General features: G+C 59.3%; 38 protein-coding genes (1 of these 38 running past the window's edge). 15 read left to right on the top strand and 23 right to left on the bottom strand.

Annotated features, from left to right (window positions below; translation table 11 throughout):
* The 7 genes from F591_RS0110240 to F591_RS0110200 all read right to left on the bottom strand — a co-directional run.
* Positions 1-7 carry the 5' end (the start) of an Lrp/AsnC family transcriptional regulator gene (locus F591_RS0110240; RefSeq protein WP_019534504.1) on the bottom strand. The gene continues 491 nt to the left of window position 1, outside the view, so the window shows 7 of its 498 coding nt (coding positions 1-7); it begins with the start codon at positions 5-7; its stop codon lies beyond the left edge, outside the window.
* 622 nt (positions 8-629) lie between these two features.
* On the bottom strand, positions 630-1,553 hold the full coding sequence (gene cysK, locus F591_RS0110230) for a cysteine synthase A (RefSeq protein ID WP_019534503.1): 924 nt from the start codon (positions 1,551-1,553) through the stop codon (positions 630-632).
* 371 nt (positions 1,554-1,924) lie between these two features.
* The gene (locus tag F591_RS0110225; RefSeq protein ID WP_019534502.1) at positions 1,925-3,283 is read right to left on the bottom strand and encodes an MFS transporter; all 1,359 of its coding nucleotides are present in this window, start codon (positions 3,281-3,283) and stop codon (positions 1,925-1,927) included.
* A 212-nt stretch (positions 3,284-3,495) separates the two neighbouring features.
* A complete protein-coding gene (locus F591_RS0110220; RefSeq protein ID WP_019534501.1) occupies positions 3,496-3,999 on the bottom strand; it encodes a hypothetical protein in 504 nt (167 codons plus the stop codon).
* Positions 4,000-4,155: 156 nt separating this feature from the next.
* On the bottom strand, positions 4,156-4,575 hold the full coding sequence (locus F591_RS0110210) for a DUF350 domain-containing protein (RefSeq protein ID WP_026326514.1): 420 nt from the start codon (positions 4,573-4,575) through the stop codon (positions 4,156-4,158).
* A 133-nt stretch (positions 4,576-4,708) separates the two neighbouring features.
* Positions 4,709-5,386, bottom strand: a complete 678-nt coding sequence (locus F591_RS0110205; protein WP_019534499.1) for a PspA/IM30 family protein — start codon at positions 5,384-5,386, stop codon at positions 4,709-4,711.
* Between the two features lie 150 nt (positions 5,387-5,536).
* The gene (locus tag F591_RS0110200; protein WP_425414350.1) at positions 5,537-7,915 is read right to left on the bottom strand and encodes an endonuclease MutS2; all 2,379 of its coding nucleotides are present in this window, start codon (positions 7,913-7,915) and stop codon (positions 5,537-5,539) included.
* Between the two features lie 212 nt (positions 7,916-8,127).
* On the opposite strand from F591_RS0110200, the gene F591_RS0110195 reads away from it, so the two are divergent.
* The gene (locus F591_RS0110195; protein WP_019534497.1) at positions 8,128-8,490 is read left to right on the top strand and encodes a phage holin family protein; all 363 of its coding nucleotides are present in this window, start codon (positions 8,128-8,130) and stop codon (positions 8,488-8,490) included.
* Between the two features lie 184 nt (positions 8,491-8,674).
* Here F591_RS0110195 and hprK read toward each other — a convergent pair whose 3' ends face one another.
* Positions 8,675-9,598, bottom strand: coding sequence for an HPr(Ser) kinase/phosphatase (hprK, locus tag F591_RS0110190; protein WP_019534496.1), 924 nt, complete (start codon positions 9,596-9,598; stop codon positions 8,675-8,677).
* Between the two features lie 36 nt (positions 9,599-9,634).
* A complete protein-coding gene (locus tag F591_RS31350) occupies positions 9,635-9,796 on the bottom strand; it encodes a hypothetical protein (protein WP_156829513.1) in 162 nt (53 codons plus the stop codon).
* Positions 9,797-10,864: 1,068 nt separating this feature from the next.
* Here F591_RS31350 and F591_RS0110175 point away from each other — a divergent pair.
* Entirely contained in the window at positions 10,865-11,254 is a 390-nt protein-coding gene (locus F591_RS0110175) for a cupredoxin domain-containing protein (RefSeq protein ID WP_019534494.1), read from the top strand.
* Positions 11,255-11,723: 469 nt separating this feature from the next.
* On the opposite strand, the gene F591_RS0110170 is transcribed toward F591_RS0110175, so the two are convergent.
* From F591_RS0110170 to F591_RS27780, 5 genes are all read right to left on the bottom strand, one after another.
* Positions 11,724-14,441 carry a hypothetical protein gene (locus tag F591_RS0110170; RefSeq protein WP_019534493.1) on the bottom strand — a complete coding sequence of 906 codons (2,718 nt, stop codon included), beginning with the start codon at positions 14,439-14,441 and terminating at the stop codon, positions 11,724-11,726.
* A gap of 1,623 nt (positions 14,442-16,064) precedes the next feature.
* Entirely contained in the window at positions 16,065-18,515 is a 2,451-nt protein-coding gene (gene pheT / locus F591_RS0110165; protein WP_019534492.1) for a phenylalanine--tRNA ligase subunit beta, read from the bottom strand.
* A gap of 21 nt (positions 18,516-18,536) precedes the next feature.
* Positions 18,537-19,571, bottom strand: a complete 1,035-nt coding sequence (pheS, locus tag F591_RS0110160) for a phenylalanine--tRNA ligase subunit alpha (protein ID WP_019534491.1) — start codon at positions 19,569-19,571, stop codon at positions 18,537-18,539.
* A gap of 624 nt (positions 19,572-20,195) precedes the next feature.
* Positions 20,196-21,038, bottom strand: a complete 843-nt coding sequence (locus tag F591_RS27785; protein WP_019534490.1) for a lactate racemase domain-containing protein — start codon at positions 21,036-21,038, stop codon at positions 20,196-20,198.
* Positions 21,039-21,331: 293 nt separating this feature from the next.
* The gene (locus tag F591_RS27780) at positions 21,332-22,258 is read right to left on the bottom strand and encodes a hypothetical protein (RefSeq protein ID WP_019534489.1); all 927 of its coding nucleotides are present in this window, start codon (positions 22,256-22,258) and stop codon (positions 21,332-21,334) included.
* A 688-nt stretch (positions 22,259-22,946) separates the two neighbouring features.
* Between F591_RS27780 and F591_RS32755 the strand changes: the two genes are divergently transcribed.
* From F591_RS32755 to F591_RS0110105, 7 genes are all read left to right on the top strand, one after another.
* Positions 22,947-31,445, top strand: coding sequence for a glycoside hydrolase family 94 protein (locus F591_RS32755; protein ID WP_019534487.1), 8,499 nt, complete (start codon positions 22,947-22,949; stop codon positions 31,443-31,445).
* Between the two features lie 655 nt (positions 31,446-32,100).
* A complete protein-coding gene (locus F591_RS0110130) occupies positions 32,101-32,658 on the top strand; it encodes a hypothetical protein (protein WP_019534485.1) in 558 nt (185 codons plus the stop codon).
* A 90-nt stretch (positions 32,659-32,748) separates the two neighbouring features.
* Entirely contained in the window at positions 32,749-33,006 is a 258-nt protein-coding gene (locus tag F591_RS32260; RefSeq protein ID WP_211217571.1) for a hypothetical protein, read from the top strand.
* 130 nt (positions 33,007-33,136) lie between these two features.
* Complete coding sequence (locus F591_RS0110120) at positions 33,137-34,726, top strand: spore germination protein (protein WP_019534483.1); 1,590 nt, start codon at positions 33,137-33,139, stop codon at positions 34,724-34,726.
* The gene (locus F591_RS0110115; protein WP_156829512.1) at positions 34,723-35,886 is read left to right on the top strand and encodes a Ger(x)C family spore germination protein; all 1,164 of its coding nucleotides are present in this window, start codon (positions 34,723-34,725) and stop codon (positions 35,884-35,886) included. The genes F591_RS0110120 and F591_RS0110115 overlap by 4 nt, the downstream gene beginning before the upstream one ends.
* Before the next feature lie 63 nt (positions 35,887-35,949).
* Complete coding sequence (locus F591_RS0110110; protein WP_019534481.1) at positions 35,950-36,189, top strand: hypothetical protein; 240 nt, start codon at positions 35,950-35,952, stop codon at positions 36,187-36,189.
* 50 nt (positions 36,190-36,239) lie between these two features.
* Positions 36,240-37,316, top strand: a complete 1,077-nt coding sequence (locus F591_RS0110105) for a GerAB/ArcD/ProY family transporter (protein WP_026326509.1) — start codon at positions 36,240-36,242, stop codon at positions 37,314-37,316.
* A 363-nt stretch (positions 37,317-37,679) separates the two neighbouring features.
* Here the strand turns inward: F591_RS0110105 and F591_RS0110100 are convergent, their stop codons facing one another.
* From F591_RS0110100 to F591_RS27775, 7 genes are all read right to left on the bottom strand, one after another.
* Positions 37,680-39,071: a cobyrinic acid a,c-diamide synthase CobB gene (locus F591_RS0110100; RefSeq protein ID WP_019534479.1), complete on the bottom strand. Its 1,392-nt coding sequence runs from the start codon at positions 39,069-39,071 to the stop codon at positions 37,680-37,682.
* Positions 39,072-39,312: 241 nt separating this feature from the next.
* Positions 39,313-40,098, bottom strand: a complete 786-nt coding sequence (locus tag F591_RS0110095) for a carbohydrate ABC transporter permease (protein ID WP_245581017.1) — start codon at positions 40,096-40,098, stop codon at positions 39,313-39,315.
* 101 nt (positions 40,099-40,199) lie between these two features.
* Complete coding sequence (locus F591_RS0110090; RefSeq protein WP_019534477.1) at positions 40,200-41,045, bottom strand: carbohydrate ABC transporter permease; 846 nt, start codon at positions 41,043-41,045, stop codon at positions 40,200-40,202.
* Between the two features lie 179 nt (positions 41,046-41,224).
* Positions 41,225-42,535, bottom strand: coding sequence for an ABC transporter substrate-binding protein (locus F591_RS0110085; RefSeq protein ID WP_019534476.1), 1,311 nt, complete (start codon positions 42,533-42,535; stop codon positions 41,225-41,227).
* Positions 42,536-42,665: 130 nt separating this feature from the next.
* On the bottom strand, positions 42,666-43,847 hold the full coding sequence (locus F591_RS0110080) for a response regulator transcription factor (RefSeq protein ID WP_019534475.1): 1,182 nt from the start codon (positions 43,845-43,847) through the stop codon (positions 42,666-42,668).
* A gap of 4 nt (positions 43,848-43,851) precedes the next feature.
* Positions 43,852-45,129 carry an ABC transporter substrate-binding protein gene (locus F591_RS0110075; RefSeq protein ID WP_425414349.1) on the bottom strand — a complete coding sequence of 426 codons (1,278 nt, stop codon included), beginning with the start codon at positions 45,127-45,129 and terminating at the stop codon, positions 43,852-43,854.
* Positions 45,116-46,933 carry a cache domain-containing sensor histidine kinase gene (locus F591_RS27775; protein ID WP_245581014.1) on the bottom strand — a complete coding sequence of 606 codons (1,818 nt, stop codon included), beginning with the start codon at positions 46,931-46,933 and terminating at the stop codon, positions 45,116-45,118. Before F591_RS27775 ends, F591_RS0110075 begins: the two co-directional genes overlap by 14 nt.
* Before the next feature lie 256 nt (positions 46,934-47,189).
* Here F591_RS27775 and F591_RS0110065 point away from each other — a divergent pair, with 256 nt between their 5' ends.
* From F591_RS0110065 to F591_RS0110045, 5 genes are all read left to right on the top strand, one after another.
* Positions 47,190-47,693, top strand: a complete 504-nt coding sequence (locus tag F591_RS0110065; protein WP_019534472.1) for a TRAP transporter small permease — start codon at positions 47,190-47,192, stop codon at positions 47,691-47,693.
* Positions 47,690-48,982 carry a TRAP transporter large permease gene (locus tag F591_RS0110060; protein ID WP_019534471.1) on the top strand — a complete coding sequence of 431 codons (1,293 nt, stop codon included), beginning with the start codon at positions 47,690-47,692 and terminating at the stop codon, positions 48,980-48,982. Before F591_RS0110065 ends, F591_RS0110060 begins: the two co-directional genes overlap by 4 nt.
* Before the next feature lie 36 nt (positions 48,983-49,018).
* Complete coding sequence (locus F591_RS0110055; RefSeq protein ID WP_019534470.1) at positions 49,019-50,077, top strand: TRAP transporter substrate-binding protein; 1,059 nt, start codon at positions 49,019-49,021, stop codon at positions 50,075-50,077.
* A 367-nt stretch (positions 50,078-50,444) separates the two neighbouring features.
* The gene (locus F591_RS27770; RefSeq protein WP_019534469.1) at positions 50,445-52,241 is read left to right on the top strand and encodes a cache domain-containing sensor histidine kinase; all 1,797 of its coding nucleotides are present in this window, start codon (positions 50,445-50,447) and stop codon (positions 52,239-52,241) included.
* Positions 52,242-52,257: 16 nt separating this feature from the next.
* Positions 52,258-52,995 carry a response regulator transcription factor gene (locus tag F591_RS0110045; RefSeq protein WP_019534468.1) on the top strand — a complete coding sequence of 246 codons (738 nt, stop codon included), beginning with the start codon at positions 52,258-52,260 and terminating at the stop codon, positions 52,993-52,995.
* 661 nt (positions 52,996-53,656) lie between these two features.
* Here F591_RS0110045 and F591_RS27765 read toward each other — a convergent pair.
* Together F591_RS27765 and F591_RS0110030 are read right to left on the bottom strand one after the other, a co-directional pair.
* The gene (locus tag F591_RS27765) at positions 53,657-54,895 is read right to left on the bottom strand and encodes an MFS transporter (RefSeq protein ID WP_019534467.1); all 1,239 of its coding nucleotides are present in this window, start codon (positions 54,893-54,895) and stop codon (positions 53,657-53,659) included.
* 102 nt (positions 54,896-54,997) lie between these two features.
* Positions 54,998-55,966, bottom strand: coding sequence for a D-2-hydroxyacid dehydrogenase (locus F591_RS0110030; RefSeq protein ID WP_019534466.1), 969 nt, complete (start codon positions 55,964-55,966; stop codon positions 54,998-55,000).
* A gap of 198 nt (positions 55,967-56,164) precedes the next feature.
* Between F591_RS0110030 and F591_RS0110025 the strand changes: the two genes are divergently transcribed.
* Positions 56,165-56,746 carry a spore coat protein gene (locus tag F591_RS0110025; protein ID WP_019534465.1) on the top strand — a complete coding sequence of 194 codons (582 nt, stop codon included), beginning with the start codon at positions 56,165-56,167 and terminating at the stop codon, positions 56,744-56,746.
* Positions 56,747-57,671 lie beyond the last annotated feature (925 nt).

Raw genomic sequence — 57,671 nt, 5'->3', positions numbered from 1 at the left:
TAGTCATAGTATGCCTCCTCCAACATTGGTCAAGCGCTCGGCATCAGCTAGAAGCTGATTCTTACATATTACACCCATCGCGGCGGAATGGCAAAATAAAATTGACCGGGCATGGCCGATCATGCCGCCGCTGCCTGCTGCGCAGCATCCGATTCGCTGGCTCGAACGCGCAGAGGGGCAGGCGGCGCGCCAGCTGCGGACATGGACGACGCACTGCATTGGCCGAAACTGCACGCCGCCCCGCGGCGCCAGCCCGCCGTGCAATTACGCAAGAAAAACGTCCCTTGCCTTGGAGGCAATTTTGCTGAATGTCTGCCCGGCAAAGCCCGGCAAAACGCGAGCCCACGGCCAGCAAAGCGCTATTCGAAGCGCTAGCAAAGCGAGCAACCCAGATTCCCGACAGCTCGGGTCCGCCGATTTTCCACAAGCTGCGCCCCATGTCCCTGATGCTCCAGGACAGATTCGCTTCACCGAGCCCAAGAAATCCTGTGGCCTGAAACATGACAAAAAAGCCTCGGAAACGAATTCCGAAGCTTCATACTTGAATATTCGACGAAGCCCTTCGGCGAATTTTCAACACCGCAGGTAACGACCGCGACGACAGGAATCGCTCGTCATCGGCGTCTCGCTCAAAAAATATCCATGCTGAGGTATCGTTCCCCGGTGTCCGGCGCGATGCAGAGCACGCGGTGGCCTTTGCCCAGCTCGAGGGCCACCTGCAGCCCCGTCCACACCGACGCGCCCGAGGACGGGCCGACGAGGATGCCCTCCAGCCGGGCCAAATCGCGAACCGTCTGCAGCGCGTCGTCGTCGGATACCTGGACGATTTTGTCATATACCGATGTATTCAGGATTGGCGGGACGAAGCCGGGACTTGTGCCGACCAGCTTGTGGGGGCCGGGCTGGCCGCCGGACAGCACCGGCGAGCCTTTGGGCTCGACGACGTAGATGCGAATGCCTGGCAGCCGCTCCTTGAGCACCTCGCCCGTTCCGGTAATCGTCCCGCCGGTGCCCGAGGTGGCGACGAACGCGTCCAGCCGCCCTCCCATCTGCTCGATAATTTCCAGCGCCGTCGTCTTCCGGTGAATGTCCGGATTGGCGCGATTTTCGAATTGCTGCGGGATGAAGCTGTTCGGAATTTGCTCCTTCAGCTCCAGCGCCTTGCGGATCGCTCCCGGCATCCGCTCGGCCGCCGGCGTCAGCACGACCTCCGCGCCGTACGCCTTCAGCAGGTTGATCCGCTCCCTGGTCATGTTGTCCGGCATGACCAGAATCGCCTTATAGCCTTTGGCGGCGGCGTTCATCGCCAGTCCGATCCCGGTATTGCCGCTGGTCGGCTCGATGATCGTCGCCCCTGGGCGGATTACCCCGTCCCGCTCCGCCTGGGCGATCAGATTGAACGCAGCCCGGTCCTTGACGCTGCGGCTTGGATTGAAGTATTCGAGCTTCACATATAGCTCCGCATCGTCCGCCCCGACAAGCCGCCGCACGCGGACGGCGGGCGTATGGCCGATCAAATCCGTGATGCTCCCGACCATCCTTCGATGATTCATGGTGGCTCCGCTCCCTTCGCACCCCTGTTTCGGCACGATGTCCAATATGTAGATTTCCACCCCATTTTATCGGGAATATCGCGAAGAGGCAAGCTGCGGACTAACGCTTCCCGGCGAAAACCGTAACATTTTTTGCAGGATTTGTCCGCCTCATTGGCCCGGGAGTGGCATCGCTAACGTGGAACTCGAGCCTTAACCGGGAGTTCGAACGCGATCGCGGTGTTCTGAGGCCGCCGGCTGAGTATCAAGCAGCATGGGGGGCTGGCTATCTTGAAAATAGCGCTTGGTGCGCGGCCCGTTTTCATCCTTGCTGATGGTGCTGCGCCAGCGGCATGGGCGTCTATCTTGAAAATAGCCCCGCGCCCCGCCGCTTAAGCTCTCGCTCCCGCAGCCTTCGGACCCGGCTTCTCGCCCGGGAAATGGACCTGGACCTTGCGCATGAAATACCAGGTAACGAGCGGCGAGCTGCCGATGCCAAGCAGCAGCCAGTTCATGGCCGCCGGGGTCTGGTTGAAGGTGACGACCAGGATGAACACGGCTGTGCCGAGCAGCCTGCCGACGTTCAGGGCAAGCTCCCGCATGACGATGTATTCCTCGCGCCGCCGGACGCTTTCGGCTTCGCTGCCGATCAGATCGAATACCGTGGACGTCATCGGAATGCTGTACAGCGGGAAAAACATGGAAACCCCGACCCCGAACAGCAGCAGCGTATAAAAATTAACCTTCCAGAAAAAAGGCGCGATCACAGCCACCATTACCGCAGCCCCGATCAGCATCGCCATGCGGCGAAATGCCGGCCTCAGCAGCCTCCCGGTGATCATGAAGGCGATGAGCGAGACGGCCGAAGTGATCAGCGAGAAATTGCCGAGCTGCATCTCGTTGCCCGTATGGACGTATACGAGCAGAGCGATAATGAACCCGAACACCCCTTCGCGGATGCCCTGCGCCACCAGGGCGAGGCTGACCGGACGCCACGCGGTGTCCTTCCGCCTCAGGCATCGCCACGTCAACAGCCAGTCGTAATGCCCCGCCGTTTTTCTTTTTTTGAGGAAAAAGCTGAATACGACGCCGATCAAAAACACGACGAGCGAGATCGTAAAGATCAGCCGGTAGCCGGTTGCTGCCGTCATGCGCACGATCAGGAAGCCGGATATCCAGGGCGCGATCATCCCGGCGCCCGCGCCGAGCAGGCCTGCCCAGCCGTTGAATTTGTCGCGGTTGTCCGGATCCGTCACCTCGAAGTAAACGACGTTGAAGGCGAGCCAAAACAAGCCCGACGATATGCCCTGGATGAGGCCGAGCAGCGCAAAATAATCGGCCGACCGCTCCCCGAACGAGAGCACCGCCAAATAGAACAGCGCCGCGAAGGCGACGCCCGCCCGCAGGCAGTTCATCTTGTTGTGCTCCTTCACCCATTTTCCCGCCGTCCAAAAAGTGATTGCCATCGTCAAATGATGCACAAGTGTGAACCAGCCGATCACAGCAAAATCGTGCTTGGCCCTCCATAAATACACATTGACGAAGGCGCCGGACAGCGCATTGGCTGCTGCAAACAAGCCGTTGACGGTCAGCAGGAGACGAGCCTGGCCGTCCAGGGGACCGCTTTTTCTCCGTCTAACTTTGGGTGTGCCCGGGAACCGGCCGCCTTCGCGTTCCCTCCATGCGGGGGCTTCGATATGCCCGCGGCTGCGGCCCCATTTGTTCGGAAAATGAGTAGAACCGGAATGCATGCGCTCACCTTTGCTCGTTGTAGAATGTATCCCGCGAATCAAGACGTTCACTTGCACGGTCTACATTAAACTTCCCCAATCGCCGAAAAACATATCCGCCTGGATGAAACTGGTATGGTCGCAAGATTTCAGCGCTGGACTTAAGCTTTAAACTGCCTGCCTCAGCCAAACAACGAAAAAAGCACCGCCCATCCCGGGTCAGTGCTTGTCATTCATTCCGCTTTGCCAAGGCGCTTCAGCAGCTCGATCATGGCGAGACGGTCGGGCTCCGATAAGATGCGCTCCGTTTTGAAGCAGGAAGGGCAGACGTATAACTGAGCTGCGAAGTCTTGGCGAAGAAGCGGTTCCCCCAGTTCCTCGCGGACGTGCGGAACGAACGACTCGGGAGCGGCAACCGTCCCGGCCGCCAGCATCAGGCTGCGGCAGACGGAGCATTCCGGCGCCTCCTCCTGCCGATCCAGCAGGCGCTGAACGCCTTCCTCGTATTCGCCCATCCATGCCGGCTCATCGTCCAGCAATGCCGCATCGTCCCATTCTTCCTCTTCATCTTCGTCGTCGAAGACGATGCGCTGGCCTTCCTGCTTCACCTTCAGCTTGATTTCGCGGTAATCTCCGAGCTCGTTCAGGCAATGCGGACACGTTTCCTCCGGGCCGATCTCCGGGTCCCAGACGATCTCCGTCTGGCACCACGGGCATATTTGGTCGGACTGTGGCAAGAGCTATCCCTCCGGCTAGGCAATTTTATTAAAATAGTATACGCCCGCGCCGATAAACACAAGCGCCAAAGCAAGCAATATTCCCCACAAATATTTCAACGCTCAATTCGCTCCTTCCGGCGACAGCTTCCGTACGAAAGCCTTACCGGTTCGTAGTCAGGTGACGCTGGCTCCGATGACATAGGACAGCGATATCGAAATGATCATGGACAAAAAGCCGACAGCCCGGTTGTCCCTCTGAATTTCGGTGTCAATTTTAAAATACGGGGTTAAAAATTCGAATATAAAATAGGCAACAAGCAGCAGTACGAATCCGAATCCCGCCCAGATCAAGGAATGCAGCAGCGAATCGTTATTGAGGATCGAAAAACGGAACAGGTTGCAGATGCCGAATATTTTGCCGCCTGTCGCCATGGCGACCGACAGGTTGCCGTTCTTGATTTCTTCCCAGTCCTTGTATTTCGTCACCAGCTCGAAAATCGCCAGAAAAACGATCAGCGCCAAAATGGCCACGGAGAAGAAGGCAAGCGTCTCTACATAGGGATTGCCCATCAGTTGATCCACCTCTTCGTTCATCATATCCGTTTCTACGTCCTTTCGCTTTATGTGCCCTTCATGTCAGGACCCTTTTGCATCAGCAAAAAAACAAAAACGGGGGAGACCGTCGAGGCGTTCCTCCCCTGGTCTCCCTGTTGTCTTCGCATCTTCGTTATTGCGACTTCCTGGCGGCAAGCTTGGCTTTGAGCGCGGCCAGCTCGTCGTCAATACCGTCATTTTTGTCCAGCGCCGCCAGCTCGTCGTCCAGGCTGCGGTCCTTGGAGCGGAGCTCTCCGCTCGCCTCGGCTTCCGCCTCGAGCTGCAGCACTTTCTCGCTCATGCGGTCGAAGCCTTTGGCCGCGCTGTTCTTGCCGAAGCCGGACATGGCCTGATTGATTTGCTTCTGAGCCTTGGCCGCTTCGGCGCGGGCGACAAGCACATCCCGCTTGTTCTTCATCTGGCCGAATTCGTCCTTCATTTCGGCAAGCTGGGCGCGCAGCCGGTCGGCGTTCTGCTTCGCCACTTCGTACTGCTGCTTCATCTCGTCATGACGCTGCTGATGCTCCTTCTTGTCCTGAAGCGCGCGGCGGGCCAAATCTTCGTTGCCGGCTTCCAGCGCCTTGAGCGCCTGCTCCTCGCGCTTCTCCACCATCTCCAAAGCCTCTTCGTACTGCTGCTTGAACTTCTTCTCAATGGCGATTTGCTTGGCGACGGCCACTTCCGCTTCGCGGATATCTTCCTCCATATCGCGAAGGAACTGGTTCAGCATTTTGACCGGATCTTCGGCCTTGTCGAGCAAATCGTTGATGGACGCCATCGTCAGATCGCGAAGTCTCTTGAAAATTCCCATGCGGAATTCCTCCCCTATTATTGAACAGGTTATATTGGGACGAAGCCGGGTGCGGCGCGTTCCCGTTCTCCTTTGACGCTTACATTAGGTTTATACGGGAAAACGTCCGGCGAGTTTCATCCGCCGGACGATTTTTTTCGTCAGAGGGCGCTACTTCAGCTCCGCGACCGTGACGCCTGTCCCGCCCTCGTTGAAGTTGCCGATTCGATACGACTTCACGTGCTTGTGACGGCGCAAAAATTCCTGAATGCCGCTGCGCAGAACGCCAGTGCCTTTGCCGTGAATGATATAGACCTGGCCGAAATTGTTAAGGTACGATTCGTCCAGGAAGCGGTCTACCTCGATAATCGCTTCCTCCACATTGGCGCCGCGCAAATCGAGCTCCATGCGCGCATTGTCGTCGCGCGTCCGCTTCAGGCTGGCCGCCTGCTGCTGCGGCTTTTTGACGGCCGCTGCGGCGGGTTTGACCAGCTCCAGACTGTCCCGCGGCACCTTCATCTTCATAATGCCGAGCTGCACAATCGCTTCCTTATCTCCGGAAAATTCGACCACATGCCCCTTCTGGCCGAGATTCAGCACCATCACCTCGTCGCCCGGCTCGATCTTGTCCGCCTTGCTCCGGCTCTGGGCTTTAGGCTTCGGCCTGCGCAGCTCCGGCTCGGCGTCGTTCAGACGGCGCTTCAAATTGCCGAGCTCGTGGCTCTTCACGGCGCCGGCTTCCTCGCGCTGCATGCGCTTCAGCTCGGCAATCACCTCTTCCGCCTCGCGGCGCGCCTTCGCCACCGCTTCGCGAGCCTCGCGCTCGGCTCGCTCCATCAGCTTGTCGCGCTGCTCCTCGAAGCGCTCCCGCTCGCGTCTCAGCTCCTCCCGCAAGCGTTCGACCTCGCGCCGCAGCTGCTCGGCCGTCTGGCGCTCCGCCTCCGCCTGCAGGCGGTTCTCCTCCAGCGTCGCAATCATCGATTCCACGCGCTGATCCTCTTCGCCGATCTGGCCGCGGGCATGCTCGATGATCGATTTGGCCAGCCCGAGACGCTCCGCGATGGCAAAAGCGTTGCTGCGGCCGGGAACGCCGACCAGGAGCCGGTACGTCGGACGCAGCGTCTGCACGTCGAACTCCATGCTCGCGTTCATCACGCCCTGTCGGTCATAGGCGTACGCCTTCAGCTCGCTGTAATGCGTCGTGGCCACGATGCGGCAGCCCATCCGGTGAATGTACTCCAGAATGGAAATCGCCAGGGCGGAGCCCTCCGCAGGATCGGTTCCCGCTCCCAGCTCGTCGAGCAGCACGAGGCTTTTGGGAGTCATCTCGCGCAAAATGCGAATAATATTGGTCATATGGCTGGAAAAGGTACTCAAGTTTTGCTCGATGCTCTGCTCGTCTCCGATATCGGCATAGATCGCGTCGAAGACGCATAGCTGGCTGCCTTCCTCGGCGGGCACGAACAAGCCGGCCATCGCCATGAGGGACAACAGGCCGATCGTTTTGAGCGACACGGTCTTGCCGCCGGTATTCGGACCCGTTACGATAATCGTCGTATACCGGTTGCCGAGCTCCACGTCGATCGGCACGACCGATTCCGCGGGAATCAGCGGATGGCGGCCCTTCTTCAGCTTGATGAAGCCGCGGTCGTTCATGATCGGCAGCGACGCCTTCATCGCCCGCGCCAGCCCCGCCTTGGCGAACATAAAATCGAGCTCCCCGACCGCTTCCGTGGTGGCCAGCAGCGGATCGGCAGCTTCCCCGACGAGAGCGGACAGGGCGAGCAATATTTTCTCAATCTCCGCTTCTTCCTTCAGCTTCAGCTCGCGGACCTTGTTATTCAGCTGCACGACCGCCTCCGGCTCGATAAACAGCGTCGCGCCCGAAGCCGATTGATCGTGGATCATGCCGCCGAAATGGCTGCGGTACTCCTGCTTGACAGGAATGACGTAGCGGTCGCCGCGAATCGTGACGAGATTGTCCTGCAGCATTTTTTGAATCGAAGGAGTGCGCACCATCTGCTCCAGCTTCTCCCGCGCGCGCGACTCGCTCATGCGCAGCTCGTGACGAATTTTGGCCAGCTCCGGGCTTGCCGAATCGAGCACCTGCGCATTCTCGTCGATGCACTGCTTGATGCGGTCCTCGACCGGCTTATGATCGGAGATGCGTTCGCACACCGCGATCAAGGTCGGAATCGGATGATCTTCGTGCATGTCCGCCAAAAACTTGGCCAGACGCCTGGCTCCCTGGCTCGTCAAGGCAACGTCCAGGAGCTCGCCCGGATTCAGCATTCCCCCGATCCGGGCACGATGCAGCGCTTGCCTGATATCGCGGATGCCGCCGAACGGAGCGCCGCCCTTGAGCCGATCCACCAGAAACGCCTCGTCCGTCTCCTTCAGCCGACGCTTGACCTCCTCGAACTGGCCGCTTGGCCGCAAGCTTGCGGCGAGCTCTTTGCCAAGGGAAGTGGCCGCATGCTCCGAGCATATATGCAAGATGGCGTCGAAATCCATCGTTTTTAAAATTTTCTCATTAAATGAACGGTTCACGGTCAACCTGCCTTTCTTCGCGTCTTACAAGCTTATTATATCCCACACCATGGCCAGATGCTAATCGTTGTTTCGAGCCTTAAGCCTCAAGCAGCGGCATGGACAAAGAAGGATTCATAATTGTTCCGCATGCCGGGCAACATAAGAACTGCCATCCGCTCTTGGAGCTTTTCCATAGAGCGCCAAACAAATCATTTCAGGAGGTATCGCTTATGCATTTGATTGGACATATCGTCCGTTTTATCGTTGCCGCCTTGATACTGCTTGTCGTCAGTTGGATCGTTCCGGGCTTTAAGGTAGGAGGGTTCTGGAGCGCCTTGTTCCTGGCGCTTGTCATCGCGGTTGCCGCATGGATCATTGAAGGCATTTTCGGCAAACGGATTACGCCTTTCGGCCGGGGGATTGTCGGCTTTTTGACAAGCGCCGTCATCATCTGGATCGCTCAATTCATCGTTGCCGGCGTAACGACCAGCTTCATCGGAGCGATCCTCGCGGCGCTCGTGATCGGGATTATCGACCTGTTCATTCCCGTCAAGACGCCGTTCGAGGCCGGAAGGAAAGAAAAAAGCCGCTAATCCGCGGCTTTTGTCTTAAGAAACCTGGCTGTACAGCCAGGTTTCTTCTGTTTGTTGCCGCTTCTGCACGCCTCGGCAACGGGCCCGCACGGCGGCCGGGAACCAGAATTGCCGCCGACATCCGGCATGGAGGTACGGAGCGGGGCAGTGGTTCCCCGTCTGGGAGAGAGTCTCCTCCTTGCCGTTACGAGCCAGGCTGCCCTTCGTTTTGAATCCGGCTCATAAAGTCTTCCACGGCATTGTAGCCCTGCTGGCGAAGATACCAGTTGTTGGCGGCCGCTTCCACGAGACCCGCCACATCCCGGCCGGGCTGCAGCTGAATTTCGATATGGGGGATGCGAATCCCCATATATTCGACGAATTTGGGCTCCAGCTCGAGGTCGTTGTTCAAAGCGTTGTCCTGCCATTTCGTCAGCTGGATATCGAGCACGATGCGCGTTTCGTCCTGAAACGCCTTTCGCCCGTACAGCCTGGACACATTCACCAGCCCGATGCTGCGCAGCGCCAAAAACTCGCGGCTCGTCCCGTTATGGGTGCCGATGATCGTCTCCGGGCTTATTTTTTTGAGCACGACGATATCGTCGGCCACCAGCCTGTGTCCGCGGCGGATCAGCGTATGCGCGGTCTCGCTCTTGCCGACGCCGGATTTGCCGCGAAGCAAAATGCCGATGCCGGATACGTTCACGCATACCCCGTGGATCGCGATTTCCTCCGCCATCGCCTTGGCCAAAAAGGCGTCCATCAAATCCAGCAGCACCGACGTCTTCTGGGGCGTGCGGAGCAGCGGGATTCCTTCCTGCTCGCAATATTTTTGCAAATATTTCAAGCCTTCCTGATTCCGCGTGACGACAAAGCAGGGAGGATGATATTTCACGATATTGCCTATCCGCGAGTTGCGTTCTTCCTCGCTCAGCGTATGCAAATAGTTGATTTCCTTGCGTCCCAGCACCTGAACGTGCTCCTGCGAGAAAAAGTCGAAATACCCGACAAACTCGAGTCCCGGACGGTAAGGCTTCGGCTTCGTGATCTTGCGGTTCAGCCCCGACTGTCCAGCCAGCACATCCAGCGAGAACCGGTTGACCAAATCCTGCACGGTAACTGATTTCATATAGGTTATGCTCTCCTTCGATTTCTCATATCTATTCTAGCTTGAAAAATTGGACGGAATCTTGAAAATAGCCCCCAGGGCGGGCAGCCCATTTTCATCTTCTGATGGTGCTGCGCCAGCGGCATGGGCGTCTATCTTGAAAATAGCCCGGGGCTCGCGGCCCATTTTCACCATCTGATGGTGCTGCGCCAGCGGCATGGGCGTCTATCTTGAAAATAGCGCTTGGGACGCGGCCCATCTTCATCCTTCTGATGGTGCTGCGCCAGCGGCATGGGCGTCTATCTTGAAAATAGCCCGGGGCTCGCTGCCCCTTCCTGCGCCCCTGCCGAAGCTTCGGAATTTCTAACGCTCGTGACAAACGCTATTTTGCTGAATCGTACCGTTTTTAAAATGTAACGAAACGTAGTAACGCTATTTGGCCAGAAACGCTGAATCGGATAGCTCAAAATGCCAAATAAGGCTGCTCACTTGCGTTAGAATGTCAAATCGATCGTTTCGAGCGAAATAAGCTCTCTGGCTAGCGTTAGCCCGGCAAGACAGCAACCTAGACTAGCGAGCATGAAGAGACGCTCCACGTCAGCATTCGAGCTCCGCATAAGCGCGGCCCCTCCCCGGGCACACCCCAGGCGCATGAAGCGACAAATCCTGCAAAAATTGCAACTTTTTCCGGTCTCTTCGCCCTAGAGGAAGGAGAATGTTGTATTTTGTGCAACAATTTAGGGGCGATTGACTTCAAATCCGGGAATATCGCCCAAATTGTTGCACTTTTTACAACATTGAGCCGCAAATAGGGTGGATTGCCCCGTTTTTGTTGTACAAAATACAACATTTGCTCACTATCTTGAAAATAGCCCACGGTCCGCGGCCCATTTTCATCATCTGATGGTGCTGCGCCAGCGGCATGGGGGTCTATCTTGAAAATTTGGCGGTATACGCCGACAAAATTTCAACACCGAAGCTGCGACCGATGACGTAAGGAATCGCTCGTCATAGGCGTCTCTCTTGAAAATTCGACGAAGTCCTTCGGCGAATTTTCAACACCGCAGGTGACATCCGATGGCGAAGCTCCCTTCGTCATAGACGCCCACCTTGTTCCCAAATACATTTCGATGCGACGCGCGCTTTTCCTGTACCCTCCCTATCCGGCGCCATAAAGTTCACGATTTTTTCACGACCCTGCCACCTGTCTGTCACTGCATTTCAAGGCCGAGTTCGATATGATAGGAGCAGAAAGACAAGAGACAATATTTTCCGGAGGGGATAGTCATGAAAAAAATCGCCGCGTTAACGGCAATCATCGGCTTGGCGCTTGCCTTGTCGGCGTGCGGAGCGAGTGGAGAGAAGAAGCCGGACGCTCCCGCTGCCAACAGCGGAGCCGGCGAAGGCGGCGCCGCCCAGGAGGTGAAGATCGTCGCCACGAACTTCAAGTTCGATCAAGCCGAATACAAAGTGAAGGCAGGTCAGCCTGTCACCATTTCGCTGGAAAACAAAGAAGGCTTGCACGCCGTACAAATCAGCGGAGTGAAAGTGAAGCTCGACAACAATAGCAAAACCGCTACCTTTACTCCGGAAAAACCGGGGTCCTACGATATCATTTGCTCGCTTCCTTGCGGCCCGGGGCACCTCGACATGAAATCCAAGCTGGTCGTCGAGTAACGCCCTGCACAAGGCCGATGTCTACAAAACAGTCCGTTCATGACGGGCTGTTTTTTTAACGTTACAGAAAGCTTAACTTCGCGAAAGCGATAAAGCGAAGTGCGATTTTTCTGTCCCAAAAAACTACCGCTGAAACCGCGGTCGCCCATCCTGAATAGACGTCGCTAGACGTGCCCCGGCTCCGCTCAAACTACACCTATTCGAGCTAAGCTGCATTTTGTTTAACAAAATCGGGGCAAATGATGTACGTGATGCAGCATCCGCTTTCGTCTTGATCCAGGGAAACACATGGATAGCCACATTTGCCGCCGCTGCTCCACAAGCGCTGCCCGCGCCGATCCCGCCCGCGGCCTGGCGAAAAAAACAGCCTCTCGTTCAACGTACCCAGGAGGGGGCGCAGGGGACGCTCTCCATGAAAGACAGGCGCCGCCTCCAATTCCCGGCTGCGGCGCCTTTGTGCTGTCTCCCGTCATTCCTTCTCGACCAGCTCGATCCATTCGTTGTACTCGATCTGCAGCTTCTCGTATTCGGACTTCAGGCCCTCCAGCTCCTGATATACCTGCTCGGCCTTGTCCTGGTAAGCCTGATATTCCGCCTGCAGCTCCTTGTACCGGCGGGCCTGCTCGCCTGCCTGCTCCTGCAGCTCGTTGTACAGCAACGTCTGCAGCTCGATCTCCTCGCGCTGTTCCTCGCACTGCTTGACAAGCGCCTCGATCCGGTCGCTCCATTCCGTTTCCCGGCTTTTCCATTCGCTGGCCGCCGCCTCCAGTTCGCCGGCGCGCGCTTCATGAGCCGCAAGACGCTCCAGCAGCGCGCGACGCTCCTCCTGGGAAGCCGCGAGCAGCCTTTCCAGGCCGGCGCACTGCTCCTGCAGCGACTGCTCGAAGTCCCGGGAAGCGTCGCGCTCAAGCCTCAGCGCGGCAAGCTCCTTGTCGCGCTCGGCCAGCTTCCGCTCCAGCTCGCGGAGGTCCGCCTCCAGACGAGCCGCCGTCTCCCGCGCCTCCCCTTCCTGCGCCTTCAGCCGCTCCGCAAGCGCGTCATGCTGGCCCTGCAGCTCATCGTACAGCTCCTGATGCAGCTCCAGCTCCTCCTGCTGCTCAGCCAGCTTCCGCTGCTGTTCGGCCAGCTTCCGCTGCAGCTCGTCGCCCTCCGCAGCCTGGCTTTCGCTGCGTCGCTGCCATTCGCTGCACTGCTCCTGAAGCTGCGCGCTGCGCTCCTGCAGCTCCGCGAGCCTCCGCTCCGCCTCGCGAATCCGCTCCTCGCGGGCAGCCAGCTCGCCGGCAAGCTCCTCCTCCCGCTCGGCGCTCCGGCGCTCCAGGCCGGCATAGCGCTCCGCCGCGGCTGCAGCCGCCAGGCTTGCGCGCTCCCGCTCGGCTGCGAGCTCCGCTTCCCGCGCCTCCGCCTCGCGCGAATGCTTCTCCCTGAGCGCTTCAAGCTGCGCCCGGTAGTCGGCGTCTCGAGCGGCAAGCGCGCTTTGGCTTTCGGCAAGCTCCCGCTCCGCTTCGGCAAGCCGGGCTTCGGCTTGCGCGAGCGCCTGCTTGCCGAGCTGCTCCCGCTCGGCCTGCTCCCGTTCCTGCTCGCGCAGCAGCTCCTGATGCAGCTCCAGCTCCTGGCGCAGCGCCGCTTCGCGCTCCCGCAGCGCATCCAGCTCCGCCAGCCCCGTCTCGGCCTGCTGCTGCCAGTTCGCGCACTCATCTTCCCACTCCTGGCAGCGCTCCTCCAGCTCGGCCAGTTGGGCGGCCAGCTTGGACCGGGCATCCTGGTGTTCGCCGAGGCGGCTCTGCCACTCCGCTTCGCGGGCAGACAGCCGCTCCTGCCATTCGACCTCGAGGCCGGCCAGCTGGCTCTGCCAATGATGCTCCTGCTCGGACAGCTTGGCCAAGAGCTCGCGCTCCTGATCGGCGAGCCGCGTTTCCGCCGCCTGCAGTGCCTGCTTGCTCGCGGCCCGCTCCTTCTCGAGCTGGACGAGCAGCTCTTGCTCGCGGGCCGCCAGCTTGTCGCGGTGCGCGGACTCCAGCGCCTTGAGCTCCGCGTCATGTCGCTGCTCCATATCGCCCCGCTCCTTGGCGAAAGCGGCCTCCCGCTCCCGCAGCAAGGCCTCCCCTTCGCTTTGCTGCTTCGCCAGCATGGCCTGAAGCTCCGCTTCGCGGGCGACAGCCGTCTCCTGCAGCTCGTCCATCAGCGCCGCCTGTTGCTCCGTCTCCAGACGCAAGCTCTGCAGCAGCTCCTGCAGCTCCTCGACCTGCCCGCCCAGCTCCTCCTGCAAGCGTTCGCTGGACGCCAGCTTCTCCGTGAGCTCGCTCCGGCCCGCTTCTGCCTCGGCCAGCTTGCTCGCCAGCTCCGCCGAGCGCTGCTCCGCCTCCGCCAGCTCGCCGCGCAACTGCTGCTCGGTTGCCTGCAGCTTCTCCTGCAGCTCCTCGACCTGCCCGCCCAGCTCCTCCTGCAAGCGTTCGCTGGACGCCAGCTTCTCCGCGAGCTCGCTCCGGCCCGCTTCTGCCTCGGCCAGCTTGCTCGCCAGCTCTGCCGAGCGCTGCTCCGCCTCCGCCAGCTCGCCGCGCAGCTGTTGCTCCGTTGCCTGCAGCTTCTCCTGCAGCTCCTCGACCTGCCCGCCCAGCTCCTCCTGCAAGCGTTCGCTGGACGCCAGCTTCTCCGCGAGCTCGCTCCGGCCCGCTTCTGCCTCGGCCAGCTTGCTCGCCAGCTCTGCCGAGCGCTGCTCCGCCTCCGCCAGCTCGCCGCGCAACTGCTGCTCGGTTGCCTGCTGCTGCCGAATTTGCGCGTCCGCCGAACCGAGCCGCGCTTGCAGCTCGTCGCGCTCCTTCAGGTGCTCGGCGATGCGCCGCTCGAGCTCCCGCTTCGCCTGCTCCAGCACCTCCAGCTCCTGCTGCGTCAACTGCTGGAGTTCGCGAAGCTCCTCCAGCTCCTGCTTGTCGCGCTCCAGCTGGCTGCATTTGTCAAGCGTCTCGTCCAGCTCCGTCCGAAGCTGATTCCACTCGTCGGCCATGTTGACCGCGGCCAGCACAGCGATCTTCGGCAAATCGAGCCGCGGGTTCGTATCCGCAATTCGCTGCATTTGATCGTTGACTCTCGCAACGACCTGTTTTATATAAGAAGGGCTGGATGTCGATACCAGCTTGTATTGAGTGCCGTATATGTCCACCGTCAGTCGGACTTTTTGTTCACCGCTCACAACACACGTTCTCCTTTCCCGGAGCGCCTTGCCTCCGCATTCTACAACATTCGATACGAACAAGCGCTTTTCCTCCATAGACACTTACTTTTACCAGGGAAATTTCGTGTCGGAGAACGTGCCAAAGGGCCGGGCATTTCCGCTTAAATCGTATGGCTGCCTTTCCCTGCAAAAAGCGAGAAAACCTTGCCTCCGGTACGGCCCTTTATTGTGCCAATCTACCCTTTACTGCGACGGACATACCTGGCCGGCGACCCCCGAAATCGGCGTTAGCGTGCAGAACTCCATGTTAGCGCTCGGACTCCACGTTAGCGCGGCTCCTTCCCGAACACACAAGACGGAAAATCCTGCAAAAAAATGCAACATTTTCTGTATTCTTCGCCCAAAAGGAAGGAGAATATTGTATTTCATGCAACAATTTGGGGGCGATTGGCTCTAAACCCGGGAACATCGCCCAAAATGTTGCACGTTGTGCAACATTGAACCGCAAATACGGTTTATTGCCCCGTTTTTTTGTACAAAATACAACATTTGCTCGCTCTCTTGAAAATTTAACGAGGTCCGCCGGCGAATTTTCAACACCACAGGTGACGGCCGATGACAAAAGGAAGCGCTCGGCATAGGCGTCTCTCTTGAAAATTTAACGAGGTCCGCCGGCGAATTTTCAACACCACAGGTGACGGCCGATGACAAAAGGAAGCGCTCGGCATAGGCGTCTCTCTTGAAAATTTGACGAGGGCCGCCGGCGAATTTTCAACACCGCAGGTGACGGCCGATGACGAAAGGAAACGCTCGGCATAGGCGTCTCTCTTGAAAATTTGACGAGGTCCGCCGGCGAATTTTCAACACCGCAGGTGACGGCCGATGACGAAAGGAAGCGCTCGGCATAGGCGTCTCTCTTGAAAATTTGACGAGGTCCGCCGGCGAATTTTCAACACCGCAGGTGACGGCCGATGACGAAAGGAAGCGCTCGACATAGGCGTCTCTCTTGAAAATTTGGCGATATACGCCGACAAAATTTCAACACCGCAGGTGACGGCCGATGACGAAAGGAAGCGCTCGGCATAGGCGTCTATTAAAAAATGTGCCCCTCGCTTTAGTTTTGTTATCGGGGCCCTTTCGAGGATGAGCGGCTGCGGTTTCGCGGTCGTTTCCCTGCTGCAGACAATGATGTTAGGAAAACCGCTCCATGACCTAGGAAAAGTCACCAGCGGTTTCGCGTTGGGGAACCGTTATCAGAGCTCAAACCGCCAGACACGGCCTTAAACAGCATAAACCGCAGGATAATAGCGGGCCAAGCGGGATCCTTCGGGATCACAATATCATTTCTTATCATCTCTAACGCCAGTGACAAACGCTATTTTGCTAAAACGTCCCCTTTTTAAAATGTAACGCAGGTGGGAAGCGCTATTTTGTCGAAAACACTCATTCCGGCAGCCCAAAAAGCCCAATAAGGCTGCTCACTTGCGTTACAATTTCAAATCGTGCGTTTCGAGTGAAATAAGCTCTGTGGCTTGCGTTAGCCCACGTTTGCACTAGGTCTGCCCGGCAAAAAGGTATAAAAAGGCCGTCCCGATCACATCTGCGACGACGTTCGGGACGGCCCGTATTCAACTTAAAGCGTTATTTTCTAAGCTCGGCGCCGAATTCCGTCTCCAGCGCGGCGACGACGCGGCCGTGCAGCTCGCTCACTTCCTCGTCCGTCAGCGTGCGCTCCGGCGTGCGGTATACGAGCGAGAAAGCGACGCTCTTCTTCCCGCCGCCCAGCCGTTCGCCCGTATAAATGTCGAACACCTGGATCGATTCGAGCAGCTCGCCCGCTACCTCGCGTGCCTTCTCCTCCATCCGCCCGACCGGCACCGCCGTGTCGACGACAAGCGCCATATCGCGGCCGATCGCCGGGTAGCGCGGCAAAGGCTTGTAGGCAATGCGCTCGTCGGCCAGCTCGGTCAGGACGTCCAGCTCGACCTCGAACACGTACGTGTCGGCCAAATCCTTCTGCTGCTGCAGCGCCGGATGCAGCTGGCCGATGGTGCCGACGAGGCGGCGTTCGCCGCCGCTGGTTGCCACGATCCGCGCCGTCCGCCCCGGATGGTAGCCTTCCGGCTGCGCAGGCTCGTAGCTCAGCCCGCGAATGCCGAGATAGGCGGCAAGCGCTTCGAAGATGCCCTTCAAATCGTAGAAATCAACCTCGTCCGCCTTCCCGCTCCAATGCGTCTCGCTCCGCTTGCCGGCGAGCATCGCAGCCAAGAGCAGCTTCTCCTCCGGCTGCCTGGTGAGCGTCTCCTCCTGCGTCAGGAACACGCGGCCGATCTCGAACAGCGCTATATCGTCGTTATTCCGATTGCGGTTGTACACGGCCGCATCGATCAGATGCGGGATCAGGCTCGTGCGCAGCACGCTGCGCTCTTCGCTCATCGGCATCGAGAGGGCGACCGGCTTCGCATCGCCGTATGCGCCAGTGAATGCGGCGATCTGCTCCGGATGCGTGAACGAATACGTGATCGCTTCATGCAGCCCGCTGCCTGTCAGCAGCGCGCGCGTCAAGCGGCGGACCCGCTGCCCCTTCGTCAACGCGCCGGGCGTCGTCACGCCATGCATCAGCGTCGTCGGGATGTTGTCATAGCCATAGAGGCGCGCTACTTCCTCGATCAGATCGACCTGGCGCGTAATATCCCCGCGGCGGCCCGGCACATGCACGAGCAGCCCGTCCTGCTCCAGCGTCTCGACCTGGAACCCGAGCCGCGCGAAGATGTCCGTCACTTCCTGCACCGACAGCTTCGTGCCGAGATAATCGTTGATGCGGCCGACCGTCAGCTCGATGCGCACCGGCTCATGCTGCCCCGCTGCCGCTTCCACGACGCCTTCGGCAACCTGACCGCCGGCCAGCTCTGCCATCAGCGCCGCCGCCCGGTTCAGCGCCGGAATGACCGCCTCCGGGTTCACTTCCTTCTCGAACCGCAGCGAAGCTTCCGAGCGCAGGCCGAGCTGGCGCGACGTCCGGCGCACCGTGCCGCCATCGAACTTGGCCGATTCCAGCAGAATGCGGGTCGTCTCCGCCGTCACTTCGGACTCCGCTCCGCCCATGACGCCGGCGAGGCCGAGCGGCTTCGTGCCGTCGGTGACGAGCAGCATATGCGGCTCCAGCTTACGCTCGATATCGTCCAGCGTGACAAGCGTTTCGCCCGGCTTCGCCAGGCGCACGTCGATATGGCCGTTCGCCACCTTGTCGGCGTCGTAAGCGTGCAGCGGCTGCCCGTATTCCAGCATCACATAGTTGGTAATGTCGACGATGTTGTTGATCGGGCGAATGCCCGCCGCCATCAGCCGGTTCTGCATCCACTGCGGGGACGGGCCGATCCGCACCCCTTCGATCAGCCGCGCGGCAAAGCGAGAACAGTGCTCCTTCGCCGTAATTTCCACGGAGATGCGGTCGGCCGCCTTGACCGGCGCCCCGCTGCCGAGAGTCTCCGCCTTCACGTCCGGCAGCGTGACCTCATGCCCGAGAATGGCGCTGACTTCATAAGCGACCCCTAGCATGCTCAGGCAGTCGGAGCGGTTCGGCGTCAGGTCCAGCTCCAGCACGGCGTCGTCGATCGCCAGCACCTCGAGAATGCTCGTGCCGACCGCCAGGCTCGGCTCCAGCACCATAATGCCCTCCTGCTGCTCCTTCGGCAGCAGCTTGTCGTTCAAGCCAAGCTCCTTCGCCGAGCAGATCATGCCCTGCGATTCCACGCCGCGCAGCTTCGCCCGCTTGATCGCCAGCCCTCCGGGCAGCTTCGCGCCGACGAGCGCTACGGGCACCTTTTGCCCGGCCGCTACGTTCTTCGCCCCGCAGACGATTTGCAAATCCTCGCCCTGCCCCGCATCCACGATGCAGACGCTCAGCTTGTCGGCGTCCGGATGCTTCTCGCGGGCCTTGACATAGCCGACCACGACGCCGGAGACGCCCTGGTTGCGGTTTTCGACGATATCCACCTCGATGCCGCTGCGCGTCAGCTTCTCCGCCAGCTCCTGCGGCGATTCCTCCAATGCGTTCACATAGCTTTTCAGCCATTGATACGATACTTTCATCGCACGCTCGCTCCCCTCTTCTTATAGATGCACGAACTGCTTCAGGAAGCGCAGATCGTTCGTATAGAAATGACGAATATCCTCGATATCGTACTTGAGCATCGCCACCCGCTCGACACCGAGACCGAAGGCGAAGCCGCTGTATTCCTGCGGATCGTAACCTGCCATCTCGAGCACGCGCGGATGCACCATGCCGGACCCGAGAATCTCCAGCCAGCCGGTCTGCTTGCACACCCGGCAGCCGCTGCCGCCGCACATCGCGCACGTCACGTCGACCTCCGCGCTCGGCTCGGTGAACGGGAAGAAGCTCGGCCGCATCCGGATTTGCGTCTGCTTGCCGAACAGCTCCTGCACGAACTGAAGCAGCGTTCCCTTCAGATCGCTCATGCGGATATTGCGGTCGATCACGAGCCCCTCGATCTGGGTGAACAGATGGGAGTGCGTCGCGTCGTCGTCATCGCGCCGGTACACCTTGCCGGGGCAAATGATTTTGACCGGCACCTGGCCTTTCATTTTCTCCATCGTGCGCACCTGGACGGGGGACGTGTGCGTGCGCATGAGGAGCTCGTCCGTGATGTAGAAGGAGTCCTGCATATCCCTTGCCGGATGGTTCTTCGGCAGGTTGAGCGCCTCGAAGTTGTAATAATCCTGCTCGACCTCCGGCCCTTCGGCGACCGTATAGCCCATGCCGATGAAGATGTCCTCGATCTCTTCGATGACCTTGCTGATCGGATGCACCGCCCCGCGGGCCGCCGGACGGCCCGGCAGCGTCACGTCGATCGTCTCGGCCGCCAGCCGCGCTTCGGTCTCCGCCTTTTGGAAGCCGGTCTGCTTCTCCTCGATCACAGCCTCGATCGCGCCGCGCACCTCGTTGGCCGCCTGGCCGATGATCGGTCGCTCCTCTGCGCTTAAAGCCCCCATGCCCCGCAATATTTCCGTCAGGCGGCCTTTTTTGCCCAAATACTTCACTCTCAGATCGTTCAGCTGCTGCTGATTCTCAACGCGCGAGAGCTCCCCCAGCGCTTCTTCCTTCAACGCCAGCAATCGTTCTCTCATGATTCCGGCCTCCTTCGCTTCTCGTTTTTGCATGTTGCGCCAATGGGCGCCGCCCGCACCGGGCCCTCCCGCCCGGACAGGCCCTTTCGCTTCGCTGCCGACAAGCTACCGCACACCGACAACCGTTCCCTTCTCCGCAAAAGCAAAAAGGCTTCTCCATCCCCGAAAAGGGACGGAAAAGCCGTGGTACCACCCTTGTTAGAAGCTGCCTCGGAAGCCGCCGGCCGCACTGCCTGCCATGATTACGGGACGGGCATGCTGCCGAAACAAACACTTGCGGTGACGCAAACTTCTCGCTTCGTTGCTGTAACGGACCGGAAACGATGTTCCGCCGGTTCCCTCTACTGGCCGGCCGGTTCAGCCGCGCGTTCAAAGGACTGCTCGGGAGTGAATTTCGGCAGCCTGATTCTTCGGACACGCTCTCAATCTCCGGCGTCTCCTCCCTGTGAAGAAGCACTGCTTACTTGTCTCCGTCAATGCATTTGTGCGCTTTGCGGTTTTGACAAGTATTATATGCAATTGCCGCCGCGGATGCAAGCCTGTTACTCTGAAAATAAATTTTCATTAATGATCTCGCCCTGCTCATTAAATAGGATCTCGAAAGGCTCTCCGCAAATATGAAGATTATTCAGAGCTGATCCATCTGTATAAGTTTCGGATATATAAATTTGATGTAAATGCCATCCGTTGAATCGGCGGCGGTGCATTGAGAGACTTGACAGGAATACTGAATCTCCCCGTAATGTTCGGGTCCATTCCAGCCCCGCTGATGTCTTTACCGACTTCATCGATGATTAAAACATCGATCCGATCCACATTGAGCCTGGGCATATTTTGCTTAGCTTCAACAAGGAATTCGCATTCTTTCTCGTAGAATTGCTCTACCGGAACAACATGAATTTGCGCGGTTTCCTCGTATGCATTTTCAATGATCGCTACCCCTAATTTTACCGGTGTGTTGCGAGCAATCATTTGTCCCGCTTCAGGAATCAAGATATCGAATACTTCAAAGCCCTGCGAATGAAGCGTCTCTGCCCCTTTATGCTTGCCCAGACCAATCGCCATCATTTTGAGCAATCCGCTTTCAACAGGCCCTTTGAAATCCGTATGCGGCTTCACTCTGGCGACTAATACTACCGCATCGGCCATAAATGCATTTTTATCAAAAAATAGCGGAATGCCGCCGGGGGTTCGCCCCACTTGCACAGTTTCCATAGAAGAAACGATCGGCGCCCCTACTGCGCTCTCTGTAATGCCATAATGGGCTAAAACCTCAGCCTGGCCCTCATCGGTAGCGCCGCCATGACTGCCCATGGCTGGAACGATAAAAGGCTCGCCGCCCAGCTTCTTTACCTCGGACACTACGCAAGCGACAATTTCTTTAATATTGGCAATGCCTCTGCTGCCTACAGCCACAGCTACTCTCTGACCGGGATTGATTTTTGTCCTGATTGCTTCGCCGGGCAAACTGACCGGAGATCTCCTTTGTCGAGATTCTTGATGTAACTAGTTACATTTAACTGAAACCAGGTTTGCTGTCAATATCCCCTTTGTAACCTAAGACGAGCGGCTGCGCTCTCGGGGGCCATTTTCCGGTTACAGAAAGCCGCGCTCCGCTTTTATCATTTTATGCGAAGTTGATTTTCTGCAAACAAGGCACACAAGCGCCGATCCCGGCAATATGCGCCATGGTTTAAGGCCCCGGCCGGTTGCGCCTCTAGAGACTGGCGATGCTCCCGGCAGCGCAGCCGCGGAGAAGGTCAGCTTCCCGGGCCGAGCCTGATCCAGCTGTCCCACTCATGCACGCTGTAGCCGCGGTAGGACGGGCGCGAGCCGTACGTTTCGGCGACGCGGGCAAGATCGCCGTTCATTCGTGTTGTGCCGTGATAATAATAGCTTTCCTGCAGCTGGCCGGTGTCCGCCGTATCGACACCAATGATGACCGGCACCCCTGCCCGGTCGGCTTCGTCCAACTCGGTCCGGACGGAATCCGCCACGTCCTTCGCGCTGGTGCGGTAGGCCATCAACGTCACCTCGTCCACCCGGCGGATCAGCCAGTCCGACAACGTCGTCCGGCCGCCGTACCCGTCCCGGACGCTAAAATGCTCCAGCCATACCGGCATATCGATGCCGACTTTGAGTGCGCCGGTCGACCTGACCTCTTGGGCGAAGCCGCTGACCGTATCCATCCACAGTCCGATAATCCGATCGGAGTCGGAAGACCATTCGGGAAGAACATAAGGCTCGACGTCCAGATGGATTCCGGCAAACCGTTCTTCCGGCGCGACCTGGCTATTGTAGCCCGTCACCCAATAAATAAAATCGTACAGCTTGCCGTTATGCTCCGGCAGCACCCAATTCGGCGCGCCTCCGAGCGCCTGCACCTCGATGCCGAGCGCCCCGGCCTCGCGAATAAAACGGCTGTAATAGGCTTGCGGATAATCGCGGTCGATGCACAAATACACGAGATTGACGCCTCGTTCGGACAGAGCCTGCAGCGTCCCCTCCGGATCTTCGCCAATCACGTACGGGTTCCACATCCACGTGCCGACGACAGGCCGCTCTGCGGCTTCGGCCGTTCCGTATGGCCCGGAAGGCGCAAGCGCCTGGCCGGCAAGAAAACATCCGAGAATGACGGCTTTGGCCCAGCGGCCGGGCCGGAAAAAATTGCGCTTGTTGCTGTTCACGATTTCTCTCCTTTGCGGTAAAAATGTTGAAGCTTGGCGAAAGGCAGGCCTGGCCGCTCCCAGACGGGCGTCGCGCTCCCCGCAATCGCTGGGGGAGTGCAGACCGCCGGTGGCGTGCTCCGCATGATCCGAGCCGAACGCCGCCGACCGCTTCGGGCTCCGGATGACCCGAGCGGAACGCCGCCGATCGAGAGCCCCGCATGACCCCAGCCGATTGCCGCCAACCGCTTCGGGCTCCGGATGACCCGAGCGGAACGCCGCCGGTCGAGAGCCCCGCATGACCCCAGCCGATTGCCGCCGACCGCTTCGGGCTCCGGATGGCCCAAGCGGAACGCCGCCGGTCGAGAGCCCCGCATGACCCCAGCCGATTGCCGCCGACCGCTTCGGGCTCCGGATGACCCGAGCGGAACGCGGCTTGGCTTGCAAGCGTCCTGCCCCGGCATTCAAGCGATCTCGCCATAGCGCTTTCGCCGGCCTGTTCGCAATCTCGGGGCATGCCTGCTGCCCTCCTATACAGTTCGCGGCAAATTCAGGAAATGAGTCCCCGCTGAGCGAAATCGGCCCCCCGATTTCCCGCAAGCCAATGGGGGCAAAAACCGGATCTTTTGGCGATCGGTCATAAAATCCGCCAAAACGTGGAATGGTAATAATGCGACATCATGCCATTCTTAACGTTGGAGGAATTATGATGGGATGGAACGAGGACAAGCTGAGGGAAGCCGCGCACAAGCTTGCGCTGGAGCATCAGCCGCGCGAAAAACGAATTTCGCCGGCAGCTTTATGGAGCAGGGTGGAGCCGGAGATCGCACAGCTGCGTTCCTTCGTGAGAGAATTGAACGAGCATCGCGGCATCTGCGCCCAGCCTGCTGAGGAATGGCTTCTCGATCATTCCGAATTTATCGAGACCGAGGCGCTCGACATCCGCGAGGAAATCGCCCACCTGCGGCTGAAAGCACTTCCCGCGACCGGCAGGGACGGGCAGCTTCGCATCTCGTCGATCTGCAAGTCGTATTTGGAGCAAACCGACGGCGTGCTGGACGAGGAGACGTTCGCCATCTATCTCGCCGCCTACCAGGAGGTGGCGGTGCTGACCATTGCGGAATCGTGGCATATTCCCTTGTTTATGAAAATCGAGCTGATCCGCCGGCTGACGGCAATCATGGAGCCGGTGAAGGAACGCCGCGCGGTATGCGACCTTGTGGAGCGGGTGCTCTCAGGCATTCCGACAGCCGAGCTGACCCCGGAGCGGCTGAAGCTGGCACTGGAAGACGCCCATGTGGAGTTGCCGTTATCCGGAGCGATGATCGTCCACCTCGTCAAGCATCTGCGGGAGCACGCCGAGGATTCGGCCCATCTCGGCGAATGGCTCGTCTGCAAGCTGGACAACGGGCCGGAAAGCCTGGACTCGATTCTTTCCTACGATTACCAGCTGCAGGCCGAATACCAGGTCAGCGCAGGCAATGCGATCGGCAGCCTGCGCAAGCTGGCCCGCCTCTCCTGGAGCGAGTTGTTCGAGCGGATCAACGCGGTGGAGCAAGCGCTCCGCGAGGAGCAGGCGGGCGATTATCCGCGGCTCGATGCCGCCAGCCGTCATACGCTGCGCAGCCGGGTGGAGAAGCTGGCCCGGCGGATGAAGGTGCCCGAGAAGCTGGTCGCCTCGCAAGCGGTGCGGCTGGCCGATGCGCGCTTCGCCGAGGCTGGCGGCCGGGACGGCCAGGGCGGCGAGGACGGCCGGAGCGGGGGCGATTCCGCCGTGCCGCCGCGGGACGCGTACGCAGCCTATTATTTGCTCGAAGGAAAGGGGCTCAAGGCGCTTCATCGGGCGCTGAAAGAGTGCGGCAAAGCCGGGATGCTGCCCGAAGCCGGAATCAAGCGGCGGGCGACCGGCATTTACTTTCAGCTGCTGACGCTGGCCTCGGCGTTGGCGCTCGCCGGCCTGTCCGCGTGGGGCGTCGGGAACGGCCCCGTTACTCCGCTAGGCTGGGCGCTCGCGCTGCTGCTACTGGCGGTACCGGCCAGCGAATGGGGCGTGACCGCGCTGCATTGGCTGGTGGAGCGGGCCAAGCGGCCCACGCGGCTGCTGAGGTACGATTTTTCCAAGGGCGTTCCCGAAGAAGCGGCCACGATGGTCGTCATTCCGGTCATCTGGTCGCGCGTCGAAGAGGTGAAAAGCGCCGCCGAGCGGCTGGAGCTGCACCATTTGGCGAACCGCGACCCCAATATCCATTTCGCCATCCTGAGCGATTACCGCGATGCCGATGCGGAGCGGATGCCGGAGGACGAGGCGCTGCTCGCCGCCGCCAAGGCCGAGATCGAACGGCTGAACCGGGATTGCCCGCTCAGCACGTTCCATCTGTTTCACCGCAGCAGGCGATGGAATCCGTCCGAGAACGTCTGGATGGGCTGGGAGCGCAAAAGGGGCAAGCTGGTCGAGTTCGTCCGGCTGCTGCAAGGCAGTCGGGACACCAGCTACAGCACCGTCGTCGGCGATTCCTCGGTTCTGGAACGCATCCGCTATGTCATTACGCTGGATGCGGATACGCAGCTGCCATTGGAAAGCGCCCATCGGATGATCGGCGCTATTCATCTCCCGTACAACCGGCCGCGGCTGAACGCCAGCGGCACCCGGGTCGTCGAAGGCTACGGCGTGCTGCAGCCGCGCATCGGGATGACGTACGAAAGCGCGCAGCGGTCGAGGCTGTCCGCCTTGTGGGCCTCCGAGCCGGGCCTCGACCCTTACGCCTTCGCGGTATCGGACCCGTATCAGGATGCGATGGGCCAAGGCATTTTTACCGGAAAAGGCATCTTCGACGTGGAGACGTTCGGCCGCGTGCTCGGCAACCGGTTCCCGGAAAATCGGGTGCTCAGCCACGATTTGCTGGAGGGCGGCTATTTGCGGGCCGGATTTTTGTCGGACATCGAGCTGATCGACGAGCACCCGTCCACGTTCCTGTCGCATCAGAAGCGGCTGCACCGCTGGACCCGCGGCGACTGGCAGCTGCTGCCGTGGCTCGCCCGCCGCTGCCGCGACGGCCGCAATGAGCTCGTGCCGACCGATCTGACCCTGCTCACCCGCTGGCAGATCGTGGACAATCTGCGGCGCAGCCTGCTGCAGCCCGCGCTGCTCGCTATTTTGCTGCTGGCCGCGCCGGCGCTACCCGGCTCCCCGCTGCGCTGGTACGGGGTTGCGCTGCTGACGCTGCTGCTGCCGCTCCTGCGCCAGCTTGCCAACGTCCGCGGCGTCGTCCGCCGGCCGGAAAGCCTGCTTGCCGCAGGCGGACAAGCGATCGTCGCGTTCGTCACGCTCCCGTTTCAAAGCGCGATGCTGCTGGACGCCATCGGCCGCACGCTGTACCGTCTGAGCGTATCGAAGCGCAAGCTGCTCGAATGGGTGAATCAGGCCGAGGTCGAGCGATTAAGCGCCCGCAAAGGCGCCCCTCCCCTCGCCGGCCTGTACGGCGGCAGCGCCTTTACCTTCCTGATGGCGCTGGGCGCTGTGACGAGCGGCCGGGCCGCGGTGGCCGCGACCGGCCTCCTCATGGCCGCGCTCTGGAGCGCGGCGCCGCTTCTCGTTCGCTGGCTCGATCGCGCGCCGGTCCGCGAGCCGAAGACATGGACGCCGGAAGAAAGCGAGGAGCTTTTCCGGCTGGCGCGCGACATCTGGTCGTTCTACGAGGATTTCGTGACTCCCCGCGACCACTGGCTGCCGCCGGACAACGTCCAGATCGAGCCTGACAGGGGTATCGCGCACCGCACCTCGCCGACCAATATCGGGATGTACTTGACGTGCGTCCTGGCTGCCAGAGACTTCGGCTTCATCGATACGGCCGAACTGGTCGAGCGGCTGGAGCGGACGGTGGACACGATCGAACGGATGGAAAAATGGGAGGGCCATCTCTACAACTGGTACGATACGGAAACGCTGGAGCCGCTGCCGCCCGTTTACGTGTCTACGGTGGACTCGGGCAACCTGGTCGCCTGCCTGCTGACCGTGAAGGAAGGCTTGCTCGAATGGGTGCGGGCTGCCCGGGACGGAAGCGGAGAGCGGCCCCGTTCGCACGCCCCCGCACGACAGACTGAGCGGGCGTTCGATGTCGCTTTCGCCGATGAGCTCGGCACGGGTTCCGGCTTCGGCTCGGGGTCCGGTCCTGGCTCCGGCTCGGATTCGGGTTCTGGCTCGGGCTTGGGGTCCGGCTCCAGCTTCGGCTCGGGTTCCGGCTTCGGCTCGGCGTCCGGTTTCGGTTCCGGCTTCGGCACGGGCACGAGTTCCGACTCCAGCACGGGTTCCGACTCCAGCACGGGTTCCGACTCCAGATCCGGTTTCGGCTCGGCGTCCGGTTCGGGCCTGTCCCGCGATCTCATCGCCCGCGGCACGAGGCTGGCCGCCCGCATCGACGCGCTGGCCCGGGCGACCGACTTCCGGCCGCTGTACGATCCGAAGGCGAACCTGCTCTCGCTCGGCTACCATGTGAGGCAGGGAGCGAAGGATGCGGTGCTCTACGATCTGCTCGCCTCCGAGGCGCGGCAGGCCAGCTTTGTCGCCATCGCCCTGGGGCAAGTGTCGGTATCGCACTGGAACGCGCTCGGAAGGACGCTGACCAAGAACGGCAGAAGGCCGGTGCTGCTCTCCTGGTCCGGCACGATGTTCGAATATTTGATGCCGTGGCTGCTTATGAAGACGTACCGCCGCACGCTGTGGGACAGCACATATCGGGCCGTCGTCGAGCGGCAGATCGAATATGCGCGGCAACGGGATGTGCCGTTCGGCATTTCCGAGTCCGGCTATTTCGCATTCGACTACCAGATGAATTACCAATACCGGGCATTCGGCGTGCCCGGTCTCGGGTTTAAGCGGGGGCTCGAGCAGGATCTCGTGCTTGCGCCCTACGCCACGATCATGGCCCTGCCATACGCCTTCCGGGAAGGCCTGATGGCGCTGAGGGAGATGGAACGGCTGGGCGGGCGGGGCCGGTACGGCTATTACGAGGCGATCGATTTCACGCCGCGCCGCATGCCGAAAGGCCGCAGGCATATGGTCGTCCGCAGCTTCATGGCCCATCATCAGGGGATGAGCCTGCTGACGCTCGCCAATCTGCTGCTGCCGCGCCCGATGTACGACCGGTTCCATCGCAACAAGGAGGTGCAGGCAGCCGAGCTTCTGCTGCAGGAGCGCATCCCCCGCCGGCCGCGATGGATCAAGCATCCGGCGATGTACCGCGCCGCCCCGGACAACGGCGCCGCCGTGCGCGGCACCGTCGCGGTGCGGGAGTTCGCCTCCCCCCATACCGCGACGCCGGAGGTGTGCCTGCTGTCCAACGGGCGCTTCCTGACGATGGTCACGGCCAGCGGCGGCGGCTATGCCGGCTGGGAAGGGCTGCTCGTCTCCAGATGGCGGGAGGAGCCGGTGAAGGACAACTGGGGAAGCGCCGTCTATATTCGCGACGTGCTGGCCGACCGGCTCTGGTCCGCCGCATACCATCCGTGCCGGGCGGAGCCGCTGGAGCAGCGGATCGCCTTCGAGCAGGGCAAAGCGGTTTTCGAACGGAAGGACGGCGCCGTGGCAACGCGCATGGAAATATGCGTCTCCCCGGAAGCCGACGCGGAGGTGCGCCGGATCACGCTGAAAAATACGGGCGGCGAGCCGAAGGTGCTCGAGGTGACGACCTTCGTCGAGCTGGCGCTCGCCAGCCCCATCGCCGACGAGGCGCATCCGGCGTTCAGCAAGCTGTTCATCCGCACCGCATACGACGAAGGGAGCGGTTGCCTTGTCGCCGGCCGGCGGAAACGGGAAGCGAAGGACCGGGAGTTGTGGGCCGCCCACCTGCTGGTCGCGGAAGATCACGCCCTCGGCCCCGCGGAGTTCGAGACCGACCGGGCCGCCTTCGTCGGGCGCGGGCATACGCTTGCCGAGCCGCAAGCAATCCGCGCGCGACTGCAGGGCAAAACCGGCTCCGTCGCCGACCCTGCCTTCGTCATGCGGCGGCGAATTCAGCTGGAGCCCGGCGAGCAGGTATCGCTCTATGCGGTGACGTCGGCGGCCGAATCGCGGGAAGACGCGGTGAACATCGCCGCCAGGCTGGCCGGCGCGCAAGCCGCGGAGCGGAGCTTCCAGATGGCCTGGACCCGCAGCCAGATCGAGCTGCGCAATCTGCAGCTCGCTCCGGCGGAAGCGGCCGCTTTCCAGCGGCTCGCCGGCCAGGTGCTGTATACGCCGCCGCTCCGCAATGAGCGCAGGCTGCACATCGCCGGCAACGCGAAGGGGCAGTCCGGCCTCTGGTCATTCGGCGTATCGGGCGACAGGCCGATCGTCCTCGCGCACATCGACAACCGCAGCCATATGCCGTTCATGATCAAGCTGCTGACCGGGCATGAATATTTGCGCAGGCTCGGCCTTCGATTCGATCTCGTCGTGCTCAGCCGATCGGACGGCGGATACCAGCAGGAGCTGCAGGATGCGCTCCGGCAAGCGGTCGAGCATGGCGTCGACCGGTTCGGCGCCGGGCCTGCCGATATTCATGTCATCCCGGACGACCGGCTGAGCGCGGACGACCGGACGCTGCTGGTCGCCGCGGCGCGGGTGACGCTGCGCGCCGGCGGCCCCAGCCTTGCCGGCCAGCTGCGGCTGCCGCGGCGCATGGCCGGACCGCCGCTGCCCGGGCCGCTGCTAAGAGCGCCCGAAGCGGCTGCGGCCGGCGCCCCGGAAGCTGCGGCGAACGCTAAAGCCGCGCGACCCGCGGCAGTTCCGCGGCCGACCCGGGAGCCGGCGCTCGCTGCCAAGGACACGCTGTTCTATAACGGCTGGGGCGGGTTCTCGCCGGACGGCGCAAGCTATCGCATCGCCGTCCGGGACGGCAAGCATTTGCCGGCCCCCTGGAGCAACGTTCTGGCCAACCCCGGCTTCGGCACGCTCGTCACCGAGCTCGGCACAGGGTACACGTTCTGGAGAAACAGCCGGGAGTGCAAGCTGACGCCGTGGTCGAACGATCCGGTGCTCGATCCCCCGGGCGAGCTGGCCTATTTGCGGGACGAGGAGTCGGGCGAGGTATGGACGGCCGCGCCCGGCGCCGGCAAGCATGCGGAGCCTTATCTGGTCACGCACGGCCGCGGCTTTACCTCGTTCAAGCACGAGCGCGGAGGCATCCGGCATACGATGACCGTATTCGTCCCGCTGGAGGACCCGGTGAAAATCATGCGGCTGCGCCTGCAAAACAACTCGTCCGAGAGCCGGACGCTTTCGGTCACTTATTACGCCGAATGGGTCATCGGCGTGCAGCGGCAGGCGAACGCGCCGTTTATCGTCAGCGAATGGGACGAGTCCGCAGCGCTGCTGACCGCGCAGAACCGCTATCAGGAGACGTTCCGGGAAGCGACCGCGTTCCTCGGCGTCTTCCCGCAGCAGGACGGCGCATCCGGCAGCGTGTCGTGGACGTCGGACCAGGCCGAATTTATCGGCCGCAACGGCAGCCCGGAGCGCCCCGCGGCGCTGAAGCGCAGCCGCCTGTCCGGGCGGACGGGCGCGCACTACGCGAGCTGCGGCGCGGTCCAGCGCAGGCTGAGCCTACGGCCCGGCGAAGAGACGGAGGTCATCGTCCTGCTCGGCTGCGCTTCATCCCGCTCCGCAGCGGCGGACCTTGCGCGGCGTTACCGGGACGCGGCCCGGTGCGACGAAGCGTGGCTGGAAATGACCCGCTTCTGGGAGCGGACGCTGGGCCAGATCGCCGTCGATACGCCGTCTGTCGAGACGAACCTGCTGCTGAACGGCTGGCTGCTGTACCAGACGCTGGCTTGCCGGATGTGGGCCCGCTCCGCCTTCTATCAGGCGGGAGGCGCCTACGGCTTCCGCGATCAGCTGCAGGATGCGCTGGCCATGCTGCACGCGGCGCCGGAGCTGGCCAGGAAGCAGATTCTCATTCACGCCGCGCATCAATACGAAGAAGGCGACGTGCAGCATTGGTGGCACGAGGAGACGGATCGCGGCATCAGGACGCTTTTCTCCGACGATCTGCTGTGGCTGCCCTACGCCGCCGCCCGCTATGCGGAGCATACGGGAGACGACGCCTTGTTCGCGGAGGAAGCTCCTTATTTGACCAGCGAGCCGCTGAAGGAAGGCGAGCACGAGCGCTACGAAGCGACGGTGCGCTCCGGCCGCAGCGGCAGCGTCTACGAGCACTGCGTGCGCGCCATCGACAAGGCGCTTGAGCGGATCGGCGAGCACGGCCTGCCGCTGATCGGCGTCGGCGACTGGAACGACGGCATGAACCTGGTCGGCGCCGAAGGGCACGGCGAGAGCGTCTGGCTGGCCTGGTTCCTGTGCGAGGTGATGCGGCGCTTCGAGCCGATCTGCAGCGAGCGGGGCGACGCCGCGAGGGCAGCGCGATACCGGCAGATGCGGGAGCGGCTGGCCGAGGCCGTCCAGGAGCATGCCTGGGATGGCGAATGGTACCGCCGGGCCTATACGGATGCCGGCACATGGCTCGGCTCCATCCACAACGAAGAATGCCGCATCGACGCGATCGCCCAGTCGTGGTCGGTCATCTCCGGGGCCGCGCCGAAGGAGCGCGCCCTGCGGGCGATGCAGTCGTTCGACCGCGAGCTGGTGGACCGCGAGCTGTCGATCGCCAAGCTGCTGACGCCGGCGTTCGACCGCAGCGACCCGAGCCCCGGATATATTCAAGGATATCCGCCGGGCATCCGGGAGAACGGCGCGCAGTATACGCACGGGGTCATCTGGAGCATCGTGGCCTGGTGCAAGCTCGGACAAGGCGACAAAGCGTTCGAGCTGTTCCACCGGCTGAACCCGATTACCCATACGCGAACGGACCAGGAAGTGCGGCAATATGTCGGAGAGCCTTATGTGATGGCTGCGGATGTGTATTCCTCGGAGCCTCACCGCGGCCATGCCGGGTGGACATGGTATACCGGAGCTGCCGGCTGGATGTACCAAAGCGGCATCGAGTGGCTGCTCGGGCTGCAAAAGCGCGGTAACCGGCTATATCTCGCTCCGTGCGTCCCTTCCGATTGGCCCGGCTTCGAGGCGGTTTACCGGTACGGCAATACGACTTACCGGCTTACCTTCAGCAGAATTCCCGAAGCGACAGACGGAGCCAAGCTGCTGCAAGCCGGTCCGGACACGTTCATCGAGCTGCGCGACGACGGCGGCGAGCATCGCATCGCGATTGCGTTATAACAGGCAAATGACGAGGCTGTCCCCATGCAGGTCCAACTGCGCAAGGGGCAGCCTCGTTTCGCTTCTGCCAAAGCAAGCTTGACAATCGCGCGGGCCGCGTAATTGCCGCGGTGAGCCAAAGCTTCGTTCGTGCGGATTCAAGGAGCCTTATATTGACACAGGAAGAAAATTCATATATTTTCAGAATGTAGTTCGCTCCGAAAACTACATTTTAAGTTAAATAATGGATCAAACTCGAAGGAGCGCATTTTATAGAACGGCGAAGCGAAAACATAGGGAGGATCGTTTGTGAATTATTTTAAAATTGACCTGATGAGACTACTAACAAGCAGACAAGTTATAGCCGTAGTTATACTGCTGCTTGCGATTGCAATCATCGATCCGATTACAGTATCGTTGCACTTTTCCAAAGATATCGATTCGGCAAAGACAATCGGGCAAAATCCGTTTCAGTTTTGGATGTTAATGAATTCCGTAAGCTGGGAAATAACTTATACAATATGATGTTCTGGATTCTTGCCGCATTGCTTACGGGTTTAGTCTATCTTGAAAATTTGGCGGTATACGCCGACAAAATTTCAATACCGCAGGTGACGACCGATGACGACAGGAATCGCTCGTCATAGGCGTCTATTATCAGGATAAACAGACCTCAATGTATATGTATCAAATCATCCGAAAAGATAAAAAAACGTATTTGCTCTCGAAGTTTTTATCAACGGGCTTGCTATCGTTTGGCTTCGTGCTGGTCATTTTAGAAATGAATATTTTGATGACCTATATGTTATTTCCTGATACAACGGTTATGACAGAGTATTACTATAGATTAGTTCCGCATGAAGGAAGCTTTGTATATCAAGCGTTTTCATCACATCCTATGTACATGGTTCAAATCTATACGTTTTTGAACGCTCTCGCCATGTCATTATTTGTTGTGTTTTCACTTTGCATCAATATGTTGTTTCATTTTTCCAACAAATATGCTGCGCTATTAATTCCGGTCATTGTGCTATACGGCATTCACTTTATTTTCGATTCATTTCCAGCCCTTTTTGCCTATAACATCCGAATGATTCTTCAGCCTAGGGCGGTCAGTGCGTTAACGACGATCATCACTTGGGAAGATGTATTTGTCGTCATTGGAGGATGGATATTCGTGAACCTGGTACTCATAGGTGTCATCTTTTTTAGATCGAGAGATTGTTATGAATAAACGAATGAAAAGGAACGTATTTTTATCATCATCGTTCTCGTTCAAATCTGTCTATTGCTGAAGCTGACGAAATCAAGCGTTTATATGATCATGGGGGGCATTTCCATCTTTTTAGCGATGATCAGCCACTACCAGAGCTCTTCGTTTTTTTATATCCTGCCTCAGTTCAGTAGTCCTGCCATGACGCTGCTCAATGTGATGGTCAATATTGCCATCGCTCTACTACTCGTTGTGAAAGCAGAGCATAAATTAATCGTAATGACATCGCACAACAAGGAAGATATTCAGCTGTTATGTGACCGCACGTTTACGATTTCCGACGGGAAAGTGATGCTTGAAGACCGATGATGACAGCCCGGAGCCGAAGAAGCGGATGGCAAAGCGCGTGAAGGAAGGCGTTCATGCCTTTCTTCGCAACCCAGCTCCATATACATCGCTACAGTTCGCTACAGTTATATTTTAATCCTCCCTGGAAATAATGGATAGAAGCAACAAGGAAAGGGAAGGAATTGCCTTGACATCCATCAAACCGCCAGGCAACGAGCTTGCTCGCAGTTCCAAACAGCCTGATCCGATCTCTTCAAGCTTAACGGAAAACCTGCGCCGGATCGAGTCGATTTATTCCGCCTGCGATGACTTGACCATCCTTCCTTGGCGATACGGCCCGGATCTGGAGCATACCGCATTCTCCGTCTATTTCGAGACGCTCGTACAGCAAAAAGAATTCAATTACATGAAAAAATCGCTGCAAGACCTGGTCACGCACGAAGTGGGACCGGGGACGACGATTTCGCCAGAGTCCGTGATGGCCTTTTTCGAGCACAACGGCGTCTCTGCGCAATCCCACCAGCTTGTCGACAATTTTGAACAAGTCGTTGACAACGTAGCGGACGGTCATCTCCTTATTTTTTTCAACCACTGGGACAAAGCGCTCAGCTATAAAGCGGCTCGCCTTGAAACAAGACAGGTGACGGAAGCGGTTTCGGAACCGGTTGTCAAAGGACCGCGCGAAGGAACCGTTGAACATTTGGACAAAAACATCGGGATGCTTCGGTCACGCTTGAAATCGCCCCGGTTTAAAATTGTAACGTTCTCGATTAAGGGAGAGACGAACACCAAGGTTGCATACGGTTATTTGGACGGAATCGTCAACACCGATATGCTCGCGGAATTTCAAAGGCGCATCGGCAAGCTGGAGGAAGGGGAAATCCTGGAGACGTCCTATATTGAGGAGTTGATTGAGGACTCCACCTACTCTCCTTTCCCTCAGTTCCGGTACACCGAACGCCCCGATACGGCTGTCGCCGCCCTGTTGGACGGCAAAATTATCGTGCTGGCAGACGGGAGCGGATCGATCATGATCTGTCCCGGTTTATTCGTTGAGTTTTTGCAATCGAGCGAAGATTACTACCAGCGAACCGTCTATTCGAGCCTTATCCGTTTTCTGAGAATCATCGCTTGTCTGATAGCCTTATTGCTGCCCAGTATTTACATTGCTTTATCCACCTTTCACCCGGAGTTGATTCCAACCATCTTGCTGCTGACCATTATCGACACCCGGGAAGGAATTCCTTTCCCGGCGATCATCGAAGCAGTCGTCATGGAATTTTTCTTCGAGCTGCTGCGGGAAGCCGGGATTCGGCTGCCGCGCCCCGTCGGCGGTGCCGTCAGCATCGTCGGAGCGTTGGTCATAGGGGAATCGGCCATGCGCGCAGGCATCGCTTCGCCGATGATGATTATTATCGTGGCCTTGACCGGCATCGCCTCCTTTTCTTTGCCGCAGTACAATTTTGCCATTGCGCTGCGCGTTTTGCGATTTCCGCTGATGCTGTCGGCGGCACTATTGGGGGGATACGGTTTAATGATCGCCTTGATCTTGATCTGGCTGCATTTGATCAATTTGCGGGTATTGGGACAACCTTATTTATCCCCTGTCGGTCCGTTCAGACCGAAGCAGTGGCGGGACGTGATCGTTCGAGCTCCGCTGAAAACGTTGTTTCAATCTCTCCGATATCCTTCTGTGCGCAAGCGGACAAATCAGTTAAGGCGGCTCGCCGGGAAAGAATGATGACATTGAAAAAACAGATCTGGATAGCCTTCTGTTCCTTGCCCCTATTCCTGTTGACCGGCTGTTGGGATAGTTTGGAATTGCACGAGAGGTCGTTTGTGATGGGGATCGCCCTGGATGAAACGGAAGACGACAAGCTGCAGTTAACAGCGCAGATATACAAACCGGCCCCAGGCGGTGCCCAAAGCAACCAATGCGGGCAAAAAAGCTACGTCAATATCCCTATTGTTGAAAACACCGTGTCCGAAGCCGTGCGGAAAATTCCTATTCATCTCGGCCGCAAAGCCCATTGGGGCCATCTGCGCACCATTCTGATCGGCGAGAAGCTGGCGAGAGAAAAAGGGGTGGGAGAAATCCTCGAATTTTTTTATCGGGATCATGAACCCCGAATTACATCGTCTGTGATGATCGCCAAAGGGAAAGCCGCCGACTGCCTGGATCAACAACCGCTGATGGAATTAACGACAGGACAGCAGCTGCTGCAAAATGAACGGGCGGCGAATAGGTACTCGCAACGAACACTGGAAATCAACCTGCTGAAGCTGGCCAAGCAGGCAAGAAGCGAATTAGGCAACACGATGCTCCCTTATGCTTTCATCGCCCGGAAGGATGCGGAAACCTCCGCGAGCGTAGCCGGGTTAGCCCTGTTGAAGGCCGGCAAACTGGTCGGCAGCTTAAGCAGCGAGCATGTTGATCGATTGAAAATGATCCGGGATGAATTCGACAACGGGATGATCCAGGTTCCCTGCCCAACGCAGCCCGACAAAATGGAGGTGGTTGAAGTCATCTCCTCCACATCGACATTAACGCCTGTGATCAAAGGCGATGCGTTGAAGGTCAGCGTATTAACCAAAATGGACATCGCTCTGCAGGAGCTCAGCTGCTCCAGGACAGACGATCCGGAGAAGGAGAAAAAATTCGCAAAGCATTTCGAGCAGTTCCTGGAAAAGGAGTTGCAAAAAACGGTCGCCCAGCTCAAAAAGGAAAAGTTTGACGGGCTCGACCTGGGGAACAAACTGTATGCAAAAGATCCGGCTTTATGGAAACGGTGGAAGAACAGCTGGGAGCGGCGTTTTGTCGACAGCGAGTTTGATTTCCATGTGAAAATCCGCATGATCAGCAGCGGAACGACAAGAGGAAAACCGATGCTCAGCAAATAACGATAAATATCGATTCGCAGGCCGCGGCATGATGAACGAGGAAGAGGAGGGGTTAAGCAGAGGATGGCGTTCGTTGTGACCCTGCTGATCATATATGCTGCCATTCTGGCTCATGATATTCCGAAATTGAAGGAACGGAAAGGCAGAACCGTGCTCGTTTACACCCTTTTGATGATGGTTTCGTTGTATCAGAGCGCGATGCTTGTATTCGATCTGGAATGGCCGTTCGTACATACACTCTTCGAAACCGTGTTCGGAAGGCCGGCCGGCCAGATCAAGGAATTTCTGAAAGTCTCCTCTTGATGGATAAGTACAGGGTATATGAGGTGCATTTCGTGAAAAATCAATAACCCATCAGTGCGGGCCAAATGATCGCTTTGTTTTTTACTTTTACGACAGGGTCTGCTGCCCTTACCTCGCCGGGGCCGTTAATCGGATTTGCCCGGAACGGAGCGTGGCTGTCCCTTTTGATTTCCCTCGCAGGCGGAGCGGTGCTTTTGGCCTGCGTGCTGTTTTTATACCGGAAATTTCCGCATTTGAACCTGATCGAATACAGCCGGCAATTGCTCGGGAAATGGGTCACACTGATTTTGGCCATTCCCTTTATATTCGTACAGCTGTACAGTACATCCGGCATCGTATTGGATGTCGGCTTGTTTATGACCACTTCGATGATGCGGCAAACGCCGCTGTATATTTTTAATCTGCTGATGTTTTTCGTTGTTGCGCTGACGGCTCGTTCCGGTATCGAAAAGTTCGCCCGGATGTTTGGCGTCATCATCATGAGCGTCGTCTTCTTTATTATGGTCATTGTCGTTATCGGGAGCGCGAATTACGAGTTTGACGGTCTGCGTCCCGTACTGCCGGACGGGTTCAAACCGGTTCTGATGGGCTCCTATTTTTTCTTCGGGGTTCCGATTACCGAGCTGATTCTTTTTGCGTTGCTGCTGCCTTACGTGCGCCGGGACGAAACTCGCCTTTTGACGAAGGGGATGTTCCTTTCTCTGGTCGCCGAGCATGTGACCATCATTGCGGTCACGCTCAGCACACTCCTGACGTTCGGGCCGATTGCCGGCGATCGGACTTACCCGATGTTTGAGGTGGCCCGCACAATCGGGTCGATTCAAGGAATCGAGTCGCTCATGGGCTACTCGCTGATCATCACTTCCTACATGAAAGATGTGATCTCCTTATACATTCTGAATATCACGATCACCCATCTGTTCAGATTGCCGGACAATCGTATTCTGATTTTTCCGCTCGCACTCATCGGCTTTTTATTTTCTTTGATCCAAATCTCTCTGGGTCAAGCCCGATGGGTCAGCGCCATTACGGTCATCGAACCATTATGGAAGGCTTTCGCCTACGTGCTGCCGGTTCTCATCCTTACGGCGGCTGCGGTGCTAAGAAAAAACAGGATAGCGAGATAACGCCCTGCCCCTGTCCGCTTAGGCCAAATAAGGAGCGAAGGAGCGTGCCTTGACACCGGATGCCGATTCCAGAAATGTTTTGGCAAAGCGGCAAAGTTCTGGCGGCAGATGCCAGCGAACCGGCCCTCCTGGCCCGCTTCGTCGGGCAGCGTGCTCGCTCGCGTCCAGATGCAGGCCTCTTTCGCGCCAGCCGTCTTCCCCCCGTCCGTGCACCCTTCTGATCCGACGGGATAACGACCATAGACGCCAACGCGAGAGCGATAGGCCGCCCGGCTTGCGCTGCGCGAACCGCGGCCGCCGCTTGCTGCTGCCGGCTTCCCCGGCACGCCGCCTGCGTGCATCCGCCAGCGTCCACGCCTGCCGCTAGCGAAACGCCAGGCAACGGTCGAGCCAGCGCTCGACCAGCTCCGGGCAGGAGCCAAAATGAAGATGCGTGTAGCCTGCCACCACATTATGAAGCAGGCAGCCCTCCGGCTGAACGCCGCCGCGTCCCGTCGTCTCGTACGCGTAAGGCAAGGCTCGCTCGCCCGGAACATACTTCGAATAATGGAACTCGTGACCGCGGGCGCGGCAGCCGGGAGGCAGCAAATAATTGCCGGCGGCCCCGGCGATTTCGCGGTAGCCGAGCGCCGCCAGCCGCGGCTGCATGACGACATGCCCGGGAATGAGCCCGGCCATCGGGAAGCGGCGGCCCTCCCTGTCGACGATCGCCTCGGTTAATGCCATGAAGCCGCCGCATTCGGCCAGCACCGGCATGCCACTCATGGCGGCTGAGCGCATCGAGGCCATGAAGGCTTCGGCTTCGCTCAGCCGGCCGGCGAATTCCTCGGGGAAGCCGCCGCCGATGTACACGCCGTCCGCCTGCTGCGGCAGCGGCTCCCCTCCGAGCGGCGAGAAGAACACCAGCCGCGCTCCGTACGCCTCGAGCAGCTCCAGATTTTCCGGGTAATAAAAGTTGAACGCGGCGTCCCGGGCAACCGCAATCGTCGCGCTCCGCCGCGGCGCTTTCGGCGCAAACAGCGAAGCAGCGGGCCGCACCGGCGCGGACTCGGACAGCGCAAGCAGCCGGTCCAGGTCCGTCGTCTGCGCAATAAGCCGCGCCAGCTCCGCGAAGAAGCCGTTCAGGTCGCCCCGCTCGATCGACGGAACGAGTCCGAGATGCCGCTCCGGCACCCGGATGCCGTCCTCCCGCTTCAGCCAGCCGACGACAGGGATGCCGCATTCCTGCTCAATCGCCTCCCGCACCATGCGGTAATGGCCTTCGCTGCCGACCCGGTTGGCGAAGACGGCGGCGATGTTCGCCCGCGGCTCCAGCAGCTGGAACCCTTTGACGATGGCGGCAGCGCTGCGGGCGACGCTGCGGCAATCGACGACGAGCAGCACCGGCGAGTCCAGCAGCATGCCGATATCCGCGGTGCTGCCTTCGTTTGCGGCCGAGTCCTTGCCGTCATAGAAGCCCATCACGCCTTCGATGACGGAGATGTCGGCATCGCCTGCAGCGCGGGCGAAAATTTCCTTCACGGCGTCGCGGGGCAGCATCCAGCTGTCGAGATTGCGCGAAGGGCGGCCTGTAACCGCCGTATGATAAGACGGATCGATATAATCCGGCCCGCATTTGAAGCCTTGGACGCGAAGGCCGCGCGAGCGCAGCGCGGCCATCAGCCCGAGCGTCACGGTCGTCTTGCCGGCCCCGCTTCCGGTTCCCGCGACGACAAGCTTGCGGACCGAACGCCTGGTTCGATCGGCGTTGTTCATGGATAAGCGCCTCCCTGGTCCGAATCCGGGGAAGTCCCCCGAAGGAAGTCCACCCGGCCCGGATTCCATAGAAAAGCATCTTCTGCAACAGAAGATGCCGGTCAAAGCCATATTATCACGCCCGCTGCGGCGTGTCCACCAGGAGCGCGGCCTGCTGCCGCTGTGCCGTCGAAAGCGGGGAGCAGGCGCGGCGGGCGGCGGGACATTTCGCCGCATGATGGCGTGGCCTCGCCGCTGCCCGTCAATCCTTCACCGAACCCTGCATCAGGCCGGCGATGAACTGGCGGCTGAACATCGCGAACACGACGATCAGCGGCACCGTGGCCATCAGCGTAGCGGCCATAACCATCGAATAGTCGGTGCTGTACACGCCGTTCATGGAGGCGATCAGCATCTGCAGCGTGAACTTCTGCTGCACCGAAATGACGACGAGCGGCCACAAATAATCGTTCCACGACTGCAGGAACGTGATGATGCCGAGCGTCGCCAGCGCCGGGCGCAAAATCGGCAGCGATACGCGCCAGTACAGATCAAACGAATTGCAGCCGTCGATCCGGCCGGCGTTGATCAATTCGTCGTGGATGACCGTCTGGGAGTATTGTCTCATCCAAAAAATCCCAAACGCATTGGCTGCGCCGGGAATGATCAGCGCCTTCAGCTCGTTGATCCAGCCCAGCTTCTGCATCAGAATAAACTGCGGGATGAGGCCGAGCTGCTGCGGAACCATCATCGTCGCCAGCAGGAAGAAGAACAGAAAATGTTTGGCGGGAAAGCTGAACTTCGCGAAGGCGAAGCCCGCCAGCGAGCAGAAGAACAGCACGATCGCCGTATGCAGCCCCGCCACAATCAGGCTGTTGGCGAACGACTGGAAGAAGCCGACGTTGTCCAGCACCTTCCCGATGTTCACCCAGAGCTGGTCGCCGGGCACGAGCCGCGGCGGAAAGCGGAACATGTCCGCCGTCGTCGCCGTCGACATCACGAACAGCCAATAGAAAGGAAACAGCGACAAAACAGCGCCGACCGTCATGCCGATGTGAGCCAGCGCGGAACCGATCCTGCTGCCGGAGCGGCCGGTCGCCGTCCAGGCCGCTGCCGGACGGGCCGATAGCTTGCCGGATTCCGGGCGCATCATACTCCCTCCCCTCGCGATACGAACTTCCAGTTCAGGAAGGAGAACAGCCCGATGAGCAGGAACAGCACCCAGGCGATGGCGGACGCATAGCCGAACAATTGGTTGATGAATGCCTGATTATACAAATAAAGCACGAGCGTCAGCCCTCCCTTGGTCGCTCCGCCGCCGTTGCCGAGCAAAATCATCGGCTCCGTGAACAGCTGCATGCCACCGATCGTCGACAAAATGACCGTGAACAAAATAATCGGCCGCAAGAGCGGCAGCGTAATGCTGAAAAACTGCTGCATCCGGCTCGCCCCGTCGATCGTCGCCGCCTCGTACAGGTCGTTCGGAATGCCCTGCAGCCCCGCCAAATAAATGATCGCGTTATACCCGGTCCAGCGCCAGATGACCATCAGCGATACAGCGGCCTTGACCCAGAAGCCGTCGGTCAGCCACTCGATCCGCGGCAGGCCGAGCGCGCCCAGCACGCCGTTGATCAGGCCGAACTGGCTGCCGAAGAACGAACCGAAAATAATGGCCACCGCGACGATGGACGTAATGTTCGGCAGAAAGTATATCGCCCTGTACACATTTTTGAATTTCATAAAAGCGGCATTCAGCAAAAACGCGACGACGAGCGCCAAAAACAGCTGCGGCAGCGTCGACAAAAACCATATGGCAAACGTATTGCCGACCGATATCCAGAAATCCGGGTCGTCCGTCAGCAAATTGCGGAAATTTCGCAGTCCGACAAATTCCATGTCGCCGAGACCGTCCCATGCGTGAAACGCCAGGTACAGCGAGAACAGGATCGGGAACAGTCCGAAGATGAGAAATAAAATATAAAACGGCGATATCATCAAATATGGCGCTGCGTATGCCTTAAACCCCTTCAACGTCTCTCACGCCCTTCGAGCAAAAATAACGGCTTGGCCGCTTCGCGCTTACCCAACGCGCCCGCAGTGCGGCGTATGCGGTGCGAGCTAACGGGATAAAGAGAAGCGGTACGGATACCGGCCGCTTCTCCCTCCCTTAAGAGCTACTTGTTCTTCAGCTTGGCCTTCGCTTTCTCCACGAGATCCCAGAACTCTTTCTCCGGGTCCTTGTTCTTGTCCACGGCCACCGCCTGCATGCCGTCGCTGATGATCGTCTCCACCGTCTGGTAATCGGGACCCTTGCGCTGCACCTTCACGTCCTTGGCGACCTCGGAGAACAGCACGCCCAGCTTCTGATTGCCCCAGAACTCGTATCCCTGCTCCGTGAACGCCTTATCCCCGTATACCGAAGGCGTGGACGGGAAGTTCCCGGACAGCTTGAATACTTCCAGCTGCTGCTCGGGAGCCAGCAGCCAGCTGATCGCCTCGTAGGCTTCCTTTGCGTGTTTGCTTTGTTTGGGGATCAGCAGGAAGGAGCCGCCCATATTGCCGGTGCCCTCCGGCACTTTGGCCGCCCGCCATTTGCCCTTCGTGTCCGGTGCCCGCGTCTCGACATGGCCGCGTCCCCAGGCCGCCGAAATGTAAGTGGCGATCTTGCCCGAGTTGAGCGCCGCCGAGTATTCCTGCAGCGCGTTCTTCTGGTCGTAAGCGCCGGCGATGCCCATTTCCCGCGCCTTCTTGTAATATTCGAGCGCGCGCTTGATTTGCGGATTCGAATCGATAATCAGATTGTCTTCATTGTCGAAGTAGAGCTGGTCGCCCTGATCGCGGATAGCGCCGTACAGCTCGTACGGGTTGGACAAAATATCGGCGCCCGTCTTCTCCTTCAGCACCTTGCCCGCCTCAAGGAAATCGTCCCACGTCTTGATCTTCGCGCTGACGTCGTCCGGCTCGTAAGGCAGCCCGGCCTGCTGGAACAGGTCCTGGCGGTAATACAGCACCATCGGGCCGATATCGGTCGGCAGACCGAGCTGCTTGCCGTCAACTACGGATTGATTCCATTTCCATTCCAGGTAATCGCCGGCCAGCTCCTTCGCGCCGAATTCGTTCAGATCGTAGAATTTGTCGGGATATTTCAGGAATTGGTCCAGCTGGGAAATGTCGACCATCGCGATATCAGGAGCGCCGGAGCCCGCGGACATAGCCGTCAGCAGCTTCTTGTGCGCGTCCTCCCATTTGTAGATTTGCGGCACAATCTCGATATTCGGATGCGACTTGTTAAATTCGGGGATGATTTTCTCGAACGTTGCGCCTTGCCAAAACCACATCTGCAGCTGTACCTTTTTCTCTCCGCTGCCCCCTTGTCCGCTGCCCGAAACTTCGCTCGCCCCGCCGCCGCCGCTGCATGCGCTAAGCAGCAGCACGGAGGAAACGGCAAGCGAAATCCAACCGTTACGCTTAAGCACCCTTGACATCGGTATCGCTCCTTTATCGTATTTCGCTCCCGGCGCGAAGCGTCCCCGCCGGCGCCGGAAGCCCTTTCAAACTTAGTATAGGTGTGATGCAGCGCCGGCGTATAGATAACCGATCTTCGATTTCTTGCACTTATGTTAGTTCGTTGTTTGCGGAAGACCGGTAATCGCCCGGGGACATCCCTTCGAACGTTTTGAAGATGCGGCTGAAATAGGCCGGTTCCTTATACCCTACCCGCTCGCTGACCTCGTATATTTTCAGCCCCGTTTCGCGCAGCAGCCGTTTGGCCTCGGTCAGGCGGTACTGGACCAGATAGTTGGTATACGTCATCCCCGTCTCCTGGTGAAACAGATTGCTCAAGTAGTTGGCGTTCACCTGGAACTTGCGGGCAAACTCCGTCAGCGACGCGCTTCCGGCGTACTCCTTGCGAATATAGGCAAGCAGTTGGCGCACGATCGGCGCCAGGCGCTCTTCGGCCTGGCGCTTCGACAGTTCGGTGAAGCCCAGCGACCGCATGCTGCGCATATACATGAAGCTCAGGTCGCCGATCTCCGCCGTGCAGCCGCCGCGGCCGATCTTGACCTCGATGCGCAGCTTCTCCGCCATCCACTCGGACGTTTCGCGAATATGCCGCTCCCACGCTTCGTCCGCCAGCTCCTTCGCGAACAGAACGATGCAGATCAAGCGGTCCTCCACGATGACCGCCGGCGTGCCGAGCGTCCGGAACGACTCGCGGGCGCTCTCCCGAATGAAATAACGGACGGAGGGGTCCCCGAGCGATTGCAAATCCTTCGTGGAAAAGGAAACGAGCCAGATGCGCTTATGCTCCGGAATCAGCCCTTCGTCGAATGTCGGCACAGGGACTCCGTGAAGCATGTCGTGAATGCGCTTCTCCAGCAGCGCCTGATTGCGGATGTCGCTCACCCGCTGCAGCCCTATTCTGCGGCGGTAAGCCTCATGCGATTTTTGCACCAGCTCATACAGCTTTTGCTTGGAAATCGGCTTGAGCAAATATTCGGCGACCTGGTGCCGCATCGCCTCAGTCGCATACTCGAACTCCGCATGGCCGGACAGGACGTACACGTCGGTCTCCGGCGAGCGGCGGCGAACGTATTCCGCCAGCTGGAGGCCGCCTACGGCCGGCATCCGGATATCGGTAATGACAAGATGGACCTGCCTCTGCTCCAGCAGCGCGATCGCCTCTTGTCCGTCAGAGGCTTCCAGCACGCAATCGACTCCTTGACACTGCGCCAGCGCCCTGCTCATCGGGGTGCGCACATTCGCTTCATCGTCGACCACCATCACGGTAAACATGAACTCACTCTCCCTTGTCGATCTGTTGAATGCGCTTCTCCACATCGCGCCAGGCTTGTTCCGGGCGGGCTTCCCCCTTCTCGACCCGCCTCAGCCCTTCGCGCAGCAGACTCTCGACGGAGCTGTCGGCGGAATGGCCGTAAGCGTAGTTAAGGCGCAGCGCCGCATAAGCGTAAATCTGGCCTGTCGGCGCATCGTTGAAGAACGGATCGCGCACGTCCAAAAAATCACGGGTCGAGTACACTGTCGGCGTGGAAGGAAAATTGCCGTTGCTGCGAAACGTAGCCAGCTGCCGCTGCGGCGTCGTCAGCCAACTCGCCAGCGCATAGGCCTCGCGGGGTTGCCCGCTCGTCTTCGGAATCGCGAGGAACGACCCTTTCCAGCCGGACGGCAGTCCCGGCGCTTTGGCCAAATCCCACAATCCCCTCGTAGCGGGAGCGTTCTTCTTGAGCATCCCGTGCAGCCACGAAGGAGCGAGCACAGCGGCAAAGCGGCCGTTCACCGCCCCGTCGGCCCATTCCGTCGTCTGGGACGGCAGTCCGGCGATCAGGCCGAGCTGCTGGAAGCGCACGGCGCGGTCCCATGCCTCCTTCACCCGCGGGGAAAGGCGGCCGGTCCGGGAACCCAGGTATTGTCCGTCGAATTGGTTGAAGTAGCTCTGGAATACATTATTCATATTGTCGAAAAGCGCTGCGCCCGTCTTCTCCTTCAGCTGCAGCCCCGCCGATTCCAGCGCGTCCCAATCCGGGAACGCCTCCGACACCGCGTCCCTCTCCGCAGGCAGGCCGGCCGCCTCGAACAGATCCCGCCTGTACGCTAGGGCAACCGGTCCGATGTCCGCAGGCATGGCGAACAGAAACGCGCCGTCCCGATTTTCCGCAAGGCGCCACTTCCACTCCAGAAAACGGGTCCGCTCGTCGCCGAAATCGTACAGATTGTAAAATTGCTCGCGGTACCGCTTCATTTCGCCAAGCTGTGAAGCGTCCAGCAGCACGAGATCCGGCGCTTTCGATCTTGTGGCCAGCGAGCTCATCAGCCCAGGCAGCACATCGTCATATTGGGAAATCACGATGTCCACATCGACGCCGCTCTGCTCCTCCGCATACTGCTTGATCATCGTCTCCAGCCCGCTGCCGGGCCACAGCCATACGCTCAGAACAGCACGCTGCTTCGGCGGCGCGACGCGGATGAGCGAAATGTCCGGCGAACAGGAATACAAGGCGAGCGACAGGACAGATAATGCAAGCGCCACCCGCCAGCCCAAATGTTTAAGCAATATCATCCCCTCCTTGCTGCGTTGTCGGGGCCCAGGGCAGCTCCGCATCGTACAGCGGCATAGTCAGGATCACGGCCAGGCCGCCGAGCGGGCTGGGCGCCAGCCGCAGCCCGTAGGATGGCCCGAAATACGCCTGAATCTGCCTGTGCAGATTGGACAGACCGATGCCGCCGCCGTTCTCGAGCGTCCCTGCGCCGCTGCGGATGCGCTCCTCGAGCTGCTGCAGCGCCTCCGGCGTCAGACCGACGCCGTTGTCCTCGACCGTGCAGAGCATCGTCCCGTTCTCCGCGCGGATGCGCAGACGAATGTGCCAGTCCGGCACCGACGTCTGCTCCAGGCCGTGGCGGAACGCGTTCTCGACGAGCGGCTGCAGCATAAGGCGGATGACCCGCCAGCGCTCAAGCCCTTCCTCCACCTCGATGCTAATGGTGAACCGATTGCCGTAGCGCCAGCGCTGCAGCAGCAAATATCTGTCCAGCTGCGCCAAATCCTCGCCCAAGGCGACCAGCTCGCCGGACGGACGCACACTGTAGCGCAGCAGCTCACTCAGAGCCAGCGTCATCTCCTGGGCTTCCTCCGGCCGGCCGTCCTCGATCGTCCAGTAGATCAAGTTGAGCGAATTGTACAGAAAATGCGGCCTGAACTGGGCTTTCAGCGCCACGAGCTCGGCCCGCTGCGCGCTGATCTGCTGCTCCGACAGCCGTTCGACCACCTCCTCCAGCTGCTGAACCATGGAATTATAGGTCGCATAGAGACGGGAAATTTCGCGGCTGGCGAACGGCTTGTGAATTTTTCGGATGCCTCCCCGCCCGATCCGGTCTAGTCCGTCCGCCAGTTCGCGAATCGGCTGGGTCAGCGTCCAGGTAAAGTACGCCACCAGCACCAAAGCGATGGCGATGCCCGCCGCCATCGTCAGCAGCACGTGCAGCCACAACCGGCTGGCGTCGCTGTATACCGCCTCCGGCTTGAAGTAAGCGATCGTCGTCCAGCCGCTGTATTCCGAGATGGCATGGGCGACGAACATGCGCTGCTGCTCCTCGCGGGTCGTCCATTCGAAGAACGGCTGGGCGCTGCCGCCGAACTTCGCGAACAATCCCTGGTCCGCCGCCGTGCCGATCTCCCGCGGCTCTGTCGAATAGACGATATTTCCCGACGAGTCCATCACCTGCACCTTGCGCTCCACCCGATGGCCAATCTCCCCGATGATGCGGTTGATCTTCTCCACCGGCACGACCACGTACTGCTCCCCGAGCGTATCGAGCCGGGTCGGGTCCTTCAGCTTCCTTCCGCCGATAATGGCCGGAATCTCCCCGTCGCGCCAGGCCGGCCCGTACACCCACAGCATGTGGCCGTCCATCCGCTCCATTTTGCCGTACCAGGTGACCGAGCTCATCTCGTCGTAGCTGCGCCAAAAAAACTGCAGCGATTCGTTCGAGCTGTAGGCGTTGCCGGCCCGATCGAACAGATGAATGAGAATGTCCGGAGAAATATGCCTTATCTTCGTGGCCATGAAGCGGCGCAGCTCGAGCGGATCGGCCGGCCCTTCCCCGGCGGAGCGGCGCAGCGCCTGCTGCACCCGCTCGTCAAACACGATCATTTGCGAGGCCTGGTCATACTGCTTGAGCAGCACGTCGATTTTGGCCGACAGCTGTTCGACCGATTCCTGGGTGGAATCCGCCGTACGATTCAAAACAAGCTCCGACGTTACCCGAAAATTGAACAGATTGGTCAAGGCGATCGCCAGCACGGCGATGAGGAACATACCAGCAAGCAGCTGTACGAAGATCGGAAGAGGGCGGGCTGGGAACACGCTGTCTTGTCACCTCATTTCATGGAAGTCATCATGTGTATGCCCCAAGCATTTGCATAATTCTTCTATTTTTGATCGCATATTCCCTTCCTGTACAGACAAACAGACGGCCAACGCTGCCCTATCTCCTTCATCAAAACCTGAAAAAAGCAAAAAAAATTCTAAAATGACTCCCGTTATCGCTCCGCTTGCAAGCCGCTACAATGAACCTTGTGCTTAAGTACAACCGAGAGAAGCCTAAGGAGGGAAAGCCATTATGAAAACGCTTAAGAAGGCGGCTTTGAAAATTGATAGCGCTCTCGAAGCATTCATCCTCATCGCGCTGACCGCCATGGTCCTCATCGTGACGGCCCAGGTGTTTACCCGCAAGCTGTTTAACTATGTCGCGCCGTGGTCTGAAGAAATTACGCTGCTGCTGCTCGTATGGTTCGCTTTCATGGGATTCGCCATCGGCTTCCGGGAGCATATCCATCTGGCGATGGACGCCTTCACCAACTTGTTCGGCGAACGGTTCAACCGGATTTGGGATAAAGTGATCCGGGTCTGCACCTTTGCTTTCGGCATGTATCTGATCGTGTACGGCTGGGATTTCGCGGCGATGATGAAAGATTCCACGCTGCCGGCGACGAAGTTCTCCAACAGCGTCGTATACGGCGTCATGCCGATCACAGGCGTGATGATCTGCGTCTATTCGGCGCTCCAGTTTTTCGGGATCGACACCAGACGCCATCAAGGTCTTGAGGAGGAAAACATCTCATGAGCACGACGGTCGCCATTCTGATCCTGGTCGTCTCGTTCGTCGTCATGCTGCTGCTCAGGTTCCCGATCTCGCTGACGATCGCCGGCTCGACGCTGCTGACCATCTGGTATTTGGACCTGCCGCTGATCGTCGTCGGCCAGCGGATGATTCAGGGGATCAATTCGTTCACGCTGCTGGCGATTCCGTTCTTCATTCTTGCCGGACAAATCATGAGCGAGGGCGGGATGGCGCTGCGCATCATCAACCTGGCGCAATTGTTCGTCGGACGCATCCGCGGCGGGCTCGCTCTCGTGAACAACGTCGCCTGCATGCTGTTCGGCAATTTGTCCGGGTCGGCCGTCGCGGACGTCTCCTCGGTCGGTTCCGTCATGATTCCGGCGATGAAAAAGAAAGGCTATGATGCCGACTATTCCGTAGCCGTGACGGCTTCCTCGTCGATTCAGGGCGTCGTCATGCCGCCAAGCCACAACATGATTTTGTATGCGATTGCGGCCGGAGGCGTGTCGATCTCCAGCATGTTCCTGGCCGGCATCGTCCCGTGCCTGCTGCTGCTTGTGTCGCTGATGATCACCAGCTACATCATTGCCCGCAAGCGCGGTTACCAGAAGGGCGATCCGATCGACCGGAAGATGGTGCCGAAAATTTTGCTGGACGGCTTCATGTCGATGCTGACGGCTGTCATTATCCTTGGCGGCATCTTCTCCGGCCTGTTCACCGCGACCGAGTCCGGGGCATTGGCTTGTCTGTACGCCTTTATTTTAACCTTCTTCGTCTATCGGGATATTCCGCTGTCGCGCATAGTTACCATCCTGAAGCGCACATTCCGCACCGTGGCGATGGTGATGTTCCTGATCGCCGCCTCCGACGCGTTCGGATGGATTCTGGCTTACCTGCAAATTCCGTCGATGCTGACCGATTTGCTGCTGACGGCATCGGAAAACAAATTCGTCGTCCTGCTGATCATCAACGTGCTGCTGCTGCTGCTCGGCGCGCCGATGGATATGGCTCCGATGATCCTGATCCTGACGCCGATCCTGCTGCCCGTCGTCACGAGCCTCGGCGTAGACCCGGTTCATTTTGGCATCATCATGATTTTGAACTGCGGCATCGGCCTGCTGACCCCGCCGGTAGGCAGCGTGCTGTTCGTCGGCTGCGCGATCGGCAAAGTTTCTATCGAGAAGGTGACGAAAGCGCTGTTACCGTTTTTCCTGGTCATGATTTTGGATCTGCTCATCCTGACTTATGTTCCCTCTATTTCCTTGTGGCTGCCTGGACTATTCGTCCAGTAAACGCTTAAACTAAACGCAAAGGGGTAATCATCGACGATGAAGAGAACATTCAAGCTAACTGCAGGGCTGCTCGCTGTCGCGCTCTCCTCCTCCATGCTGCTCGTCGCTTGCGGCCAACAGAGCGATGCGGAAGGCGGAGCCGGAACGCCGGAAAAATCGTACAAATTCCGCCTGGCCGACAATCACGCCCCCGACTACCCGACCGTTATCGGGGACAAGAAGTTTGCCGAGCTGGTCGAGCAGCGCACGAACGGCCGCATCAAGATCGACGTTTTCCCGTCGGGGCAGCTTGGGGACGAGAAGGCCGTCATCGAGCAGGTGCAGCTCGGCGCCATCGAGTTCACCCGCGTCAATACGGCGCCCTTGGCCGAATTCAACAGCCAGTTCGGGGTATTCAGCCTGCCGTACATCTTCGACAGCGATGAGCATCTGTGGCGCTTCCTGAACGGCGACGGCCAGAAGCTGCTGGACGGCATGGAATCGTCCCGGATGAAAGGGCTCGCGTACTACGATTCGGGGTCCCGCTCCTTCTATTCGCGGGAGCCGCTCGCCAGCCTGGACGATCTGCAGGGCAAAAAAATCCGCGTCCAGCAAAATAAAATCAACATGGATCTGATTTCGGCGCTGGGCGCCAGCCCGACGCCGATGGCGTTCGGCGAAGTGTACAGCTCGCTGCAGACGGGCGTTATCGACGGCGCGGAAAACAACTGGCCGAGCATCTATTCCACCCGGCATTACGAGGTCGCCAAGCACGTGATTGTCGATTCCCATCAGCGCCAGCCGGAAGTGCTGCTGATGAGCAAGTCGGCCTGGGACCGGCTGTCCGAATCCGACCGCAAAATCATTAAAGAAGCGGCGATGGAATCGGTCGCCACCCAGCGCGAGGCGTGGAAGAAGATGGAGGACGAAGCGATCGCCAAGCTGAAGGAAGCGGGCGTTACGATTACGGAAGTGACGGATCTGAAGCCATGGCAGGACGCCACCCGCTCGGTGATCGACAAGCACGGCGCCGAATTCAAGGAGGTGCTGGAGCAGGTGAGCAAGGCAAAGCTGGAGCAGGCGGGCAAGGAGTCCGGCCAGAACACGGCTGGCTAGAGCGCGGCTGGCCAGAAGCGGAGCCAGCCAGAACGCGGCTGACCAGAACGCACCTGGCCAGAAGCGGAGCCAAGCCAGGGCGCGGCCAGTCAGAGCGGAGCCAGCCAGAACGCGGCTGACCAGAATGCACCTGGCCAGAAGCTGGAGCCAAGCCAGGGCGCGGCCAGTCAGAGCAGAGCCAGCCAGAACGCGGCTGACCAGAATGCACCTGGCCAGAAGCGGAGCCAGCCAACAATAAGGCCGACTAGGCCGGAGCAATCAGGCGGAGAGCAGTCTCCGCCTGATCTTGTACATTTTGGCGGACGCCCCTGGCTGCAGCCGCCGATGCCGCACCAATTTCGGACGAAGAAGGGAGGACGGGATACCGATGATCGGCCGGCTATCGATAGTGCGCAAAACGCTGCGCGCCCTTTCTCTGCCGAATCTTCCTCTCGCCAGGAAGCTCTTCGTCTATTTTACCGCGCTCGTCGTCACTCCCATTCTGATCGTCGGCATTGCCTCATACCGGTTAGCCGCGGACGAGCTGCTGCGAGAAAACACTTCCTCCAGCTTCGAAATTCTTCAGCAAGCCAAGCTGCATATCGAATACTATTTGAACGATTTCGAGATCGAGGGGCTGAAGATCGTCAACCATCCCGATATGAAGCGGCTGCTGCAGATGACAACCCGCGAAGAAATTGCGGCGAGCGGCATCGAAGCGGAGGTGCTCTCCCGGCTGCAGTCGTCGATCTATTCCCGGGGCGATCTTTCCGGGGTCAGCGTCGTGCTCGAGGACTTGAGCGTCATCGACACGTACGGAAGCCGCGGCGTCTATCCCGCGGAGCGGTTCAGGGAAGAATACTGGTACGAGAGCGTGCCGGCTAACGGCCGACCGATCTGGATCGCCCGGAACTTGGGCTCGGAGCCCGTGCTGTCGCTCGTAAGGCGGCTGGTCAGCCCGCTCACGCTGCAGCCTGTCGGGCTGCTTGTCATCGATGTCAATTTCAAACGCTTGCAGGAAATTGTCGACAACGTCGCGGTCCGGCACGACCGATACTTGTATATATTGGATGAAAAAGGCCATTACGTCTATCATCCGCAGCTGTCGCTGATCGGACAGCGCGCCGACGTGCCGGCAGAGCCCGACCGGCAAGGCTCCGTGTCGACCGGGACGGGCAGGCAGCGGCAGCTGCATACATTCGTGCCTTCCATTACCGGCTTTACGATCGCAACCGTCGTATCGTATAGCGAAATTACGCAGGGCATCCGCACTATCGGGTGGTCCGTCTCGGCGACCGTCGGCTTGACGCTGCTGGCCGCTTATTTGCTGGGCCTGAGCTTCGCCTCGGGGATCGTAAGGCCAATCCGCCGGCTTTATCGACTGATGAAGCAGATCGAGACGGGCAATCTGAACGTCAGCGTGCCGGTGGAATCGTCCGACGAGATCGGCCAGCTTACCCGCGGCTTCAACAAGATGGCGGAGAGGCTCAACGACCTGATCGAGAAGGTATATTATTCCAAGCTGCGCGAAACGGAAGCGACGCTGCGCCATAAGGAGACGGAGCTGCAAATGCTGCAGTCGCAAATCAACCCTCACTTTCTGTACAATGCGCTGCAGACGATCCGCGGCATGGCGCTCGAGAAGGATACCGAGGAGATCGCGGACATGGCCGCGCTGATTGCCCGGCTGCTCCGCTACAATCTCAAGCAGGGCTCGAACTTGTCCACAGTCCGCGAGGAGCTGCAAGTGTGCGAGGTTTATTTGCAAATTCAGAAGTACCGCTTCGAAGCGAAGCTGGAATATCAGGTCGATGTTCCCGCATGGGCGGAGAAGATATCGATCGTCCGCTTTTCCCTGCAGCCTCTGATCGAAAACAGCGTCATCCACGGCATGGAGCCCGGCGTCAAGCCGGTTCATATTCATATCCGCGCCAGACGGGAAAATCGCGGCACGTTAGCAATCTGCGTCGAGGACAACGGCGTCGGCATCGAGCCGGACAAGCTGGCCGCGATTCAATATTGGCTTCGCGGAAACGAATCGGACGAATCCCGCAGCGGCCATATCGGCTTGCTGAACGTGCATCATCGCATCCGCTATTTATTCGGGGACGCCTACGGCCTGTCCATTGACAGCCAGCCCGGACATGGCACGTCCGTCTGTCTTCGCATCCCATATCACGACTAGGAGAGCTGGAGAACTTATGGATATGCATACGATCATGGTGGTCGATGATGAAAAATGGAGCCGCGCCGCTTTGAAGCATACCCTGGAAAAAACAGGACTGCCTTTTCGGGTCGTGGCCGAGCATGCCAACGGGCTGGAGGCACTCAACGGCTACAAGTCGAAGCCGGTCGATCTGATCCTGGCCGACGTACGCATGCCGGTTATGGACGGTTTGACGCTGGCCGACGAGCTTCAGCGCCTGTACGGCCGCTCCCCGCTCATGATCGTCAGCGGCTACGACGATTTTCAGTATGCGCGTCAGGCTTTGCGAAGCGGCGTCGTCGATTATTTGCTGAAGCCGGTCGAGGCGGACGATTTGCGGCAAAGCCTGGAGCGCTGGATGGCCGGCAAAAGCCAGGAACGGGCGGCAGAGCTGGCCGAACCTCCGCTCGAAGCATCGACGATCGAGCGCGTGGTCCACTTTGTTCGCCGGAAGCTCCCCGGAGAAGTCACGCTAGGCGAAGCGGCAAAGCACGTGCATCTGAACCCGAATTACTTGAGCCAGCTGTTCAAGCAAAAGACGGGGCGCACATTCCTCGATTTTGTGGTGGAATGCCGGATGGAGGAAGCGAAGCGGCTGCTCGCCACCACTTCACTGCGGGTATCGGAGGTTGCCGAGCAGCTCGGCTATTCCGACCTCGCTTACTTCAGCACCTCCTTCAAAAAGCATTGCGGGCGCACTCCGTCGGAATACCGGAAAAGCGTCGCGGAATAAGCAATGGACGCCTAAGGCTGCCCAATCGGCAGCCCGCGAACTCCGCTTTGCCGGGCGCACTCGCGCTGGCGGTCACTCGCTCTCACTCGCGCTGGTGGTCACTCCGCTTTGCCGGGCTCACTCGCGCTGGCGGGCGCACGCCGCTTTGGCGCTGCCCCACCCCGGGCACACCTGGGCTGGGCATACCCAGGCATGTGAGACGACAAATCCTGCACAAAATGCAACATTTTCCGCATCTTTCGTACCAGAGGAAGGGGAATGTTGCATTTTATGCAACATTTTGGGCGCATTTTGCTTCAAACCCGGGAACATCGCCCGAAATGTTGCACATTCTACAACATTGAGCCGCAAATGCGAGTTATCCCCCCGTTTTTGTTGTACAAAATACAACATTTGCTGAGTCACTTGAAAATTTGGCGGCGATCTGCCGGCGGATATCGCCAAATAAGATAGACGCCTGTAACGAGCGATTCCTTCGTCATCGGTCGTCACCTGCGGTGCCAGAAAATTTTCAGGTAGATCCCCTTCAAATTTTCAAGATAGACGCCCATGCCGCTGGCGCGGCACCATCAGATCGTGCAAATGGGCCGCGGCGCACCAAGCGCTATTTTTTGCCGCTGTCGCCGGAGCCGCTGTTGTCCGCGGTTCGATGCGCCGGGACTTAAGCGTTTCGGGAAGGTCCATGCGCCCGCAGCGGAGCTTCCTTGCCCGGGCCTGCGCTTCGCCGCCCGAACCGCCTGCCGGCCCACACGGCCGCCCCGGCCGCCGCCAGGATGAAGCCTGTGGCGGCGAAAACCCAGTGCGTGTTCAGACGGTGGCCGATCGCCCCGCCGATCAGCGGGCCGACCATCGCGCCGAACTGGTTGGCGCTCGTCATCAGGCCGAACGACCGCCCCCGGAACTCCGCGTCCGTCGCACGCACGACCAGCGTATTGACAGCCGGCGACACACCGGCCATAAAAAAGCCGTAAACGAATTGAACAGCGGTAAACAGCCATAGCTGGTATATAAAATATTGCGTCGACACGGTAAGGCCCGACGCCAGCAAACAGATCAAGAGCACGACCGGAAAGCCGTACGTCTGACCCGCTCTTCCCCACAAAGGCGAAGCCAGGATGCCGGCAATCCCGATAATGGAGAAAATGATGCCGGAGGACAGCACGGCTCCCTCCAGCTTGCCCTGCAGCTCGGCAATATGCAGCGTCAGCAGCGGCTGCACCATGTTGAGCGACAATTGAAATACGACCAGCAGCAGCAGAAGCAGCACCAGCGTCCGGTTGCCGGCCGCTTCCTTCCACGTCTGCAGCACGCCGGCGTTTTGCGGCCGTGCCTCATGCTTTCCTTCCTGAACCCAGAAGATGACAGCGATGCCGGCCGCGAAAATAATGACGCTCGATACGACGAAAGACATGCGGAGCCCGAACCATTCGGCCAGCAGTCCGCCGAACAGCGGCCCGAGAATGCCTCCGGACATCGTACCTGCCTGCATCATGCCGAGGCTCCACCCCATTTGTCGCTCCGGCGCGGTAGAGGCGACGATCGCCATGGAGGCCGGCACGAACCCGCCGACGAATCCATGCAGCATGCGTGCGCCGACGAGCTGCCACGGGCTTTGCACGACGGCGAACAAGGCATAGATGACGGCAAGGCTGAGTCCCGCCCGAATGACCATCTTCTTCTTGCCGTACTTGTCGGCAAGCGAGCCCCACAGCGGAGCCATGATCGCACCGACCAGAAAGGCCGCCGAGAACACAATGCCGGCCCACAGATCGACGCTGGCCTTATCGACACCAAGGTCGAGCAGGAAAAGCGGGAGAAAAGGGACCGACATCGTATAGCTCGCGCTGCATAACAGTACCCCCGCCCACAAAATCCACATCGTACGCTTCCACGGCTCCATATCCGTTCCCTCCGGTTCCGCCGCCGTTCTTGTCGGCTGTTATGAATTGTTTTGCGACATCCCGTCTCTCCTCGAATACTGCCAATGCCCCGGACATGTCCGCTAACCGACAACGTTGACAGGCTTGCCTGCCATAAAAGCCTGCAGATTGCTCGCCGCTGTATCCATCAATCGCGTTCGCGCCTCCTTGGTCGCCCAGGCTAGGTGCGGGGTGACGAGACACCGCTCGCAAGACAGCAGCGGGTTGCCTGGCGCCGGCGGCTCGCTCGACAGCACGTCCACCGCCGCGCCGCCCAACTTCCCGGCATTGAGCGCCTCCGCCAGATCGTTCTCGGCGATCAGCTTCCCGCGGGATGTATTGATAAGCAGAGCACCCGGCTTCATCAAGGCGATCGCGCTGCGGTCGATCATGCCCTCCGTCTGCGGCGTAAGCGGGCAGTGCAGGCTGACGACGTCCGCCTGACGCAGCACCTCGTCGACCGTCGTGCGGATGACGCCCTCCGCTTCGGCGGCCGCCGCTCCCGCCGGCGGCGCGGAACGGCCGGCGGCAAGCACGTTCATGCCGAACGCTCTGGCAAGCTGAGCGACGCGGCGACCGATCTTGCCGAAGCCGATAATGCCCATCGTCTTGCCGCTCAGCTCGATCAGCGGCGTCTTCCAATAGGCGAAGTCGGCGCTGGCCGCCCAATCTCCGCGCTTGGCGCTGGCGCTGTGCAGCCCCGTATGATGACACAGCTCCAGCAGCAGGGCGAAGACGTGCTGGGCCACCGAATCGGTGCTGTACTCCGGCACGTTACTGACAACGATGCTCTGCTCCTTGGCGGCCTTCGTGTCGATAATATCGTAGCCCGTCGCCAATACTCCGATATATTTCAGCTTCGGCAGCGCGGCGATCGTCCCTGCCCGCAGCGGCGTCTTGTTCGTCAGCAGCACCTCCGCCTCCCCCGCCCGCTCCGCAATCGTTTCCTCCGGCGTCCGGTCATAGACCGTCAGCTTGCCCAGCTTCTCCAGCGGCTCCCAGCTCAGATCGCCCGGATTAAGCGCAAATCCGTCCAATACTACAATGTTCATCGGTTCTCCTCCTATTCTGTCGCCTGGTTCATGACCGCCAACGATTCATGAGTTCCGCACATCGCTGACAACTTACAATAAGAAATTGTAATACTTTTTGCGTGAAGAGGAAACATTAACCTTCGGGGCTTGGAGGGAGTCTCTGGAAGCTTCTCCGGCCAACGACAACGACACGAACAAAAAGGAGCTGGAAATCCTATGCCATACGGCGCACACGAAACGATGGAAGTCCATGAAGTGCTGAATGAGAAGCTGAACCTGATCAACCATTTCAACCTTTACGCCCAAATGACGCAAAACCAGCAAATTCGCGGCATGCTGGAGCGCCACCTGGCAACGGCCATGCAATCGTATGACCAGCTCGTTGCCTACACGCACAATTACAGCGCTGCTCCGCAGCAGGGCAGAACCGACGCTGCCGGCATGACGAGCCAGGTGCAGCCGCAGCAAATTCAATACGGCCTGCGCCAGCCGGCTCCCGTCGCTCCCGGCGCGCAGGGCACCCTGAACGACAATCAAATTTTGTGCGCAATGCTGTCCTGCCACAAAAACTCGGCCAAGCTGCACATGCAGGCGTCCCTGGAATGCGCCGACCCGAATGTGCGGCACATGCTGATGAACGGGTCTATCGCTTGCGCCGAGCAGGCGTATGAGGTGTTCATGGTCATGAACCAGCAAGGGCAGTATCAGGTACCGACAATGAACGATCATACCGCCAAAACCTTCCTCCATACGTATCAGCCGTCGCAGGAAGGGTACGGCTCGATGCCGCAGCAATAACCGCTGCCCGCCTGCGGCCTTTTTCGACGCCGATGACGAGCGATTCCCTCGTCATCGGTCGTCATTTGCGTGGTTAAAGACGCCCATACCGCCTAGCGCAGCACCATCAGAAGATGAACATGAACCGGAACCCCGGGCTATTTTCAAGAGTGCCAGCAAATGTTGTATTTTGTACAACAAAAACAGGGGGATAGGCCCTATTTGCGGCTAAATGTTGTAAAATGTGCAACATTTCGGGCGATGTTTCCGGGTTTGAAGCCCATCGCGCTCAAATTGTTGCACAAAATGCAACATTCCCCTTCCTCTGGTGCGAAAGGGGCGGAAAATGTTGCATTTTGTGCAGGATTTGTCGCTTCATGCGCCTGGGGTGTGCCCGGGGAGGGGCCGCGCTAACGCGGAGCTCGAACGCTGACGTGGAGCACTCTTCATGCCCGCTAGCCCAGGGTGCTGTTTTGCCAGGGCTAACGCTAGCCAGAGAGCTTATTTCCCTCGAAACGATCGTTTTGACATTCTAACGCAAGTGAGCAGCCTTACTTCGGCATTTTGAGCTACCCGATTCAGCGTTTCTGGCCCAATAGCGTTACTACGTTTCGTTACATTTTAAAAACGGTACGATTCAGCAAAATAGCGTTTGTCACAAGCGTTAGAGATTTGAACATGAATTCGGAATGTAGCCTAGCCAAAATCTGAGAGATTCACGTTGTGACAAGGCATTTTCGTCATAAAAAGTTGCCAATTTTTTGCAAAATAAACAGGACACTGCAAGCCTCTTGTCAAAGGTTAAACCACCACGAATAACCAACGAGAGGAAGTGTCCCTAGCAACATGGTACCACAAGCAACGAACCATGCGCCAGAACGAAAATCACGCCGCGAACGCCGAATTGAAATTCTTGCGGAGCGTCGCCGAATCAAGCAGATCATGA

The organism is Paenibacillus ginsengihumi DSM 21568, from assembly GCF_000380965.1.
GTDB lineage: Bacteria > Bacillota > Bacilli > Paenibacillales > NBRC-103111 > Paenibacillus_G > Paenibacillus_G ginsengihumi.
The sequence above is the reverse complement of the archived record's forward strand: the minus strand, read 5'-3'. Positions and strand labels throughout refer to the sequence as shown.

Coding starts and splice junctions, on each gene's coding strand:
- cysK (WP_019534503.1), bottom strand. CDS start 1,553: ATGAATCATCGAAGGATGGTCGGGAGCATCACGGATTTGATCGGCCAT.
- F591_RS0110225 (WP_019534502.1), bottom strand. CDS start 3,283: ATGCATTCCGGTTCTACTCATTTTCCGAACAAATGGGGCCGCAGCCGC.
- F591_RS0110210 (WP_026326514.1), bottom strand. CDS start 4,575: ATGAACGAAGAGGTGGATCAACTGATGGGCAATCCCTATGTAGAGACG.
- F591_RS0110205 (WP_019534499.1), bottom strand. CDS start 5,386: ATGGGAATTTTCAAGAGACTTCGCGATCTGACGATGGCGTCCATCAAC.
- F591_RS0110195 (WP_019534497.1), top strand. CDS start 8,128: ATGCATTTGATTGGACATATCGTCCGTTTTATCGTTGCCGCCTTGATA.
- hprK (WP_019534496.1), bottom strand. CDS start 9,598: ATGAAATCAGTTACCGTGCAGGATTTGGTCAACCGGTTCTCGCTGGAT.
- F591_RS31350 (WP_156829513.1), bottom strand. CDS start 9,796: ATGCCGCTGGCGCAGCACCATCAGATGGTGAAAATGGGCCGCGAGCCC.
- F591_RS0110175 (WP_019534494.1), top strand. CDS start 10,865: ATGAAAAAAATCGCCGCGTTAACGGCAATCATCGGCTTGGCGCTTGCC.
- pheT (WP_019534492.1), bottom strand. CDS start 18,515: ATGAAAGTATCGTATCAATGGCTGAAAAGCTATGTGAACGCATTGGAG.
- pheS (WP_019534491.1), bottom strand. CDS start 19,571: ATGAGAGAACGATTGCTGGCGTTGAAGGAAGAAGCGCTGGGGGAGCTC.
- F591_RS32755 (WP_019534487.1), top strand. CDS start 22,947: ATGGGATGGAACGAGGACAAGCTGAGGGAAGCCGCGCACAAGCTTGCG.
- F591_RS0110130 (WP_019534485.1), top strand. CDS start 32,101: ATGTATATGTATCAAATCATCCGAAAAGATAAAAAAACGTATTTGCTC.
- F591_RS32260 (WP_211217571.1), top strand. CDS start 32,749: ATGGGGGGCATTTCCATCTTTTTAGCGATGATCAGCCACTACCAGAGC.
- F591_RS0110120 (WP_019534483.1), top strand. CDS start 33,137: ATGGATAGAAGCAACAAGGAAAGGGAAGGAATTGCCTTGACATCCATC.
- F591_RS0110115 (WP_156829512.1), top strand. CDS start 34,723: ATGATGACATTGAAAAAACAGATCTGGATAGCCTTCTGTTCCTTGCCC.
- F591_RS0110110 (WP_019534481.1), top strand. CDS start 35,950: ATGGCGTTCGTTGTGACCCTGCTGATCATATATGCTGCCATTCTGGCT.
- F591_RS0110100 (WP_019534479.1), bottom strand. CDS start 39,071: ATGAACAACGCCGATCGAACCAGGCGTTCGGTCCGCAAGCTTGTCGTC.
- F591_RS0110095 (WP_245581017.1), bottom strand. CDS start 40,098: ATGACGGTCGGCGCTGTTTTGTCGCTGTTTCCTTTCTATTGGCTGTTC.
- F591_RS0110090 (WP_019534477.1), bottom strand. CDS start 41,045: ATGATATCGCCGTTTTATATTTTATTTCTCATCTTCGGACTGTTCCCG.
- F591_RS0110085 (WP_019534476.1), bottom strand. CDS start 42,535: ATGTCAAGGGTGCTTAAGCGTAACGGTTGGATTTCGCTTGCCGTTTCC.
- F591_RS0110080 (WP_019534475.1), bottom strand. CDS start 43,847: ATGTTTACCGTGATGGTGGTCGACGATGAAGCGAATGTGCGCACCCCG.
- F591_RS0110075 (WP_425414349.1), bottom strand. CDS start 45,129: ATGATATTGCTTAAACATTTGGGCTGGCGGGTGGCGCTTGCATTATCT.
- F591_RS0110065 (WP_019534472.1), top strand. CDS start 47,190: ATGAAAACGCTTAAGAAGGCGGCTTTGAAAATTGATAGCGCTCTCGAA.
- F591_RS0110060 (WP_019534471.1), top strand. CDS start 47,690: ATGAGCACGACGGTCGCCATTCTGATCCTGGTCGTCTCGTTCGTCGTC.
- F591_RS0110055 (WP_019534470.1), top strand. CDS start 49,019: ATGAAGAGAACATTCAAGCTAACTGCAGGGCTGCTCGCTGTCGCGCTC.
- F591_RS27770 (WP_019534469.1), top strand. CDS start 50,445: ATGATCGGCCGGCTATCGATAGTGCGCAAAACGCTGCGCGCCCTTTCT.
- F591_RS0110045 (WP_019534468.1), top strand. CDS start 52,258: ATGGATATGCATACGATCATGGTGGTCGATGATGAAAAATGGAGCCGC.
- F591_RS27765 (WP_019534467.1), bottom strand. CDS start 54,895: ATGGAGCCGTGGAAGCGTACGATGTGGATTTTGTGGGCGGGGGTACTG.
- F591_RS0110030 (WP_019534466.1), bottom strand. CDS start 55,966: ATGAACATTGTAGTATTGGACGGATTTGCGCTTAATCCGGGCGATCTG.
- F591_RS0110025 (WP_019534465.1), top strand. CDS start 56,165: ATGCCATACGGCGCACACGAAACGATGGAAGTCCATGAAGTGCTGAAT.